Here is a 57,671-nt window from a genome sequence, read left to right on the forward strand (position 1 = left end):
GGGGGGCCCCCCCCGGGGGGGGGGTCGGCCGCCGCCGTGCGGGTCGGGGACGGGTGTGCGGGGGGCGGGTTCAGGCGGCCTCCTCCAGGGACAGGCGCTGGGCGATCTGGACGCCGGCCTGGAAGCGGCTGACCGAGCCCAGGCTGCGCAGCAGGGCCGCGATGTGGCGGCGGCAGGTGCGGACCGACATGTCCAGGCGGCGGGCCACGACCTCGTCGGTGAGGCCCTGGGCCATCAGCCGGGCGATGGAGCGCTGGAGGTCGTCGTTGATGTCCTCCGCGTAGCCCGCCTCCTCCATCGCAAAGGGCGCGGCGCCGTCCCACAGCAGGTCGAACATGTCGACCATGCACCGGATCATCGTCTCGTCGCGGACCTGCCGCGCGGTGGGCGGTCCGCCCGCCTCGCCCGCGGTGACCACCACGGCCAGCGCGCGGTCGAAGACCACCGCCGTCTGCGGCACGGAGCGGATGGTGCGGATCGACGCGCCGCGTTCCGTCAGCTTCTTGGCGCGGGCGCGGGAGGCGAAGTCGGCGCGGTCGCGGTGCGGCGAGAGCACCCGTACGTCGATCTCCGTGCCGAGCGTGTCGTAGCAGGCGTCGAAGAGGTCGTCCGGGGCGATCCGCGCGTCGTGACCGGGGCGCAGGACGATCGCCTCCGTGGCGCAGTCACCGGCCGCAAGCCGCAGCAGGCCGCGGATCTCGGCCTCGCCCTCGACGGTGTCGATGACGCCGAGCGGCCCTTCCGCGCCGCCCGGACCGCCCGCGATGGAGTCGATCCTGGCGCGCAACCGGTCGGCCAGCTCGCGCTGTTGGAGGATGGCCCGCTCGATCGGCGAGGTGAGCTGGGTCGCCGCGGAGTGCGGGTCCACCGGTACGAGACCGGTGCCGGTCGTCTCGTCGGTGCGCAGCAGCCGCAGTTCCACCAGCCGTGCGGCGGCGGCGAACACCTCCCCCGCGGACAGACCGAGTTCGAGCGCCACCAGGTCGATCGAGCCGGGGGTGACGGCGCCGCTGCGGGTCGCGTACTGGTAGACCGCGACGAGATCGCCGCTGTCGTGGCCGCCGGCCGGGTGCCGGTCGTATCCCGCGGGACGCGGGTGTTCCGGCGGGCGGTCCGGTGTCGGCGCGAGGTCGGATATCCCCGTGAGCATGGAGGGTGCCTCCCCTTCGTGGATCAATGCGGTGCCGCGGCGGGTCAGGTTCCGTTCGTGCTCCGCCCATGGTGCGTCGGGCCGCCATCACGCCGCCCTCGTTCCGCTCACCGCCCCCTGATACCGGCTCCCGGCGCGCTATCGATCCGCTATCGGCCCACTGTCCGGGGACCGCCGCCGGGGGCCGCGCCATCGCCCCGGGAACCCGCGTCACCTCGTCCGAGGGGCCGGGCGAGAGCGCTGCGATGGCGGTTCGAGAGCGGCCGGCGGTCAAGTGACATCTGTGCGCGGGTGGGTCCCGCGCCCCGGACGAAGACGAAGACCGGACGAAGACAAGGGGACCGATCACCATGGCCGAGACGACGCGGGAGATACCGCGCACCTTTCAGGACGTCCTGCTGCCCCGCCTGCCGTACGCGGAAGGCGACGAGCTGACGGCGGACGCCGATCTGGCCGCGCTGGGGCTGGACTCGATGGGCGTCGTGCAGCTTCTCGCGGACCTGGAGGACCACTTCGGGGTGGAGCTGGACGACGAGCTGCTGACCGAGGAGACCTTCGCCACGGTCGGCTCGCTGTGGGCGACCGTCGCCGACTTCGTCACGCCGGAACTCGCGGCCGGCCATGAGTGAGCCGACGGTGAGCGCGTCGGCGGTGAGCGAACCGACGACGGGCCGGACGACAGCACACGCCACGGCGGCGAACGGCACGGCGGCGAACGGCACGGCGACAAGTGCGCCGTCCACGAACGGCACGGCGCCCCACGGGGCGGCGGTGGCCGCCCGCCGGGTCGCCCCGCCGCTGACCCGCCTGGACCGGCTGATCGCGCGCGGCGCGACCCACCGCCCGGCGCTGACCTTCAAGGACCGCACCGTCAGCTACGGCGAACTCGCCGAGCAGGTCGCCGAAGTCGCCTACGGCCTGCACCGGTTGGGCGTGCGGCGCGGCGACCGCGTCGCCGTCTACGCGGAAAAGCGCGTCGAGACCGTCGTGTCGATGCTCGCGGTCTCCGCGGCCGGGGCCGTCTTCGTCCCGGTCAACCCGCTCTTCAAGGGCCGCCACCTGGCCGGTATCACCACCGACTGCGCGGTCACCGCGCTGGTCACCACCGCCGAGCGGCTGGAGACCGTACGCGCGGCGCTGCCGCCGGACACCACCGTCCGCCACCTGGTGCTGATCGGCGACACCGGCACCGTACTCCCGGCCGACGACCGCTGGACCGCGGTGCCGTGGGAGCGGCTGCGCGAGCACGGGCCGCTGCCGGTGCCCGGCGCCGACGCCGTCGTGGACGGCGACGTCGCGGCCGTCTTCTACACCTCGGGCAGCACCGGCGGCCCCAAGGGCGTGGTGCTCTCGCACCGCAATCTGCTCGCCGGAGCCGAGAGCGTCGCCTCCTACCTCGGGCACACCGAGGACGACGTGGTGCTGGCCGCGCTGCCGTTCAGCTTCGACGCCGGTTTCAGCCAGCTCACCACCACCCTGATCGCCGGGGCCCACCTGGTGCTCACCAACTACCTGCTGCCGCGCGAGGTGGTACGGCTCTGCGCCCGCCACGGCGTCACCGCGCTCACCTGCGTACCACCGCTGTGGCTGCAACTGGCCGCCCAGCAGTGGCCGCGGGAGGCGACCGCGCGGCTGCGGTACTTCGCCAACACCGGCGGCCGGATGCCCCGCGCCACCCTGGGCCGGCTCCGCGAGATCTTCCCGCAGGCCCGGCCGTATCTGATGTACGGGCTCACGGAGGCGTTCCGCTCCACCTACCTCGACCCGGACGAGACCGACCGCCGTCCCGACTCGATCGGCAAGGCCATCCCCAACGCCGAGATCCTGGTGCTCCGCCCCGACGGCACCCCGTGCGTGCCCGGCGAGCACGGCGAACTGGTGCACCGCGGCGCGCTGGTGGCCCTCGGCTACTGGAACGACCCCGAGCGCACCGCCGAACGCTTCCGCCCGGTGCCGGGCGCCGTCCCGTACGGCGGCACCGAGTTGGCGGTCTGGTCGGGCGACACCGTCTACAGCGACGAGGCCGGTTTCCTGTACTTCGTCGGCCGCACCGACGACATGATCAAGTCGTCGGGCTACCGGATCAGCCCCACCGAGATCGAGGAGGCCGTGTACGCCAGCGGCCTGGTCACCGAGGCGGTCGCGCTCGGCGTCGGCGACGAACGGCTCGGCCAGCACGTGGTCCTGGTTGTCGCGGGGGCCTGCGACACCGCCCGGCTGCACCAGGCGCTCGCCCGCGAGCTGCCGCCGTACATGCTGCCGCGCCGCACGGTCGTCCTGGACGAACTGCCGCGTTCGGTGAACGGGAAATTCGACCGGGTCGAGCTGCGCAGGACCGTGGAGGGCAACCGATGAGCGGCGCGGCACCGGGTCAGGGCGCGGAGGGCGCCGACGCTTTCGGCGGCTTCGGCCGGCACGGCCGGTTCACCGTCGTGGACGGCGAGTTGGCCGTCGGCGGGGTGCCCGCGGGGCGGCTGGCCGAACGCGTCGGCTCCACCCCCTTCTTCGCCTACGACCGTTCCCTGCTCAGCCGCCGCGTCGCGGAACTGCGGGCGGCGCTGCCCGACGGCGTGGAGCTGAACTACGCCGTCAAGGCCAATCCGATGCCCGCGCTGCTGCACCACATGAGCACGCTGGTCGACGGCCTCGACGTGGCGTCGGCCGGTGAGATGCTCACCGCGCTCGACACCACCGTCCCGGCCGAGCGGATCGGCTTCGCCGGACCCGGCAAGACCTCGATCGAGATCCGGCAGGCCGTCGCCGCGGGCGTCATCGTGGAACTGGAGTCGGCCACGGAACTGGCCCGGGTCCGGCTCGCGGGCGAACAGCTCGGCATCACCGCCCGCGTCGCCCTGCGCGTCAACCCGCCCTTCGCGGTGCGCGGTTCGGGCATGCGGCTGGGCGGCGGACCGCAGCAGTTCGGGGTGGACGCCGAACAGGCGCCGGAACTGCTCGCCGGGATCGGCGCGGCCGGGCTGGACTTCCAGGGCTTCCACGTCTTCGCCGGATCGCAGAACCTCGACGCCGAGAGCATCTGCGCCGCCCAGCGCGGCACCGTGGAACTGGTCACGGAACTGGCCGAGCACGCGCCGGGACCGGTGCGCTACCTCAACCTCGGCGGCGGCTTCGGCATCCCCTACGCCGCCCGTGACCGCGCCCTGGACCTGGGGCCGATCGGCGAGAACCTCGCCAAGCTCCTCGACACCGTCATCCGCCCCGCGCTCCCGCAGGCGCGCACCGTCATCGAACTCGGCCGCTATCTGGTCGGCGAGGCCGGTGTCTATCTGACCAGGGTCGTGGACCGCAAGATCTCCCGCGGCACCACCTTCCTCGTGGTGGACGGCGGTCTGCACCACCAGCTCGCGGCCACCGGCAACCTGGGCCGCGCGATCCGGCGCAACTACCCCATCGCGGTGGTGGGTTCCGCCGTCGCCCCGGCCACCGAGACGGTCGACGTGGTCGGCTGCCTCTGCACCCCGCTCGACCTGCTCGGCAAGGACGTGTCACTGCCCCACGCGGAGATCGGCGACCTCATCGCGGTGTTCCAGGCGGGCGCCTACGGCCTGACGGCCAGTCCGGTCGGCTTCCTCGGCCATCCGGCACCGCACGAAGTCCTGATCTGAACCCACCCGCCGCGGCGGCACCGGGCCCCGCGAGCCTCACGTTGCAAGGAAGGCTGACGGACATGGCGATCGCATCACCCCTCCCCGCCAGAGCCACGGCGGACCCCACGCCGGACCCGGCTGCGAACCCGCCCGCGGACTCGACATCGGACTCGACAACGGACCTGACGGGTGAGCCCACCGTGGACGGGCAGGCGCCCGCCGCCCCGGTGGGCACCGCGGTCCGGTTCCGGGTACTCGGCTCCCTCGAGGTGCGCGGCTCGCAGCAGGTGGCGGTCACGGCGCGGCGGCAGCAGATCGTGCTGGCGCTGCTGCTGCTGGAGACCGGCCGCGGTGTGGGACTCGAAACGATGGTGAACGCGGTCTGGGGCGGCACCCCGCCCGCGACCGCCCGCTCCCAGGTGCAGACCGCCGTGTCGGCGCTGCGCCAGCGGATGGAGCGCGCCGGGCTCGGCAAGCGCATCCGCATGCACGGCCTCGGCTACACCCTCGACCTCGCCCCCGGCGAGCTGGACCTGCACGTCTTCGACGAGCTGGCGGCCCGCGGCCGGGCCGCCGCGGCCGACGGGCGGCCCGCCGCCGCCCGCGCCGCCTTCCGCGAGGCGCTCGACCTGTGGAACGGCGACCCGCTGCCCGAGGTCGACAGCCCCGTGGTGCAGACGAAGCTGGTACGGATCTCCGAGCGCCGCTTCGAGGTGCTGGAGGAGTGCCTGGACGCCGAGCTGCGTCTGGGCCTGCACCACGAGGTGCTGGGCGAGATCAGCGCGCTGGCCGCCGAATTCCCGCTGCGCGAGCGCCCCGCCGTGCAGCTCATGACCGCGCTGTACCGCTGCGGGCGGCAGGCCGAGGCGCTGGCCGCGTACCACCAGGTGCGGCGCACCTTCATCGAGGAGCTGGGCATCGAGCCGGGGCCGGTGCTGCTCAAGCTGGAGCTGGCCATCCTCAACGGCTCCGGCGACCTGGACCTCCCGCAGACCGCCGCCCCCGCCACCGTCAACGCGACCGCGCCGCTGCCGCTGCCGCGGATGCTCCCGGCCCGGATCACCGACTTCACCGGCCACGCCGACGTCCTGGCGGAACTGACCGACCGGCTGTCCGCGCCCTCGGCGCCGATGGCCGTGATCACCGGCTGCGCGGGCGTCGGCAAGTCCGCGCTCGCCGTCGAGGCCGCGCACGCCCTCGCCCCGGCCTTCGCTGACGGCCAGTTGTACGCGCGGCTGCCGGTCGGCGCAGGTCCCCGCGAGGTCTCCGACGTCCTGGAACGCTTCCTGCGGGCGCTCGGCTTCACCGCCGCCGCCGTACCGGAGTCCCTGGACGGCCGCTCCGCGCTCTACCGCAGCGCGCTGGCCGAGCGCCGGATGCTGGTGGTCGTCGAGGACGCCGCCGACGTCACGCTGCTGCGCCCCCTGGTGCCCGGCACCCCCACCTGCGGTCTGCTCGTCACCAGCCGCGCCCGGCTGTCCGCGCCCGCCGACACGTACACCGTCGAACTGGAAGTGCCGCAGATCCCCGAGGCCGTGGAACTGCTCGCGGCGATGACCGGCCGCGAGCGGGTGGCGGCCGAGCCCAGCGAGGCGATCGAACTGGCCGAGCTGTGCGACGGGCTGCCGCTGGCGCTGCGCGCCGCCGCCGCCCGGCTGTCCGCCCGCCCGCACTGGAGCCTGGCCCAGCTCACCGCGCGGCTGCGCGACGAACGCCGCCGGCTGGACGAGCTGTTCCACCAGGGCCTGGACGTCCGGGCCGCGCTGCGCGGCACCTACGAGCAACTGGCCGCGCCCGCACGGCAGCTCTTCGCCCGGCTCGGCGGACTGCCCACGGCGGAGTTCCCCGCGTGGGCCGCGGCCCCGCTGCTCGACGTGGCGACCGCGTCGGCCGTGGACGTGCTGGAGACGCTGGTCGACGCCCGGCTGGTCGACCCGGTCGGCGGCAGCGGCGTCACCGCCCGCTACCGGCTGCGCGGCCTGACCCGGCTGCACGCCGCCGAGTGCCTGGCGGAACTGGCCGAGGACCAGGACGAGTCGGCCCCGCGGCGGCGGCTGCTCGGCGCGTGGCTGACGCTGGCCGACGAGGCGCTGCTGCGCCAGGGCGGCACCCCGGCCGCCGAACTCCACCACCCCACCCGCTGGCCGATGGAACTGCCCATGCTCCGGGCCGTGTTGAGCGACCCCGGCGAGTGGTACGGCACCGAGCGCGAGTCGCTGCTGGCCGCCGTACGGCAGGCGGCCGACGTCCACGAGACCGAGGCGTGCTGGCACCTGGCGGTCGCGGTCGGTGCGCTGGCCGCGGTCCAGCGGGCGCACGACGACTGGCGGGCCGCGGGCACCGACGCGCTGCGCGCCACGCAGCGCGCCGGGGACTCCCTCGGCGAGGCCGCCATCTTGTTCTCGCTCGGCACGCTCGACCTGCGCGAGCGCCGGTACGAGCAGGCCACCGCCCGGCTGCGGGGCGCGCTCGGCGCCTTCGAACGGCTCGGCGCCGACTCCTGGCGCGAGGCGGCGGGCAAGGCGCTGGAGCGGCTGGCCCGCGAGACCGGGGCAGCGGCCGACGGCAGGACCCCGCGTCCCGGCCGCGGCGGCGCGGGCTCGACGCCCGCGACGCCGGTCGAGACCTCCGCCTGGGGCGTCCCGGCCACCCAGCGCCGCTACGGCCTGGCCGCCAGCACCGGCGGCTCCGGCACCCCCGCGGCCCGTACCACCCCGGCCCCCCGCTCCACGGCCCCCCGTCACCGCCCGGCGGCCTCCTTCCCCACCCGTCGGCGTACCGAATCGGTGGAGGAGCAGTGACGCGGGCGCCCCACCCCGTGCGGTACGGGTGCCCCGCCCCGGCGCCCACCGGTCCTGACCACCGCGTTCTGCACTGGCAGCACACCGATTCCCAGGAGGAGCAATGAGCTTGAGGACCCCCTCGCCGCCGGCGGGAGTGCGGGACGAACCGTCGCGGAAGCCGGACCGGCAGGCCGCCAGGAGCGGTGAGGACAGCGACCGGGCCATGCTCGAAGTGACCGGACTCAGCAAGCGCTACGGCGAGGTCCAGGCGCTGGACGGCTTCGAACTGACCGCGCACCGCGGCGAGATCGTCGGACTGGTCGGCCACAACGGCGCGGGCAAGTCGACCTTCGTCGAGATCGTCTCCGGGCTCATCAGGGCCGACTCCGGCGGCGTCCGCATCGGCGGCGAGGAGCCCACCAAGGCGCGCGGGCGGATCGGCGTCTCCCCGCAGAACATCGCCCTCTACCCGCCGCTGTCCGTCCGCGAGCACATGAAGTTCTTCGGCGGCCTGTCCGGGCTGCGCCGCCGCGCCCTCACGTCCGCCATCGACGAACTGTCCGCCGCGCTGCGGCTGACCGAATTCCTCGACCGCCCGGCCGGTGTGCTCTCCGGCGGCCAGCAGCGCCGTACGCAGGCGGCCGTCGCCATGATCCACCGCCCCGACCTGCTGCTGCTCGACGAGCCCACCGCGGGCGCCGACCCGGAGACCCGCCAGGCGCTGCTCGACACCGTCAAGCTCCGCGCCGCCGACGGCGCCGCCGTCGTCTACACCACCCACTACCTGACCGAACTCACCGAACTGGCCGCGACCATCGCCGTCGCCAAGCGCGGCCGGGTGGTCGCCCGCGGCACCAGCGCGCAGCTCCTTGAGGGCCTGCCCGGCGAGGTCCGCGTGGTCCTGGCCGACGGCAGCGAACTCCACGAGTCCACCACCGACCCGACCGCCGCCCTGGTGCGGCTGCTCCACGAGGCGCGGCAGCCGGTCACCTCCGTCGACGTCCGCAAGCCCGACCTCGACGACCTCTACCGATCCCTGGCGGTGCTCGATGTCGACTGAATCCCTCTACCGGTCCGGCCTGATGGCCAAGTACAACGCCCTGCTGCGGCTGCGCGACCCCGGACAGCTCATCAGCTACATCGCGATGCCGATGCTGCTGATGCTGGTCTTCAAACCGCTGTACGTGACCGCGCTCAAGACCGGCACGCTCCAGGCGGTCACCGGGCCGCTGGTGATGTTCTCGGTCTTCGCGCTCTCCATCGTGGGCAACTCGATCATGGTCGAGCGCGAGTGGCGCACCTGGGACCGGCTGCGCGTCACCCGCGCCTCACGGGCCCAGCTCCTGCTGGGCAAGGCCGTACCGGCCTTCGTGATCCTGCTGCTCCAGCAGAGCGTGCTGCTGATCTTCGGCTGCCTGGTGATCGGGCTGCCGGTCCCGCCGACCCTGGGCTGGATCATGCTGGCCGTCGCGGTGTGGGGCTTCACCCTGCTCGCCCTCGGCACGGCGCTCGCCACGGTCGTCCGCAGCCGCGGCGACCTCGGCATGGTCTCCGACCTGGGCGCGATGCTGGTCAGCGCGCTCGGCGGCGCCCTGGTGCCGGTCAGCCTGATGCCCGCCTGGGCCCAGCACATCGCCCCGGCCTCGCCCGGCTACTGGGCGATGTCCCTGCTGCACGCCGCCATCGACGGCGACGCCTCGCGGATGCTGCGCCCGGCGCTGGTCTGCCTGGCGATCGGCGTGGCCTGCGGCGCCTTCGCCACCTACCGGCTCTCTCGCGGCTGGGGCCGCAGCCACCTGCTGTGAGGAGACATCGTGTCTGACATACCCGACGAGACGGACGAGACCGACGAGGCGTACGACGCCTACGATTCCGCGGTGGCCCTGGTCGGCATGGCCGGCCGCTTCCCCGGCGCCCCGGACGTGGCCACGCTGTGGCGCAACGCGCTGGCCGGTGTCAGCGGCCTGCGCGAGATCACCGACGAGGAACTGGCCGCGGCGGGCGTCTCCGCGCGGACCGCCGCCAACCCCCACTACGTACGGGTGGGCGGGCCGGTCGACGGCATCGCCGACTTCGACGCCGCCGCGTTCGGCTTCTCGCCGCGCGAGGCGGAGACGATGGGCCCGCAGCACCGGCTCTTCCTGGAGTGCTCCTGGGAAGCGCTGGAGAACGCCGGTTACCCGCCGGTGGCCCCGCCGGGACAGGTCGGCGTCTTCGGCGGTTCCGCCTTCCCCGACTACCTGCTCGACAACGTCGCGCACGTCATGGACGAACCCGGCGGCGGCCAGTTGGTCGCGGTCGGCAACGAACGGGACTCGCTCACCAGCCTGGTGGCGTACAAGCTCGGCCTGCGCGGTCCGAGCCTGAGCGTGCAGACCTTCTGCTCGACGTCGCTGGTCGCGGTGCACCTGGCCTGCCAGAGCCTGCTGACCTTCGAGAGCGATCTGGCCCTGGCCGGCGGCGCCTTCCTGCCGCTGCCGCAGCCGACCGGGTACATGTACCACCCGGGCGGCATCACCTCGCCGCAGGGCACGGTCCGCAGCTTCGACGCGGCGGCCGACGGAACGGTGATGGGCGCGGCCGTCGGCGTGGTCGCGCTGCGCAGGATGACCGACGCGCTCGCCGACGGCGACGTGATCCACGCGGTCATCCTGGGCTCCGCGGTCAACAACGACGGTCAGGAGCGCGTCGGTTACTCCGCACCGGGCGTCGAGGGACAGGCCGCGGTGATCCGTACCGCGCTGAACGTCGCCGACGTCAAGCCCGAGTCCGTCGGCTACGTGGAGTGCCACGCCACCGGCACCGCGCTCGGCGACGGCATCGAACTGACCGCGCTGTCACGGGTGTTCCAGACGACACCGCAGACACCGATCGTGCTGGGCTCGGCCAAACCGGCCGTCGGCCACCTGGACCGGGCCTCCGGCGTCACCGGCCTGATCCGGGCCGCGCTCGGCGTCCGCGACGGCGTACGGCTGGCCATCCCCGGCTTCGAGAAGCCCAACCCCGCGCTGGCCGCCGCCTCCGACCGCTTCACCGTACTGCCGCACAATCAGCCGTGGCCGGCCGGACCCGAGCCGCGCCGGGCCGGAGTCAGCTCCTTCGGCATGGGCGGCACCAACGCGCACGTCGTCATCGAGCAGGCCCCGCCGCGTACCGCCCGCGCCGCCGTCCCCGGACCGCACCTGCTGGCCTTCTCCGCGGGCGACCAGGACGCGCTCGACGAGGTCACCGAGCGGCTGCGCGGCCACCTGGCCGCGCACCCCGAACTGGACCCGGCCGACGTCGCCTACACCCTCCAGGTCTCGCGCGGGCACTTCGCACTGCGCCGCTTCGTGGTCTGCGACGACCTCCAGGACGCGGTCGCCGCGCTCGGCGACCCCGGCCGCTGGGTGGACGGCGAGACCACCCGGCACGACCCGGCCGTGGTGCTGGCCGAGGAGGAGCGGGCACCGGCCGACTGGCGGTCCCAACTGGCCGCCGCGGCGGCCTCGTTGCTGCCGGGAACCCCCGAGGGCGGCGCTTCCCCTGCCGTCTCCGCCGTCCTGGAACAGGGGCTGCGGGCGATCGGCGTGCGGATCAGGGCCGCCGGTGACACCGGGACCGGGCACGTCGAGACCGTCACCGTCGCCCCCGAGGCCGACGCTCCCTCCGGGTCGGCGGCGCGCTGGCTCGTGACCACCGTCGGCCGACTGTGGCTGGCGGGCGCCGCGATCGACTGGGCCGCGCTGCACAAGGGCGAGGGACGGCGGGCCGAACTGCCCACCTACCCCTTCCGCCGCACCCGCCACTGGGTGGAGGCGCGGCCGGGAGCCCGCGGTGAGAAGCCGCCGGCCGAGGGCCGTGTCGACGACCTCGCGCAGTGGTCGTATCTGCCCGCGTGGCGGCAACGCCCGCTGCCCACCCGCGATCTGGACGAGCGGCTGCGCGCGGCCGGGCCGTGGCTGGTGCTGGCCGCCGAGGAGCGCGCCGAGGCGCTGGTACGCCGACTGGCGGTGGCCGGCGCCGAGGTCGTCACGGCAAGGCCCGGCGGGGAGTTCGGGCAGGACGCGGCGGGGGACTTCACCGTACGCGTCGAACACCCGGAGGATCTGGGGGAGTTGCTGGCCCTGCAATTCGTCGCGCCCCGCACGCTCGTGCACGGCTTCTCGCTCGCCTCACCCGAGGGCGACGGCGCCGGCCACTTCACCGCGGAGCAGGAGCGGGGAACGCACTCCGCGCTCGGCCTGGTCGGCGTGCTGGCCGCCGAATCCGAGCCCGCGCAGGCCGAGTTGACCCTGCTGACCGCCGGGGCCGTCTCCGTGACCGGCACCGATCTGCGGCATCCGGAGCACGCGGCGCTCGCCGCGCTGGCCCCCACCATCGGCCAGGAGAACGCGCATCTGTCGTGCCGTCACCTCGACCTGGACCCGGCGGAGGGCGCCGGCACACCGGCGGCGGTCGACCAGACGCTGGCCGCGATCGTCCACCCGCACCAAGGGCCTTCGGCCGTCCGGGCCGGCGACCTGTGGGCGCGGACCTATCAGCCGCACCCGCTGGAGGAGACCGACCCCGCGCGTCCGGTGTTCGGCGACGGCGAGACGGTGCTGATCACCGGCGGTCTCGGCGACGTCGGCCTGGCCCTGGCCCGACACCTCGCGGAGAGCCACGGCTGCCGTCTGGTGCTGACCTCGCGCGGCGGACTCCCGCCGCGTGAGCGCTGGCCGGAGCTGTCGGCCGGTGACGACCGGGTCGCCCGGCACATCAGGAACGTGCTGGATCTGGAAGCGCGCGGCGCCGAGGTGATCGCCATGGGCGCGGACGTCGGCGACCAGGAGGCGATGCGGGCCGTCGTCCGGGCGGCCGACGAGCGGTTCGGCGGCATCGACGCGGTGGTGCACGCGGCCGGTACGCGGGACCCGAGCCGGTTCGAGATCGCCCACCTGTCCGACCGGGAGAACCGTGCCGCGCACCTGCACCCCAAGGTGGCCGGCTTCCACACCCTCCAGGCGGTCCTCGGGGACCGTGCCAAGTACCGCAGGATCACCGTGTCCTCGCTGTCCGCGGTGCTCGGCGGCGTCACGTTCGGTCCGCACGCCGCGGCCAACGCGGCGCTGGACGCGTACGCCCGCAGGGCCCGGCTGCGCGGCGAGGGCCGCTGGATCACCGTCGACTGGGACACCTGGGCGACCGACGCGGAGCGCCGTGAGGCGCACGGCGATCCGGCCGCCGGGGCCTACGAGATGACGGTGCCGGAGGGCCTGACCCTGCTGGAGCGCGCGCTGGCGGCGGCCGACCGGCTCGCCCACGTGGTGATCTCCTCCGGGCCGCTCGCCCCGCGGCTCGCCCAGTGGGTCACCGGCGACGGCACGTCGGCGGAGCAGCGGGCCGCCGACGACGGGCAGCGCCACGCGCGGCCGAAGCTGCGCACCCCGTACGCCGAGCCCGCCGAGGGCACGGAGGCGGCGCTGGCGGAGATCTGGGGCCAGGTCCTGGCGGTGGAGGGAATCGGCGCGGATGACGGCTTCTTCGAACTGGGCGGTCACTCGCTCGTCGCCGTCGAGCTCTCGGCGCGCATCCGCGCGGCCCTCTCGTGCGACCTCGCCCCGACCGACCTGCTGGAGCACTTCACCGTCCGCCGTCTGGCGTCCTTCGTGGAGGGCTGACACCGGCACGTACCGGCACCCGTACCGCCAGGGGCGGCCGTCGCGGACCTTCCGCGTCGGCCGCCCCGCGCGTGCTGTCCGCGCGGTGGTCCCGTGCGGCACGCCCGGCTCCGCCACCCGGTGGCGGGGCGCCGTCACCGGTCGGCCGCCGCGGCGCGCGCCGTGAGGGCCTTGCGGTCGATCTTGCGGTTGGCGTTGAGCGGGAACTCCTCGACCTGGACGAAGCGGCGGGGGACCAGGGCGCGCGGCAGGAAGGCCGCCAGCTCCTCGGCCAGGGCCGCCTGAGGCCGCCGCTCACCGAGCAGGAAGGCCGTCAACTCGCCGTCCACGGCGACCGCTACGGCCTCCTTCACACCCTCGACGCGGCGCAACGCCCACTCCACCTCGGCCAGTTCGACGCGCACCCCGTGGATCTTCACCTGGTGGTCGCGCCGGCCCAGATACGCGAAGGCGTCGCCGGGCAGCCGCCGTACCAAGTCGCCCGTGCGGTACCAGCGTTCGCCGCCGTGCTCCAGGAACCGGCCCTCGTCGTCGGCCGGGTCGAGATAGCCGGGGAACATCTGGTCGCCGGTGACGCACAGTTCACCGTCGCCGTCCTCGGTGGGCTCGTGCAGCAGCGCCCGCATACCGGGGTGCAGACGGCCGATCGACACCACGTCGTTGACGCACGACGACGGTGAGGTGACCGGGTCCCAGCGGTGCACACTGCACGAGATGGTCAGCTCGGTCGGGCCGTAGAGATTCTCGACCACCGAGCCGGGCGCCGCAGCGCCCCACTCCCGCGCGTCGTGGGCCAGCAGCGGCTCCCCGCAGAACAGGCTCCAGCGCAGGCTCGGCATGCTGCCCGCGGGCAGCCCCCGGGGCCGCCGCCGCAGCAGCGACACCAGGCTCGGCGCGGAGAACCACACCGTGATGCCCTGCTCGGCGACGAACCGCTCCAGCGAGGCGTACGCGGTCGGCGGCACGCTCACCACGGTGCCGCCGCTGCCCCAGCCGGTGAACAGGTCGAACATCGCCAGGTCGAAGGTGAGATCGAAGGTCTGCGAGAACACGTCCCCGCTGTGGAAGCCGTACCGGCCGTGCACGAAGCGCAGATAGGCGTCGACATTGCGGTGCAGCACGGGCACCCCCTTGGGCGTGCCCGTGGAGCCCGAGGTGAACAGGATGTACGCGATGTCGTCGGGCGTCGTCGGCAGCGGCTGCTCCAACGGCTCCCCGACCGGCTCCCCGACGACGGGGACGCCGTCGAGGACCCCGGCCAGCTCCGGCAGCACGGCGGCGCCGCGCTCGTCCACGATCAGCGCGTCCAGACCGGCCGCGGTGATCATCCGGGCGGTGCGGTCGGCGGGGAAGCCGGGGTGCAGCGGCACGACGGCCGCGCCCGCGAACTGCGCGGCCAGCAGACCGGCGTAGGCGGTCACGGTACGGGAGGCCAGCAGGCCGACCCGCCGGGGCCGCCCGCCGGGGACCGCCGCGACGACGGTCCCGGCGAGCGCCCGCGCGGCGGCGTCCAGCCGCGTGTAGTCGACGGCGGTGGAGCCGACGCGCAGCGCCTCGGCCCCGCCGTCGAGCGCCAGGCCGTGCCGGAACCAGTCGGTGAGGGTCCGGCCCGCCGGGACCGCGGCGCCCGCGGTCCCCGGCGGCCGGTCCCCGGCCTCCCGTCGCGGCCCGCCCGGCCGCGACGGCAGGCGCGCGGGTTCAGTGGTGAACAACGGATGCCTCCTGCGGGTGGATGGGCGCGAGGCCCGGAAGCTGCGGGCCCCAGGTGCCGCGCAGCGCCCGGTCGATGTAGCGGTGGGTGACCGCGGCCTGCTCCAGCACCGCGAAGTGCCCGCCGGTCAGGGTGTGCGAGGTGAAGCGCCCGGTGGTCTGGTCGCGCCACCCCGCCACGTCGGCGATGCCCGCGCGCGGGTCGTCGGTGGCCGCGAGCGCCGTGATCGGCACGCTCAGCGGAGCCTGCGGCCGGTACTCGTAGGAGTCCCTGACCCCGAAGTCCGCGCGGAACGGCGGCAGGATCATCCGCAGCACCGTCGGGTCGGTCAGCATCCACTCCGGGGTGCCGCCGATCCGCCGCAGCAGCGCCACGACCTCGTCCTGCGTCATCCCCGCCACCGGCGGGTCGCCGTCGTCGGGCGAGCCGGGCGCCGCGCACCCGGAGACGAACAGGTGCACCGGCATGGGCCCGCCGCGGCGCCTGATCTCCCGCACCAGCTCGAAGCCGACCAGCGCCCCGAGGCTGTGCCCGTACACCGCGTACGGCCGCGTCTCCCCCTCCGGGGAGGTGTCGGCCAGCACGGCGTCCGCGAGGTCCGGCACCAGCCGGTCCATCCGGTCGTACGGGGTGTCGCGCAGCCGGGTCTCCCGGCCGGGCGGCTGGACCGGGCGCACCGACACCGGGCCCAGCCTGCCGAACCAGGAACGGTACGCCGAGGCCGAACCCCCGGCGTGCGGCAGGCAGTACAGCCGCACGCCGGCGCAGCCGGGCTGCTCCGCGAAGGGCAGCCACGAGGCGGCGGGCGCCGCCTCCAGCACGGTCGTCATCGCGTCACCTCGACCTCGACATAGCCGGGCAGCGGCTGGATCTGGTCCAGGTCCGCCCCCAGCACCAGCCGGTCGCCCTCCCTGGCCACCTCGCGGAAGCCGCTGAAGGCGTAGGTGATCTGCATCATCCGGTTGCGGCCGGTCTCCACGAAGTCCGCGCGCAGGCCCGCACCGGCCTCCCGCGCCCGCTCCATGATGTGGCTGAGCAGCACCGAGCCGACCCCGCGGGACATCACCCGGCACGACATCAGCATCATGTGGAGCTGCCAGTTCGGGTCGCCGGTCTCCACCAGCGCCAGGCCGATCTTGCCGTACGAGCCGAACCGGTCGGTGAGGGTGGCCACCAGCAGCAGGTGGTCGGGCGACTCGCGCAGCGCGTCCAGCTCGTCGTACGAGTACGTGCGGCCCGTCGAGTTGAGCTGGTTGGTGCGGATGGTCAGTTCCTCCGCGCGCTGGAGGTCCTCGCGGGCCGCCGGGGCGATGGTGAACGTCATGCCCAGGCTGGCCAGGAACTCCTCGTTGGTGCCGACGAAATCGCTCTCGATCTCGTCCCGCGCGAGCTGGCTGTGGTACATCGCCCGGCGCTGCGCCGACTCGTCGGAGACGAACCGCGGCCGGAACTCGATCCGGTTCAGCTCGGTGTCGATGTCGAGCGCGTTGACCCGGGTGACCTCGGGGACGGAGAACTCCATCTCGGCCAGCTCGAAGTCCTGGTCGTCGACGAAGGCGAACGCGTCGAGCCCCAGATTGAGCTTGGCGGAGATCTGCCGGACCGACTCCGACTTGGCGTTCCAGCCGATCCGCGGGTACAGGAACAGGTCCTCAAGGCCCAGTTCGCGCAGCTTCGCCATGGCCGTGTCGTGGTCGTTCTTGCTCGCCACGGAGTGCAGGACGCCCAGCGCGTCCAGCCGGCGGATGTGCTCCACCACGCCGGGGCGCAGGGTGACCTCGCCGTCCTCCAGCAGCACCCCGTCCCACAGCGTGTTGTCCAGGTCCCACACCACGCACTTGATCTTGCCCTGCGCGGGCTTGCGGTACGGACCGTCCGGCGGCGACGCCGGGCCGGTGGCCGGCGCGGTGGCCGGCGGTTGCGTCAGCGTGCTCACAGTGCCCACTCCCGGTATGCCTCGTCAGCGATCGTGATCCGCTGGATCTCGTTGCTGCCCTCGATGATTTCCATGACCTTCGCGTCCCGGTACAGCCGTGCGACCGGGAAGTCGGCGCTCATTCCGTTGGCGCCGTGGATCTGTACGGCCTCCGTGGAGTGCCGGGCCGCCGCGGTGGACGCGAAGTACTTCGCCACCCAGGTGGCCATGATGGTCGCCGGGTCCCCGGCGTCCTTGAGCACACCGGCCTGGTGGCACAGCAGCCTGGCCGCCCGCACATCGGTGACCATGTCCGACAACTTCGCCCGGATGAGCTGGAGTTCACGGAGTTTGCTGCCACCGACCGTGCGCTGCGCGGTGTAGTACGCCGACGCCTCCAGGCACGCCTGGACGATTCCGACGGAACCGGAGGCGACCGAGAACCGGCCCAGGTCGAGGGTTCCGCTGAGCACCATGCCGGAGGCGAACGAACTGGGCCCCAACAGCGCGTCGGAATCGAGCCGCACATCGTCGAACTCCAGCTCGGCGATGAGCGAGGCCCGGGTGCCGAGCACGTCCTCCACCGGTATCACCCGCACGCCGGGTGACCGGCGCGGTACGAGCAGGGCGATCACGCTGGACTCGGTGCGGGCGAACACCAGGAACAGGTCCGCCCGTTGGCCACCGGTGATCCACTTCTTGCGGCCGTTGAGCCGCCACCCGCCGTTCTCCTGGACGGCGGTGGTACGGATGCCCGCGGTGTCGCTGCCGCCACCTGCGGGCTCCGACAGGCAGAAGGCGCCGCGCACCGCGCCGGTGGCCAGCGACGGCGCCCACTGCTCGATCTGGGCGGGGCTGCCCCAGCGGAGCAGCGCCCACGACAGCATGGTGTGCACGGTGAGCAGGGACCTGACCGAGGAACATCCCCGGCCCACCTCCTCGTGCACCTGACCGAGCGTCACCAGGTCAAGGTCCTGGCCGCCCAGCGCGGCCGGGTAGAAGGGGGCCCACAGGCCCGCCTCGCCGATCCGCTCCTGCAACTCCTCGGGGACCGCGCCCCGCCGGTCGTACACGTCGGCCACCGGCATGATGTGGGTGTCGACGAACGCGCGTGCCGAGTCCCGGGTGATCCGGGCCCCCGCCGGCGCCGCCGCGAGGGGCGGCGCCGTGGTCAAGCTCGTCATGGTCTGGCTCCTCAGTCGACGGAGACGGGGACGCTCCGGCGGGCGACGAGGTCCGCCATGGCCTCGACGGTGCGGAAGTTGTCGATGCGCAGTTCGTCGTTGGGGATGGTGAGGCCGAAGGTCTTCTCGATGAACATCACCAGCTCCATCGCGAAGAGCGAGTTGATGTAGCCGAGCGAGAAGATGTCCTGGTCGGTGGCGATGCTGGCCTGCGGGAAGCGGGCCTCGATGAAGGAGAGGATGCTGGTCTGGGCGGTGGTGTTCTCGGACATGGTCGTCATCCCTTGTTGTCGTAGGTGTAGAAGCCACGGCCGGTCTTCCGGCCGTGCAGTCCGGCGTCGGTCATCTGCTTGAGCAGCGGGCAGGGCCGGTACTTGCTGTCGGCGTAGTGCTCGTAGAGCACCTCGACGCTGTAGAGGATCGTGTCGACGCCGATCAGGTCGGCGGTCTCCAGCGGACCCATCGGGTGCCCGAAGCACCCGCGGAACACCTCGTCCACCGACTCCGCGGTGGCGACGCCCTCGTGGACGAGGAAGGCGGCCTCGTTGACGGTCAGCATGAGCACCCGGTTGGAGACGAAGCCGGAGGCGTCCTTGACGTCCACCGCCTTCTTGCCCATGCCGCTGAGGAGCTGGCGGGTGACCTCGACGGTCTCCTGCGCGGTGTGGAAGCCGGGGATCAGCTCCACGACCGGCTTGGCCGGCACCGGGTTCATGAAGTGCACCCCGACGACCCGCTCCGGGTGCGTGCCGACCGCGGCGACGCGGGTGATCGGGATCGCGGAGGTGTTGACGATCACGACCGCCTCGGGGGAGAGCACGCGGTCCAGCTCGGCGTGCACCTCGCGCTTGATCTCCCAGTTCTCGGTGACGTTCTCGATCACGAAGTCGGCCTTGGCGAGCGCCTCGACGCCGACGGCGGTGGTGATCCGGCCCAGGATCTCGTCGGGGTCAAGGGCCGGTCCGCCCATCAGGCGGCTGAGCCGGCAGTTGCGGCTGATGGCCGCCTTGGCGTCGGTGAGAATCCGCTCGTCGATGTCGACGAGGACGGTCTCGTAACCGGACTGGGCCAGATTGTGCGCGACTCCGATGCCCATGACCCCGGCACCGACAACTCCTACGACGGTCATGATCTCTCCGATTCCTTGGTGGGTGGTGCTGGCTGTTGTGGGTGTGCTGAACCACGCCTGGGGCGTGGGGTGTCGCGTGGTGCGGAGTGCCGCTGACGCGGGATCAGCTCCTGCGCCGCCGGGCGGCGGTCTTCAGGCCGGACCTGCGCAGTCGCGCCTGCTCCTGGCCGTCGGGCTCCGGGACGGGCGCCGCGTCCGCGGCGGGTCCGTCCACGACCTTGGCGAGGGCCTCGACGGTCGGGGCCTCGTAGAGGATGTGCGGGGGGAGCTCGGCGTCCTGGAAGGCCCGGCGCAGGGCCGCGAGCAGGGCGATGCCGAGCAGTGAGTTGCCGCCGAGTTCGAAGAAGTTGTCACGGGCGCCGACCCGTTCGAGCTTGAGCATGTCGCCCCAGACCTCCGCCAGCCGCTCCTCGACGGGGCCCGAGGGCTCCCGGTAGGGGGTGAGGAGTTCGGGCCGCGGGTGCCGGTCGGCGGAGCCGGAGCCGCCGCCCGCCGGGGCCATGACGGCCTCGACGGTGAAGCCGGTGCTGTAGCTCACCATCGTCGGCAGGTCCTGCGTGGAGACCACGACCCGCGACTCGCCGGAGGCCAGGGCCCGCAGCAGCGAGCGCCAGCCCTCCGCGAAGGTGATGCCGAAGGCTTCCCGGTGCGAGCGGAAGAAGGCCTGCAAGCCCTCGTCGTAGCCCGACAGACCGGAGTCCCAGGCGTTCCAGGTCCACTCGCCCCAGTCGACCGACAGGACCCGGCGGCCGGTGGCCGCCTGCCGTGCCGCGTAGCCGTCGAGGTAGGCGTTGCCCGCGCAGTAGTCGACCTGCCCCGGGCCGCCGCCGGTGGCCGCGGTGATCGAGGAGAACAGCACCAGGAAGTCCAGCGCGGTCTCATCAGCGTGGCCGATTCGCAGTGCTTTGTCCAGGGCCTGTACGCCGGCAACTTTGGGCGCGAGAACGAGCTCGGAGTCGTCGGACTGCTTGAACTGGATCAGACCTGTTCCGGGCACGCCGGCGGTGTGCAGGATGCCGTGCAGGGCGCCGAAACGCTCTTGCGCCAGGTCGATGGCGCGCCGGACGTCGGGCGCGCTCGCCACGTCACCCGTGACGATCTCGACCTCCGCGCCCAGCTCCACGATGCCCAGGACACGGCTCACCCTGGCCCGCAGCGCCTCGTCGGCCGCCTCGGTGCCCGCGGCGATGCCCTCCCACCGCTCACGCGGCGGCAGCCCGCGGCGGCCGAAGAGCACCAGCCGGGCGCCGACCTGCCGTGCGAGGTGTTCCGCCATGCCCAGACCGATGCCGCCCAGACCGCCGGTGATCAGATAGACCCCGCGCTCGCGCAGCACCGCCGCGGCGCTCTCGTCGTCCGCCGCCGGGAGCATGTCGTAACCGCACACCCAGCGCCTGCTGCCGCGCAGGGCGACGGCCGCGTCGGTCCGCGGTCGGCGCAGTTCGGCGGCGACGGCGGCGGCCGGGGTGTCCGGCTCGACGTCGAGCAGCCGGGTGGTGACGTTGGGGTACTCCAGCGGCACCACGAGCGTCGGGCCGATGAGCGTGGCGGCGTCGGGCCGTACCTCCGAACCGTCGAGCACCTGGTGGGCGCCCGCGGTGACCATGTCCAACTGCCAGTCGCCCGAGCCCAGTTCACCGGCCGCACGGGCCAGTGCCACCAGGGTGTGCAGACCGAACGCGATCGACTCGTCGTCGGGCCGCTCCGCGAGCGTCCACAGATGGACCACCCGTTCCAGCGCGAGCCCGCGCTTGCGCAGATCGCGCAGGACCGCCTGGGCGTCGCCCGAGTGGCCCGGCCGTACGGTGTAGCCGGTCGCCGGGTCGGCGCTCCAGCCGCCGCCGGGACGGACCGCGGTCACGGTCGCGCCGTCGGCCGCCGCCGCGCGCACCAACTCGTCGAGCACACCGTCGGCTTCCGACCCGTCGGCGTAGACCAGCCAGCTCGCGGGCTGCGCGCCCGCCGTCGCCGGGGACGCGGTCTGCCGCCACACCGGCTGCCAGACCCACTGCTCCTCCGGCAGCTTCGGGACCCGGTCGATGTCCTCGAAGCTGGCGGGCACACCCGGTGTGCCCGGCGCCGTCGCAGCCGCGGGCGCGGCCGGCTTGGCGCCGATCAGCGGGGTCTGCTCGATCCAGTAGCGCTGCCGCTGGAAGGGGTACGTGGGCAGCGGCACCCTGCCGGGCGCGAAGCCCCGGTGCAGCTCGGCGGTCCGCTCGGCGCGGCCGTGGTAGGCCGCCCAGTCCAGGTCCACACCGGTCAGCCACAGCCGCGACAGGGCCTCGGTCAGGACCCGGTCGGCCGGACGCGGGTCGCTCTGCGCGGGCAGCGTCGCGGTGATCGTCGCCCAGCGCTGCGGAGCGCAGCCCGCGCCGCGCACCATCGTGCCCAGCGACTGTCCGGGACCGATCTCCACCATCGCCAGCTCGGGGTCGGCCAGCAGCGTCTCGACGGCCGCCGCGAACTGCACGGGACGGCACATGTGCTCCGCCCAGTAGGCGGGGTCCCGCACCAGCCGGGCGTCGGCGACACCGCCGGTGACGTTCGACAGGTACGGCAGCCGCGGCGGGTTGAGCCGGATGTTCTCCGCGACCCACGAGGTCAGCTCGTCCGCGAGCGGGGCGAGCATCCGGGAGTGGAAGGCGTGCGTGGTGCGCAGCCCCCGGCTGGGGACGCCGTCGCGCTCCAGGTCGGCGGCGAGGCCGGCCAGCGCGTCGGCGGGACCGGCGACCACCACGGTCTGCGGGCCGTTGACCGCGGCGATGTCCAGGCCGCGCGCCTGAAGTCCGTAGCGGTCGCGCAGGTCGTCGGGCCCGAGCGGCACCGCGGCCATGGAACCCGTCTCGACCCCGGAGATCAGCCGGGCCCGGTGCACCACCAGCGCCAGCGCGTCCTCCAGCGACAGCACCCCGGCCAGGCAGGCCGCGACGTACTCGCCGAGGCTGTAGCCGAGCATCAGCGACGGCTGCACGCCCCACACCATCAGTGTCGAGGCCAGCGCGTAGTCCACCGCGAACAGCAGCGGCTGGACGATCTCGGTGCGCTCCAGCTCCGCCTCCCGGTCGTCGGCCGCGCCGGTCGCCCGGCCCAGCAGCGCCGCCAGGTCCATGCCGCCGCCGGGACGGTCCCCGGTCAGCAGCCCCATCAGGTCGGTGTCCGGCAGGTGCGCGGCCAGCAGGCCCAGGCAGTGGTCGAGTTCGGCGCGGAAGACCGGCTCGTGCCGGTAGAGGTCGCCGACCAGACCCGGATACTGCTCGCCGACCCCGGCGAAGAGGAAGGCGACGGGACGGCCGTGCGCGGTCTCCACCCGCGCCGACAGCGGCGCGTCCTCGTCCGTACCGGCCAGCGAGGCCACGGCCTGCTCACCGCTGGAGACCACGGTGGCGCGGCGGTGCTCGAAGGTCTTGCGGCCGACCTGGAGGGTGTAGGCGACATCGGCGACGCTCGCCCCCGAAGTCGCGGCCAGGTGCTCGGCGAGGTTGCTCACGGCCTGGTCGGCGGCGTCGGAGGTTCGGGCCGAGACCGGCAGGAAGTGGTGCCGCCTGCCGCCCTGCGGGGTGTCGGGGCCGGCCCTGCGGGCCGGCGGCTCTTCGACGACGACGTGCACGTTGGTGCCTCCCATGCCCAGCGAGTTGAGTCCGGCGATCCGCGGCCTGCCGTCCTCGGCCGGCCACTCGGTCAGCCGGGTGTTGACGTAGAAGGGACTGTCGGCGAAGTCGATCTGCGGGTTGGGGGCGGTGAAGTGCAACGTCGCGGGGACCATCCGCTCGCGGACGGTGAGGACCGTCTTGATCAGGCCCGCGGTGCCCGAAGCGTGGTTGAGGTGACCGATGTTGGTCTTCACCGCGCCGATCGGGATGCTGCCGGGACCGCCCGCCGTGCCGAACGCCCGGCTCAGCGCGGTGACTTCGATCGGGTCGCCGATCGGGGTGGCCGTGCCGTGCGCCTCGATGTAGCCGAAGTCCTCCGGCCTTACCCGTGCGTCGGCCATCGCGTCCTGCACCACACGGGCCTGCCCGGCGACGCTGGGCGCGGTGTAACCGACCTTCAGGGCGCCGTCGTTGTTGATCGCCGAGCCGCGGATGACCGCGTGCACGGTGTCGCCGTCGCGCAGCGCGTCCGAGAGCCGCTTGAGGACCACGACGGTCGCGCCGTCGCCGAACATCGAACCGCTGGCCTGCGCGTCGAAGGTCCGCACATGGCCGTCGTGCGACTCCATGCCGCCCTGCTGGCGGCGGTGGCCGACCCGGTCCGGCACGCTGATGGACACACCGCCCGCCAGCGCCATCTCGCACTCGCCGCCGCGCAGGCTCTGCACCGCCAGGTGCACACCGACCAGCGACGTCGAGCAGAAGGTCTGCACCGCGACGCTCGGTCCGCGCAGGTCGAACAGGTAGGAGACGGACGTGGTCAGCGCGTCCTTGTCGTTGCTCATGATGATCTCGTACGGGCTGATGTCACCCGCGGCGAGCTGCGAGGTCATCCCGAACAGATACGTGGACAGGTTGGAGCCGCCGAAGACGCCGATCCGGTCGCGGTACGCCTCGTTGGCGTACCCCGCGTGCTCCAGACCCTCCCAGCAGACCTCAAGGAAGAGCCGCTGCTGCGGGTCGGTGAGCGCCGCCATCCGCGGGCTCATCCCGAAGAATCCGGCGTCGAAGCCGCTGATGTCGTCCAGCACGGCGCGCGCGGGCACGTACTCCGGGTCCTGGACCATGTCCGGGTCGACGCCCGCCTCGATCAGCTCCTCAGGGGTGAAGAAGCGGATCGACTCCACGCCCTCGCACAGATTCCGCCAGAAGCCGGCCACGTCGCCCGCGCCGGGGAAGCGGCCCGCCATGCCGACGATGGCGATCCGCCGGTCGAGTTCGGTGCTCTCCGGTTCGGTGTCCTCGGCGCGCTCGGTGTGCTGGGTGACCGCGCTGACGGCCGGGGTCGCGGCCACGGCCGGACGCGGCGCCGGAGCGGCGACGGGTACGGGCGCGGGGGCGGGTCGGGGCGCGGGGACGACGGTCGCCGCGGGGGTACGGGGCGCCGCCGGGGCGCGGACCGGTGCCGGGCTCGGCCCCCCGGCGGCCTTGGGCCTCTGCTCGTCCAGGACGGCCGCCAGCCGGTGCACGGTCGGCGCCTCGAAGAGCGTGACCGTCGGCACCGTCACACCGAAGCGCGACTTCACGGTGGCCAGCATCTGGAGGGCGAAGAGCGAACTGCCGCCCAGGTCGAAGAAGTTGTCACGGGTACCGACCGGGTCGACACCGAGGGTGTCGGTCCACAGCGCGCACAGCTCGCGCTCCGTGGCGGTCAGCGGCGCCGTGTACGGCTGCGGCAGGTCGGGCCGCGGGAAGGACGCCACAGGGGACGTGCTCCCGGCGCCCGCCGTGACCGCCTGCGGACGGCTCGGGAGCCGGCCCGCCAGACCGCCGGCCACCACGACCACCGCGGGCAGCGGCTGCGTCACCGCGCGGTCGAGTGCGGTCAGCGACTGCTCGGCGGTCATCGCGTGCGCGGCCATCGAGGCGCCGGTCCTGGCGTCGACCTTGGCCAGCGTCGGCGCCCAGGTGTCCCAGGCGGCCGAGGTCCAGCGGGTCTGCGCGGTGCCGTCGTCCGGGCCCGCCCCGGCGAGCGCGGCCAGCGCGGCGTTGGCCGCCGCGTAGCTGCCGAAGGCCAGTCCGCCCAGGTGCGCGGAGGTCGAGGAGAACAGCAGGCCCCAACGCGGCGCGCGGTCCCCGGCGAGCCCGCCGACGGCGTCGCGCAGCACGCGTGCGCCCTCGTACTTGGCGGCGAAGTGCCGTGCGACGGTGCTCTCCTGGAGCGCGCCCAGCGGCAGGAAGGTGTCCTCCGAGGTGTCGGCCGCCGCGTGCACCAGGCCGTCGAAGCGCTCCGCGCCGAACAGGGCGCGTACGGCGGCGGCGTCGGTGACGTCCAGCGCGGGCGCCTCGACGTCCGCGCCGAGCGCGCGCAGCCGGACGACCGCCTGGCGGCGCGGGTCCGCCGGGTCGGCGGGCAGTCCGGTACGGCTGGCGAGCACGACGCGCCCGGCGCCGCCGCGGATCAGGTGCTCCGCGACCATCAGGCCCACGTCGCCCAGGCCGCCGGTGACGAGGTAGCTCTCGCCGGGCAGGACCACGGGCAGTTCGTCGGTGTGCGCCTTGGGCGCGTCGATCGGGCGGTACCGCGGGGTGAGGCGGCTGCCCGCGCGGAAGGCGGTGAGCACCGGCCCCTCGGCGGCGGCCAGTTCGGCGGCGAGCAGGGCGGCGGAGGCCGCCGTGTCGGCCGCGGGGTCCAGGTCGACGCCGCGGGCGTCGAGGCCCGGGTACTCCTGGCCCGCGACGACCGGCAGGACGGCGACCGCGGCCTGCGCCGGGAGGCTCCGCTCGGCGGCCGTGACGCTCTGGCCGCCGCGGGTGACCACGACGACACCCCCGGTCCCGGCCCGGTCGCCCCACGCCGACACGGCGCGGGAGACGTCGAGGACGGCCCGGGCCGGGTCCGCGTCGGGCCCGTCCGCGTCCAGCGCGGACAGCACGACCACGGTCAGCGGCCCGTCGCCGGGCACCTCGGCGGTGTCGGGCGCGTCCGTCGGCCGTACGGTGACGGCCTCGGCGCCCGCGCCGCGCAGCCGCTCGGCCAGCGCGTCGCCGACCCCGGAGGCGTCGGCGTACAGCAGGAACCGGCCGGTGGCCGTACCCGTGCCGCCGTTCGCGTCCGGGCTCCACACCCGGCTCATGACCTGTACGTGCTCCTCGGCGCCGGAGTCGGCGGACTCCGTTGCCGCGGAGGGGAGTTCGGGCTTGGCGGCGGCGGGCGCGTCGATCCAGTAGCGGGAGCGCTGGAAGGGGTATCCGGGCAGCTTCGTGCGCAGGACGTCACGGCCGTGCTGGTAGCCGGACCAGTCGATGTCGACGCCGGTCAGCCACAGGCGGCCCACGGCCTCGGTGAGGACCGTGCCCGCCTCGCGCGGGTCGTCGTCGCCGGGCAGCGCGGGGATCAGCAGGTCCGCGTGCCCTTCGGTGAGGGCGCGGTGGGCGCCGAGGGCGCCGTCGCCGATCTCCAGCAGGGCGTGGTTCCCGGACTCCAGCAGCGCGCCGAGCGCGGTGCCGGGGTCGGCGGGCGGGCCGGTGAGGGCCGCGGTCCAGTGCGCGGGGTCGGTGGCCTCGGCCGCCGTCAGCCGGCCGCCGGTCGCGGCGGAGTACAGGACGGTTCCGGGCTCGCCGAAGGTGATGTGGCCCGCCGCCCAGTCGGTCAGCGGCTGTCCCTCGGTCTCCGTGCGGCGGTGCAGCAGCGCGAAGGCGTCCTTGAGGGAGAAGACCCCGGCCAGGCACCCGGCGACGTACTCGCCGACGCCGTGCCCGAGGAGGGCGTCCGGCTGGATGCCCCAGGAGCGCAGGAGCGTGCCGAGCGCGTATCCGAAGGCGAAGGCGCGGTGCCCGTGCTGGTCGTGGCCGCTGGTGCGGTCGGGGGAGAGCAGTCCGGCCAGCGGGGCGCCGCCGACGGCCTGGGCGGCGGCGCGGCACTCGTCGAGCGCGGTACGGAACGCCGGTTCCGCGTCGTAGAGTTCGGCCGCCGCGGCGGGGTACGGCTCCGCGGCGCCGGTCAGCAGGAAGGCGACCGGCCGGGAGGCGGTGCCGTCGGCGCGGCCGAGGGCGGACCCGGCGCGCAGCTCGCGCGCCGCGCCGCTCAGCGAGTCCGCGACCAGGGCGCGCCGGTGGCTGAAGAGCCGACGGCCGCTCTGGAGGGTGTAGGCGACGTCGGAGATGCCCGCGCCGACCGTGGTGTCCGCGTCGTCCATGGTGTCCAGGTGCGCGGCGAGATTGGCGGTGGCCTCGTCGGCGGCGGCCTCGGTGCGGGCGGACCACACCAGCAGTTCGCTGCGGCGGCCCGAGCCGGTGCTGCGGGCGGCGACCGGCGGGGCCTCCTCCAGGATCACGTGGGCGTTGGTGCCGCCGATGCCGAAGGCGCTGACCCCGGCGCGGCGCGGACGGTCGCCGCGCGGCCACGGGTGCCGCTCGGTGAGGACCGTCAACCGCGCGTCGCCGGACTCCAGTTGGGGATTGGGCGCGGTGTAGTTGCGGGTCGCGGGGATCTCGCCGTGGTGCAGCGACAGGGCGGTCTTGATCAGACCGGTCACACCGGCCGCGCGGTCCAGGTGGCCGAGGTTGGTCTTGACCGAACCGATCATGACCTCCTTGCCGTCGAACACCTGCTGGAGCGCGGCGAGTTCGGCGGCGTCGCCGAGCGCGGTGCCGGTGCCGTGGGCCTCGATGTAGTCGATGTCCTCGGGCTCGAGACCGGTCGCGGCGAGCGCTTCGGCGATCACCTCGGCCTGGCCGCTGACGCCCGGCGCGGTGAAGCCGACCTTGCGGCCCGCGTCGTTGTTGACGGCCCAGCCGCGGATCACCGCGTACACCTGGTCGCCGTCGGCGAGCGCGTCGACCAGGCGGCGCAGCGCGACCACGCCGACGCCGTTGCCGACCAGGCTGCCCCGGCCGGAGGCGTCGAAGGCGCGGCACTCGCCGTCGGGCGAGCTGATGCCGCCCGGCTGGTAGAGGTAGCCGGTGTCGTCCGGGACCGCGATGGCGGCGCCGCCCGCGAGGGCCAGGTCGCACTCGAAACCGGCCAGGCTGGTGGCCGCGGCGCAGACCGCGACCAGGGACGTCGAGCAGTAGCTCTGGATGCCGTACGCGGGCCCTGACAGGCCCAGCGTGTGGGCGACGCGCAGGGTCAGCGAGTCCTTGTCGTTGGCCAGGCCCACGGTCAGCTCGCCGACGCTGCGGCCGATCCCGGACGGGGCGACGTTACGCGTCAGATAGGTGCTGATCGCGCAGCCCGCGAAGACACCGATCGAGCCGTCGAAGCTCGCCGGGTCGCAGCCCGCGTCCTCCAGCGCGTGCCAACTGTGCTCCAGGAAGAGCCGGTGCTGCGGGTCGAGGATCTGCGCCTCCTTCGGGTTGATCCCGAAGAAGTCGGCGTCGAAGCGGTCGATCCCGTCGATCACCGCGCCCGCCTTCACATACGCGGGGTCGTCGATCAGCTCGTCGGGCACGCCCGCGGCGCGCAGTTGGTCGTCGGTGAAGCGGGTGATGCCCGAGCGGCCGTCGCGGAGCGCCGACCACAGCTCCGTGGCATCGGTGGCGCCGGGGAAGCGCCCGGCGAGGCCGACGATGGCGATGTCCATCGGTGACACCTCGGTGGGTATGCGCGGCATGAATCCGTCCTCCTAGTTCCGGGTGATGGAAGGCTGGGCACCGCGGGCGCGGCGCCGTCTCTCGCCCCGGGCGAGGCCGGAGTCGCGTGCTGTGGTGGTGGCGGTCCCGGCGGGACCGCCGTCGAGCGCCGCCGCGAAGGCGGCGACGGTCGGGTGCTCGAACAGGACGGCCGGGGCGATCCTGCGGTCGAGCCGCTTCTCGATGTCGGCGACCATGGACATCCCGACCAGGGAGTTGCCGCCCAGGTCGAAGAACGGGTCGTGGACGCCGATGCCGTCGATGCCGAGGTGCCGGCCCCAGCTGTCGGCGATGACCGTCTCCAACTCGGTGCGCGGGGCCGCGTATTCGGTACGCAGCAACGGCCGGGGGAAGCGCGGCCGTTCGCTGTCGGCGGGGGCGCCGGCCGCGACGAGCGCGTCCAGGTCGGTCAGCGCCGCCCACTCGCGCAGCCCCTCGGCCATCGGCATCCGCACCGCCAGCAGGCTGCCGCGGGCGGCGCCCGCCAGCCTGCCCAGCAGCGCGTTGCCGCCGGACTCGGAGAAGCCGTAGCGGGCGCGGTGCTCGCGGACCCGGTCGGCCAGCGCGCCGCCGGACGCCTCGGCCTGCCAGTCGTCGTGCTGCCACGGGCCCCAGGCCACGCTCAGCACCTTGGTGGTGGCCGCGGCGGCGTCGGCCAGCGCCGCGCCGTACGCGTCCAGGACGGTGTTGGCGGCGCTGTAGTCGCCCTCGCCCAGGCCGCCGAAGACGCTGACCGCCGAGGAGTACAGGACCAGCAGCTCCGGCCGGTCGGCCTCCGGGGTGCCGGGGCCGACGAGTTCGGCGAGCGGGCCCATGGCGAGCACCTTCGGCGCGAGCACCGTACGGGCCGTGCCGGGCGTCAGGCGGACGGCCATGCCGCCCGCGGGGACGCCCGCCGCGTGCAGCACGCCGGTCAGCGTTCCGAACCGCTCCCGGCAGTCGCGCAGCGCGCGCCGCAGGTCCTCCGGTACGCCGACGTCGGCGGTGAGCAGCAGCACCTCGGCGCCTGACGCCTCCAACGCGGCGATGTCGCGCAGGCTTTGGGCGGCCCGCCCCTCGGGGTCGGCGGCAGCCGCGGCGTTCAGATCGGTCCTGCCGACCAGGGCCAGCCGCCGCGCCCCGGAGCGTACGAGTTCCCGTGCGAGCCCGAGGCCGAGACCGCGGGTGCCGCCGGTGACCAGATACGCGCCGTCGGGGCGTACGGGGAAGCCGGTCGCGCCGTCGGCCGCGGGGAGCGGCACCAGGCGCCAGTCCTTGAGCAGGCGGCGTCCCGCGCGCCAGGCGATCAGCGCGGGGGTGGCGGCCGGGTCGTCGTGCTGCCAGGCGCGGTGGCCGATCTCCTCCGCGAGGTGGGCGGCGCAGGTATCAGCGGGCGCCGACGGGTCCAGGTCGACGCCGCGCCAGGCCGTACCCGGCTGCTCGGCGTGGGCGATCCGCGCGAAGCCGTGGGCCAGCGCCCGGTCGGGGGCCGTGCAGTCGCCGCCGTGCACCTGGGCGGCGCCCGCGGTCACGGTCAGCAGCTTCACGCCGCGTTCGGCCGCCGCCGAGGCGAGCGACTGGACGGTGAGCAGCAGGCTGTCGAAGCCCAGCCGGACCGCCCTGACCAGCTCGGCGTCCTCGGCGAACAGCGGGGTGCGGGCCGGGTCGCGCAGGCTCCACAGGTGGGCGACGCGCAGCGGTCCCGCGGTCCCGGCCAGCGCTTCCGCGACGACCCTGCGGTAGTGCTCGGGGTCGGCGGGGTCGATGACGACCCGCCGTCCGTCGCGCCGCCAGGCGCCGCCGGGCACGACCTCGGTGACGGGTGCGCCGCAGGCCGCGGCCAGCTCGGCCAGCCGGGTCCCGACACCGTCGCCGTCGGCGAACACCACCAGGGGCGCGGCCGGTTCCACGGCGGTCGGCGCGGGCAGGGTCACGTCCTGCTGCCACGCGGGGGCGTAGCAGAAGTCGTCGGGCCGGACGTCGCCGCCGGTGGAGCCGGTGCCGGTCGCGGCGGCCGTCCCCGTGCCCGTGCGCGGCCAGTAGCGGGTCCGCTGGAAGGGGTAGGCGGGCAGTTCCGTGAGCGTGCCGGGGCGTGCGCCGCGCAGCGACGTCCAGTCGAGGTCGGCGCCCAGCTCCCAGAGCCGGCCGAAGGTCTCCAGCAGCCGGGAGCGGCCGTCGGTGGGGCCGCCCGCCGCCCACTGCGCGGGGACGGTGCCGAGCACGGTGGGGTTGGCGCCGCTGCGGTCGTTCTGCCGGAGCAGGCCGCCCAGGGTCTGGCCGGGGCCCAGCTCCACATAGCCGTCCACGCCCAGATCCGCGCAGGCCGCCAGACCGTCGGCGAACCGCACGGGGCTGGTCAGGTGGTCGGCCCAGTAGCCGGGGTCGGTGGCCTGCTCGGCGGTCAGCGGCGCGCCGGTGACGTTGGAGACGACCGGGATGCGCGGCTCGTGCCGGGGCACCGCGGCCACGGCCTTGGCCAGCTCCGCGCGGGCCGGGGCGAGCAGCGCCGAGTGGAAGGGGTGCGCGGAGCGCAACTGCCGTGCCGCCAGGCCCTGTTCGGCCAGGTGGGCGGCGGCGGTCGCCACGGCGTCCGGCGCTCCGCTGACCACGGTCATGGCCGGGCCGTTGACGGCGGCGATGTCCACCGCCGCGCCGCACGCGGCCAGTTCGGCGCGCACCCGGTCGGCGTCGGCGGCGACCGCCAGCATTCGGCCCTCGGGCGCCGCCTCGATCAGCCGGGCGCGCCGCGCCACCAGCCACAGGGCGTCGGGCAGTTCGAAGACACCGGCCAGGGTCGCGGCCACGTACTCGCCGAGGCTGTAGCCGATCAGCAGGTCGGGCGTGACGCCGTGCGTGGCCAGCAGCCTGGCCAGCGCGTACTCGACGGTGAACAGCGACAGGTGCGCGATCTCCGCGTGGCTGTCCGGGTCGTCCGCCAGGTCGGCCCCGCTGCCGGGCCTGGCCAGAAAGCCCGCCCCCGCGTCGGCCGGCGCCTGCGCGGGCTCACCGAGCAGCGTGTCCCGCAGGTCGATGCCGCAGCGCTCCTCGGCGACGGCCAGGCACGTCTCGACGGCCTCGGCGAACGCCGGTTCCGTACGGTGCAGATCGCGCGCCATGCCCCGGTAGTGGTCGCCCGTGCCCGGCAGCAGATACGCCAGCTTGGGGCGGCCCTTGACCGTACGGACCCCGGTGGCCCGCGCCGCGGTCGCCAGCGCGGCGGCAGCGTCCTCGGGGTCGGCGGCCACCACCGCGCGCCTGAACTCCAGCGCCGCGCGGCCGCTTTGCAGCGTGTACGCCAGGTCGTCGAGGCCGGTGCGTCCGGCGACCGAGGCCAGCGCGTCCAGCCGCGCCGTCAGCGCGCCGTCGTCGGCGGCGGAGACGGGCAGCAGCTCGGCCCTGCCGGGCGCCTGGGCGGCTTCGACGGAACCTTCGGCGGTGCCGTCGGCCGAGGTGCCTCCCGTGGTGGCGAGACCGGCGCGGACCGGGCCGCCGACGCCCGCCGCCGTGCCCGTCCCGGCCGCCGCGGGCGACGGCGCCGCCAGGACGACATGGGCGTTGGTGCCGCACCAGCCGAAGGAGCTGACGCCCACGAGTTGCGGCGACGCCTCGTCGGTCGGGAGGGGGCGGGACTCGGAGGCCGGGCGGACGGCGCCCGCGGCGACGGCGGTCTCCGAGGGCTCGGTCATGTTCAGATTCGGCGGCACCGTGCGGTGCTTGACGGCCAGGACGGCCTTGATGAGACCGGCCATCCCGGCCGCGGCCTGGGTGTGGCCGATGTTGGTCTTCACCGCGCCCACGTGCAGCGGCCGTTCCTCGCTGCGGCGCCCGAACACATCGGTGAGCGCGCCCAGTTCGATGGCGTCGCCGAGCTTGGTGCCGGAGCCGTGCGCCTCGACGTACGCGATGTCGTCGGGGGTCGCCCCGGCAGCGGACACCGCGCGGCGGATGACGTCGGCCTGGGCGCTGCGGCTGGGCGCGGTCAGGCCGTTGCTGCGGCCGTCCTGGTTGACGGCCGTGCCGCGGATGACCGCGTGCACCCGGTGGCCGCGCCGTACCGCGTCGGAGAGCCGCTCCAGGACGACCACCCCGGCGCCCTCGCCCAGCACATAGCCGTCGGCGCGGGCGTCGAAGGTCTTGCACAGGCCGTCGGGGGACAGCATCGAGGTGGAGCAGGCGTTGACGTACATGTCGGTGTGCATCAGCAGGAAGGCGCCGCCCGCCACCGCGAGGTCGCACTCGCCGCGGCGCAGCGCCGTACCGGCGAGGTGGACGGCCACCAGCGAGGACGAGCAGGCGGTGTCCAGGGTCAGTGCGGGGCCGCGCAGGTCGTAGTGGTACGCGAGCCGGCCCGCGACGACGCTGGCGGAACCGCCCTGGCCGCCGTACGGGTCGTGCAGCACGCCCAGACCTTCCTCGGCCTGCTCCAGGCGCAGGTACTGGAGGACGTCGGAGAAGCCGATCATCACTCCGGTACGGCTGCCCGCCAGGCTCGGCGGCGGCGTACCGGAGTCCTCCAGCGCCTCCCAGGTCAGCTCCATGAGCAGCCGCTGCTGCGGGTCCATCCGCAGCGCCTCCTGCGGGGAGCTGCCGAAGAACCGGGCGTCCCAGCCCGCCACGTCGTCGAGGAAGGCGCCGCGGGTGGTGTAGACCCCGTCGTTCTCGACGTGCGGGGCGAGGTCGAACCGGCCGCCCGGCACCTCGTCGAGGACCGCGGACCTGCCCTGGTCGAGCAGGTCCCAGTAGGCGTCGACGGAACCGGCGCCGGGGAAGCGGCACGACATGCCGACGACTGCGATCGGCTCGTGCGTCTGTGCCTGGGCCTCGGCCAGCTTGCGCCTGGCGTCACCCAGGTCGACCGTGGCCTTCTTCAGGTATTCGCGGAGTCTGTCCTCGCCTGCCATCTTCCTGCCCTCTGCCGATTCGTGGTGTGGTGACGGACTGCCCGGTGCCGGGAGCCGGTGGTGCCGGTGATGTGCGCCGGCGATGTGCCGGGGGAGTGCCGGTGGGAGTGCCGGGGAGTCGCTGTACCTCGGTGGCCGGGCCGTGCGCCCGGCGCGGGATTACGCCTGGGCGTCGATGAAGGCGAAGATCTCCTCGTCGGAGGCCTCGTCGAGCACCGCGGTGGGGGAGTCCATCGGGACTCCGAGTCGGTTGAGGGCGTCCTGCAGGGCCACGACCATGCGGTCCCGCAGCGCGGGTGCGGACGAGCTGAGTTCGCCGGTGATCCGGGCGAGGGCTTCTTCCATGGTGGTCACGTCATCCTTCGGGGCCGGGACCAGCGCGATGGCCAGGTGCTCCGCCAGGGCGCCGATGGTCGGGTGATCGAAGACGAGCGTCGGGGCCAGGTCGAGACCGGAGTCCGTCTGGAGCCGATTGCGCAGTTCGACCGCCGTCAGCGAGTCGAATCCGAGGTCGATGAAGGGCAGGTCGGGGTCGAGCGCTTCGGGCGCTCCATGGGCCAGTACCGCGGCCACGTGGTGGCGTACGGCGGTGTCGACCGCGGACTTCGCGGCGTCACCGGTGAGTCCTTCGAGCTTCTTGGCCAGGCCGCCCGCGGCGTTGGCGCCGGACTGCCGGGCGCCGCCGCCTTCCGCGGTCCGCCGCCCCGCGCGGACCAGGCCGCGCAGGATCTGCGGAATCCGCTCGCCGCTGTCCTGCGCGCCGCGCAGGCCGCTCAGGCTCCAGCGGGAGGCCACGACCGCGGCCTCGACGTCGGGGTCGGTCAGCACCGTGTCCAGCAGCCCGAGGCCCTGCCGCTCGTCGAGCGGCGCGACCCCGATCCTGGCCAGCCGCGCCTCGTCGGCCGCGGTCAGCGTCGAGCCCATGCCCGCCGTCGACCACAGTCCCCAGGCCACCGAGACCGCGGGCAGACCCGCCGCCCTGCGGTGGACGGCCAGCGCGTCCAGGAAGGTGTTGGCGGCTCCGTACGTGGTCTGCCCGGCGTTGCCGAGCACGCCCGCGACGGAGGAGAACAGGACGAAGGCGGCCAGCGGCAGGTCCGCGGTCAGCTCGTGCAGCAGCCAGGCCGCGTCCGCCTTCGGCCGCAGCACGTCCGCCAGGCGCTGCGGCGACTGGCCCGCGAGCAGGCCGTCGTCCAGGACACCGGCCGCGTGCAGCACACCGGTCAGCGGGTGCTCCGGCGGCACCGAGGCCAGCAGCGCCGACAGCTCGCCGCGGTCGGCGGCGTCGCACGCCTCGATCCGTACGGTGGCGCCGGGTCCGGCGGCCTCGGTCAGCTCGTCGGCCAGCTCCCGCGCCCCGGGGGCCGCGAGACCGCGCCGCGAGGTCAGCAACAGGTGCCGTACGCCGAAGCGTTCGACCAGCCGCCGGGCGACCAGCGCGCCGAGCGCCCCGGTGCCGCCGGTGACCAGGACCGTGCCGTCGCCGAAGGCCGGCTCGACGGCGGGTGCGGGCACCCGGCGGGCGACCCGCGGCAGCAGCGTACGGCCGTCCTCCAGCAGCACCTGCGGTTCGTCGGCCTCGGCCGCGGCGGCGAGCAGCGCCACCGCCCTGCCGGGACCCGCGAGGGCCGCGCTGATGCCGCCGCGGGCGCCCACCAGCAGGAACCGGCCGGGGTGTTCGGCCTGCGCCGCCCGCACCAGGCCCCAAACCCCCGCCGTGCGGAGCGAGTCGGGGTCGGTGGCGATCACCAGCCGGGAGGCGGCGAAGGCCGCGTCGTCGGCCCACCGCTGGAGCAGGCCGAGCACCTGCCCGGTCAACTCGCTCACGCGCTGCGGGAGTTCGGCGCCCACGGTGGTGTCCAGTGCCTCGGTGTCGAGCAGGACGTAGTCGGGCCGGACGCCGGACGCGGCGAGCGCGTCGGGGCCGGTGTGGAAGGGGAGCGCGGCGACCGGGGTGCCGAGCGCGGCCCAACTGCCGGGGCTCACCGCGGGAAGCGTCGTCTCGGTCCACTCCAGGCCGTAGTAGCCCTCGGGCGAGGCCGCGCTTCCGGCGAGCGCCCGCATGGCCGCGGCCGGCACCGCCCTGACCCGCATGTCGCGGGCGTCCAGGACCAGTCCGCCGTTCTCGTCCGCCGCGGTCAGCGACAACTGGTCGGCGCCCTCGGTCACGATCCTGACCCGCAGGGCGGACGCGCCGACCGCGGTCAGCCGCACCCCGCGGAAGACGAACGGCAGCCGCAGCTCGTCCCCTTCGCCCTCGGCGGCGTACGGGTGGAAGGCCGAGTCGAGCAGCACCGGGTGGAGCCCGAAGCCGTCGTTCTCCGCGCCCTCGGGCACCTCGACCTCGGCGAACAGCTCACCGTCGGTGCGCCAGGCGCCGCGCAGCCCGCGGAAGGCCGGGCCGTAGCCGTAGCCGCGCTCCGTCAGCCGCTCGTAGACCGCGTCCAGGTCGACCGGTGCGGCCCCCTGCGGCGGCCACGTGGCGGCCCACGCGCAGCCGTCGGGCTCCGCGGGGCCCGCGGCCAGGCTGCCCGACGCGTGCCGGGTCCAGCTCTCCTCGCCGCCGCGCCGGGCGTGCACCCCGACGGAGCCGTCGCCGCCGATGGCGACCTGGAGGTCGAGCGACCCGGTCACCGGCAGCGGCATCGGCGCCTCGAACGTCAGCTCCTCGACCCGGTCGTAACCGGCCTGCACCGCCGCCTCGACGACCATGTCGAGCAGGGCGGTGCCGGGCACGATCGCCGCGCCGCCCACGGAGTGGTCGGCCAGCCAGGGCAGGTCGTCCGCGGTCAGCCTGCCGGTGGCGACCAGTCCGCCGTCGGCGACGGCGACCGCCGCGCCCAGCAGCGGGTGCCGCAGCTCGGTCAGGCCGAGCGCGTCGGCGTCGCCGCGCGGCGGGGTCCGCAGCAGCCAGTAGCGCGTGTGGTCGAAGGCGTACGTGGGCAGTTCGACGGGCTGTCCGCCGGGCGCCGCGGCGCTCCAGTCGGCGGACGCGCCGGCCGCGTACGCCTCGGCGAGCGCGGTCAGCAGCCCCTCGGGCTCGGCCAGCGTGCGCCGGGACACGGCGGTCACCACGGCCTTTGCGTCCGGCAGGCAGGAGCGGACCATCCCGGAGAGCACCGGGCGCGGCCCGATCTCCAGATAGACGTCCGTGCGCGCCGCGTCCAGCCGCGCGGTCATGTCGGCGAAGCCCACGGCCTGGCGGACCTGGTCGGTCCAGTAGCCGGGGTCGGTCCAGCTCCGGTCGGCGCCGAGGTTGACGGCGCTGTCCAGCGTCGGCTGACGGAAGGTCAGCGCGGCCAGTTCGGCGCCGAAGGCGTCGAGCATCGGCTCCATCAGCGGCGAGTGGAAGGCGTGGCTGACGGTGAGGCGCTTGGTGCGGCGGCCCTGCTCCGCCCAGTGGGCGGCGACGGCGGCGCAGGTCTCCTCGTCACCGGAGACCACCACGTCCGCGGGGCTGTTGACGGCGGCGACCTGCGCCAGGCTCTCCTTGCCCGCCAGCGTGACGGCGACTTCCCGCGCCGTGGCGGAGATCGCGAACATCGCGCCGCCGGAGGGGAGTCGCTGCATCAGCCGGGCGCGGGCGGTGATCATCCGGGCCGCGTCGGCCAGGTCCCAGACACCGGCCACATGGGCGGCGGCGATCTCGCCGACGCTGTGCCCGGCGACCTTGTCGGGGACCAGACCGAGCGAGCCGAGCAGCCGGAAGGCGGCGACCTGGTAGGCGAAGAGCGCGGGCTGCGTGTAGTAGGTGCGGTCCAGCTCCGCGGCCTCGGGCGTGCCGGGCTCCGCCCACATCACCTCGCGCAGCGGCCGGTCGAGATACGGGTCGAGCGCGTCGCACACCTCGTCCAGGGCGGCGGCGAAGACGGGGAAGGCGGCGTGCAGTTGACGCCCCATGCCGGGCTGCTGCCCGCCCTGTCCGGTGAACAGGAAGACGGTCCTGGCCGTACCGGACGCCACGCCGGTGGTCACCGGGGAGCCGTCCCTGCCCTGCGCGAAACCGTCGAGACGGTCGAGGAGTTCGGCGCGGTCGCGGCCGACGACGACCGCGCGGTGGTCGAAGCGGGCGCGGGTGGCGGCCAGCGACCAGGCGATGTCCACCGGGCGCAGCGCCGGTTGAGCGGCGACGCGGCGGCCGAGCCGGTCGGCCTGGCCGCGCAGGGCGTCGGCGCTGCGGGCGCTGAGCACCCAGGCGAGCGGGGCGTTGCCGGTGTCGGACGCGATGCCGGACCCGGTGTCGGACGCGGCGCCGGTCCCGGTGTCGGAGCCGGTGTCGGTCCCGGTCTCGGAACCCGTCCCGGTCTCCAACTCCGGTGCGGCGGGGGCCGGTCGCGGCTCCTCCAGGATCACGTGCGCGTTGGTGCCGCTGATCCCGAAGGACGAGACGGCGGCCCGGCGCGGCGCGTCCTCGCGCGACTCCCAGGGCTCCTCTTCGGTCAACAGCCGTACGGTGCCCGCCGACCAGTCGACCCGCGAGGTCGGGGTGCCGATGTGCAGGGTGCGCGGCAGCTTGCCGTGCCGCATCGCCTGCATCATCTTGATCATTCCGGCGATGCCCGCGGCGGCCTGCGTGTGCCCGATGTTGGACTTGATCGTGCCGAGCAGCAACGGCCGCTCCGGCGTGTGGTCCTTGCCGTAGGCGGACAGGATCGCGTTGGCCTCGATCGGATCGCCGAGCGGCGTGGCCGTGCCGTGCGCCTCGACCGCGTCGATGTCACGGGGCGTCAGGCGGGCGTCGGCCAGCGCCTGGGCGATCACCCGCTCCTGCGCCTTGCCGTTGGGCGCGGTCTGCCCGTTGCTCGCGCCGTCCTGGTTGACGGCCGTGCCGCGGATCACGCCGTAGATCGGCCGGCCGTTGCGCTGAGCGTCCGAGAGGCGCTCCAGCAGCAGGACACCGCAGCCCTCGCCCCACACCGTGCCGTCGGCGTCGGCGGAGAACGGCTTGCAGCGCCCGTCGGGGGCCAGGCCGCGCTGCCGGGAGAACTCCGCGAACATGTCGGGCTCCGCCATGACGGTCACCCCGCCCGCCACCGCGAGCGTGCACTCGCCGCTGCGCAGGGAGCGTACGGCCTGGTGGACCGCGACCAGCGAGGACGAGCAGGCGGTGTCGAGGGTCACCGAGGGACCTTCGAGACCGAAGCTGTAGGAGACCCGGCCCGACAGCATGCTCGGGGTGCTGGCGACCAGGAGGGTGCCGTCGACGTCCTCGGGAACGGCGCCGAGGAAACGCGCCGAGTAGAATTCGTACATCATCCCGGCCCACACGCCCGTGCTGCTGCCGCGCAGCGTCGCCGGGTCGATGCCGGCCCGCTCGAAGGACTCCCAGGCCGCTTCGAGGAAGAGCCGGTGGTGCGGGTCGGTGCTCACCGCGTGACGGGGGCTGATCCGGAAGAAGGGGGCGTCGAAGTCGCCCGCGTCGTGCACGAAGGCGCCGCGCCGGGTGTAGCTGGTGCCGGGGGTGTCGGGGTCCGGGTCGTACAGCTTCTCCAGGTCCCAGCCGCGGTCGGTCGGGAACGGGCTGGTCGCGTCGGTGCCGGAGTCCACCAGCTCCCACAGGTCGTCAGGTGCCTCGACCCCGCCGGGGTAGCGGCAGCCGATGCCGACCACGGCCACCGCCTCGTGCTCGCGGTCATCGGCCTCGCTCAGCTTGCGCCGGGCGTCGGTCAGGTCGCCGACCACCTTCTTCAGATATTCGCGAAGCCGCTCTTCGCTCGTCATAGCCGTGTCCTCCAGTACGAAGTCGGGTTGTCGCGAATGTCAGAGTTGGTTGTCGATGAAGTCGAAGAGGTCCTCGTCCGAGACGGTTTCGAGGCCGCCGCCCGGCAGTGCCGGGCTCAGGAGCCGCCCCGGTCCCTCGCCGCCGTCGCGCAGCCGGCTCAGCGCCGCCTGGAGCAGCGCCTCGGTGCGGTCGCGCTCGTCGGGATCGGCCGGGCCCTCGGCCGCGGCGCCGCCGTCGAGCAGCGCGGACAGCGCGTCGCCGAGGGTGCCCCACAGCCGGTCGCCCACCGGTACGGGCTCGGCCGGTGCGAAGTCCGCGGCGAGCCGGGCCGCCACGTCCGCGACGGTCGGGTGGTCGAAGGTCAGCGTCGCCGGGAGCGGCACGCCGGTCATCCGGCCCAGGCCCTCCTGGAGTTCCACGGCGGCCAGCGAGTCGAAGCCCAGCTCCGTGAACGGCCGGTCGACCTCGATCCGGTCGGCCCTGTCGTGCCCGAGGACGAGCGCGGCGCGCTCCCTGACCAGGTCGAGCAGCACCGCGTGCGCCGCCTCCCGGTCGAGCCCCGCCAGCTTCCCGGCGAGTCCGCCCTGACCCGCGGCGGGCGCGGGCGCCGTCGCACCGGTCGCGGCGGCGGGCCGGACGGAGGCCGTCCGGCGGGCCGGGCGCGGCGCCGGCACCAGGCCGCGCAGCAGCGGCGGTACGGGTGACCCGCTGGAGGCCGCGCGGGCCCGCAGTCCGGTCAGGTCCCAACGGGCCGCCACCGTACGGCCGCCCGCCAGGTCGGCGGCCAGCGCCGCGTCGAAGAGCGCCAGACCCTCCTCCTGGCCGAGCGGCAGCGTGCCGATCCGTGCCAGCCGCGCCTGGTCCACCGCGCTCAGCGCCGTGGCCATCCCGGCCTCCGCGGACCACAGGCCCCACGCGACCGAGGTCGCGGGCAGCCCCGCCGCCCTGCGGTGGACGGCCAGCGCGTCCAGGAAGCCGTTGGCGGCGGCGTAACCCGCCTGCCCCGCGGTCCCGAGCACGCCCGCCACGGACGAGTACAGGACGAACGCCGCCAGCGGCAGGTCCGCCGTCGCCTCGTGCAACAGCCACGCCGCGTCCGCCTTGGGCCGCAGCACATTCCCCAGCCGCTCACCGTCGAGCCGCGCGACCACGCCGTCGTCGAGCACGCCCGCGGTGTGCACCACCGCGGTCAGCGGCTTGTCGTCCGCGATCGAGTCCAGCACCGCGGTCAGCGCCGCCCGGTCCGCCACGTCGCAGGCCGCGACCCGTACGGCAGCGCCGCGCGCTTCGAGCGCGGCGACCAGCTCGTCGGCCCCTTCGGCCGCCGGGCCGCGCCGCGAGACCAGGAGCAGGTCCCGCACGCCGTGCCGTGCCACGAGGTGCGCGGCGAGGCGCGCGCCGAGTCCGCCGGTACCGCCGGTGATCAGGACCGTGCCGGTGCCGAGGGCGCTTCCGGTGTCCGGGGTGTCCACGGTCCGCGCGCCGTCGACCGGCTCGGTGCCGGTGCCGGTGTCGGTGCCGGTGCCGGTGTGGGTGTGGGTCTCGGTCTCGGTCTGGGTCTCGGTCTCGGTCTCGGTCTCGCGGAGGGTGAGCCGGGGGACCAGCAGGGCGCCGTCGCGGACGGCCGTCTGCGGCTCCGCCTGGTGCAACGCGGCTGCCAGCAGCGGCCATTCGTCCGGCGCCGTACCGCTCGCGTCGGCCAGGGCGAAGGCGTCGGGGTGTTCGGTCTGGGCCGACCTGATCAGGCCCCAGAGCGGGCCGCCGGTCAGCGAGTCGGGGTCGGCGAGGAAGAGCAGCCGGGTGCCGGCCAGTTCGGGGTCGGCGACGCGTCGCCGTACGAGGTCGAGGGTGTCCGCGAGGACGCGGCGCACGGTCGAGGGGAGGCCGCCGGACGCTGCCGGTTCCTCGGATGTCGGGCCGTCGGATGTCGGGCCCTCGGGCGTCGGGTCCTCGTGTGCCGGGTCCTCGGGTGCCGGGATGACCAGGACGGCCGGGGCCGCGCCCGTGCGGGGGGTGTCGAGGTCGGCGAGTACCGAGGCGGGGCGGCCGGAGGAGCGCAGGGCCGCGGCCACGGGTTCGGCGGCGGCGGAGCCGAGCACCGCCCAGGGCGCTGAGTCCTCGGAGGACGGGGCCGGGGACGCGGCGGCCGGGACCCAGGCGATGTCGTACAGGCCGATGTCCTTGGGGGCCGAGGTCGCCGTGAGGCCGAAGCCCTCGGGGGCGTTGCGCATGCTCACCGTCACCTCGCCCACCGGGCGTCCCGCCGTGTCGCACAGGGACATCCGGGTGCCGTCGCCGGAGGCGTCGCTCGCGGTGAGCCGTACGCGCAGGGCGTCGGTTCCGGGCGCGGGGACGGTGACGGACGTGAAGGAGAAGGGGACAGGGCGGCCCGCCGACGAGGCGTTCCTGGCCTCCAGGACGAGGATGTGCAGGGCGGCGTCGAGCAGGGCCGGGTGCACGGCGAAGTCGGCGGCGGCGGACCGTACGTCCTCGGGCAGCCGGACCTCCGCGTAGAGGTCGTCGCCCGCACGCCAGGCGCCGGTGAGGCCCTGGAAGGCGGGGCCGTAGCCGTACCCCGCGGCGGCGAGCCGCCCGTACACGTCGGTGAGGTCGACCGTCTCGGCTCCGGCCGGCGGCCAGACCGCGGCCCAGCCGTCGTCGGGGGCGGCGTCCGCCGAGGCCGTCAGGTGGCCGGTGGCGTGCGCCGTCCACGGCGCGTCGGTGTCGTCGGCGGGCCTGGCGTGCACGGTCAGCGCGCGCCGCCCGTCCGCGTCCTCGCCGCCCACGGCGACCTGGACCTCGACCGCGCCCAGTGGCGGCAGGACCAGCGGGGTGAGCAGGGTGAGTCCGCCGACCGCCTCGGCCCCGGCCAACTCCGCCGCCTGGAGGGCGCATTCGACCAGCGCCGTACCGGGGACGACGGCGGTGCCGCCGATGGCGTGGTCGGCCAGCCACGGCGTGGAGCGCAGCGAGAGCCGTCCGCCGAGCAGGTGGCCGCCGTCGGCCGCGACGGTGGTCGCGCGGCGCAGCAGCGAGGTGCGGGCGGTCGAGCCCGCGTCGGGCCCCGCGTCGGTGAGCCAGAACCGGCGCCGGTCGAAGGCGTAGGTGGGCAGCTCGGTACGGGCGCCGTCCGCCGCGGTGGCGGCCCAGTCGACGGTGGCTCCGGCGGCGAACGCCTCGGCCAGGCCCCGCAGGAGCGCGTCCTGTTCGTCCCGGCCGCGCCGGACCAGCGGTACGACGCTGCCGGGCCGCCCGGCCAGGCTCTCGCGGGCCATCGGGGTGAGCACCGCCTGCGGTCCGACCTCGAACAGCACGCCGGTACCGGCGGCGGCCAGCCGGTCCACGACCGGCGCGAAGAGCACCGTCTCCCGGATCTGGTCCACCCAGTAGGCGGGGTCGGTCCAGGAGCGGTCGGCGCCCAGGGCGGCCTCGTAGGGGAGTTGGGGTTCGGCGAGGGTGGACGCGGCGATCTCCCGCCGGAAGGCGTCGAGCGTCGGGTCCATCAGCGGCGAGTGGAAGGCGTGGCTGACGGTGAGCCGCTTGGTGCGGCGGCCCGCGTCGGCCCACTGCCGCGCGATGGCCTCGCAGGTCTGCTCCTCGCCGGAGATCACGCAGCTCAGCGGGCCGTTGACGGCCGCCAGGCCCACGGCCCGCGCCGCGTACCGCGGCTCCGCCAGCGTGCCGCGGATCTCCTCCTCGCTCGCGGCGACGGCGAACATCGCGCCGCCGCGCGGGAGTTCCTGCATCAGTCGGCCGCGCGCGGCCACCAGCCGTACGGCGTCGGCCGGTTGCCACACCCCGGCCGCGCAGGCCGCCGCGTACTCGCCGACCGAGTGCCCCGCCACGACGTCGGCCTCGACGCCGAGGGAGCGCAGCAGCCGCCACGCGGCCGTCTCGAAGGCGAAGAGCGCGGGCTGGGTGTAGCGGGTCTCGTCCAGCAGGACCGCGTCGGGTCCGTCGGGCTCGGCCCACAGCACCTCGCGCAGCGGGCGGTCGAGGTAGGGGTCGAAGGCCGCGCAGATCTCGTCGTACGCCGCCGCGAACACCGGGAAGGCGGCGTGCAGTTCGCGTCCCATGCCGAGCCGCTGACCGCCCTGCCCGGTGAAGAGCAGCGCCGTCCGGGCGCGGCCCCTGGCCGTACCGGAGACGGTGCCGGGCCCGGCCGGGTCGCCGTCGGCGAGGGCGCGCAGCCCCGCGATCAGCTCGTCGGTTCCGGCGCCGAGGACGACGGCGCGCTGCTCGAAGACGGTACGGGCGGCCAGCGTGCGGGCGACGTCCTCGGGACGCCTGTCGGCGACGGCGCCGGTCAGCCGCTGGGCCTGGTGCCGCAGCGCCTCGGGGGTGCGGGCGGTGACCGGCCAGGCCAACAGGCCCTGTGCCGGAGTTTCCTGACGGTCCGTCCGCTCGGCGGGAAGGTCGGCCGCGGCCGGTTCCTCCACGACCACGTGGGCGTTGGTGCCGCTGATGCCGAAGGAAGAGACGGCGGCCCTGCGGACCCGCTCCCCGCGCGGCCAGGCCCGCTGCTCGGTGAGCAGCCTGATCCGTCCGGCGTCCCAGTCGGCGCGCGGCGTCGGCTCGTCGGTGTGCAGCGTGCGCGGCAGCGTCTCGTGGCGCAGCGCCTGCACCATCTTGATGACGCCCGCCACACCCGCGGCGGCCTGCGTGTGACCGATGTTGGCCTTCACCGAGCCGAGCCAGACCGGTCGCGCGGCGGCGGGGTCGCCGCCGCCCGGGGCGCTGCCGTAGGTGTCGATCAGCGCGTTGGCCTCGACGGGGTCGCCGAGGGAGGTGCCGGTGCCGTGCGCCTCGATGGCGTCGACGTCGTCGGCCGTGAGCCGCGCGTCGGCCAACGCCTGGCGCACGAGGGCGCGTTGGGCCTGACCGTCGGGCGCGGTGAGGCCGTTGCTCGCACCGTCCTGGTTGACGGCGGTGCCGCGGATGACGGCGAGCACCGGGTGGCCGTTGCGGCGGGCGTCGGAGAGCTTCTCCAGCAGCAGCACCCCCGCGCCCTCGGAGAAGGACGTGCCGTCCGCGTCGGCCGAGAACGCCTTGGCCCGGCCGTCCGCGGCGAGTCCGTGCTGCCTGCTGAACTCCACCAGATTGCCGGGCGTCGACATCACCGTCACGCCGCCCGCCAGCGCCATCGGGCACTCGCCGCCGCGCAGGGCGCGGACCGCCAGGTGCAGGGCGACCAGGGAGGACGAGCAGGCCGTGTCGACGGTCAGCGCGGGGCCGCGCAGGCCGAGGGTGTACGCGACCCGGCCGGAGATGACGCTGAGCGCGGTACCGGTGAGCAGGTGGCCGTCACCGCCGCCGTTCGGCCGGTGCAGCGGGGGGCCGTAGTCGGAGGCCATCGAGCCGAAGAAGACGCCGACCGGCTGCCCGGCGAGCGTGGCCGGGTCGATGCCCGCCCGCTCGACGGCCTCCCACGACGTCTCCAGCAGCAGCCGCTGCTGCGGGTCCATGGCGAGCGCCTCGCGGGGGCTGATGCCGAAGAAGGCGGCGTCGAACTCCGGTGCCTCGTGCAGGAATCCGCCGCCGACGGTGGTCAGGGCGCCGGGCCGGTCGGGGCCCGCGCCGAGCAGTGCGTCCAGGTCCCAGCCGCGGTCGGCGGGCAGCCCGGTGACCGCGTCGGTGCCGTCCGCGACGAGCTGCCACAGCTCCTCCGGGGTACTGACCCCGCCGGGGTAGCGGCAGCTCATGGCGACGACGGCGATCGGCTCGGGCGCGTCGGGGTCGACGCTGGAACCGGCGGACGTACCGGTGTCGGCGGCGGTGTCGGCGGAAGTGCCGTCGCTGGTCACGCTGTTGGGGGCGGGCCGCACGCCCGCGCCGTCCGCCTCGGGCGTCCGCGGCGTCAACCGCGCTGTCAGCTCGGCCAGTCGCTCGGCCAGCCGCTTCGGCGTCGGGAACTCGAAGAGCAGCGTCGTCGGCAGCTTCAGACCGGTGGCGTCCTTGAGCCGGTTGCGCAGCTCGACGGTGCCCTGCGAGTCCAGGCCGAGGTCCTTGAAGCTGCGGCGCGGGTCGATCGCGCTGCCGTCCGCGTGCCCGAGGACCGCGGCGGTGCTCGCGGTGACCAGATCGCGTACGGCCTCGGGAGTGCGGACCGCCACGGGCGCCGGGGCCGGGTCCGAGGGGCCCGCGGTGCCTGCGGCACCGGGACCGGCCGCCGCGCCGAGGATCGGCGCCCCGCCCAGCCAGTGCCGCTCGCGCTGGAAGGCGTACGTGGGCAGGTCCGTCGTACGGGCTCCCGGTACGGCCGCGACGGGCGCCCAGTCGACGTCGGCGCCGTGTACGTAGGCACCGGCGAGGGCGCGCAGCACCTGCGCGAGGCCGCCCTCCTCGCGGCGCAGGGTGGGCACGGAGGCGGCCTCGTGGCCCGCCTCCTCCGCGGTCTCCTCGATCGCGTGCCGCAGCACCGGGTGCGGGCTGCACTCGACGAACAGGCCGTTGCCGTCGGCGAGCGCGGAGCGGGTGGCGTCGGTGAAGCGGACGGCGTGGCGCAGATTGCGGTACCAGAAGTCGCCGTCGAGCTCCGAGGTGTCCTCGACCCGGCCGCCGGTCAGCGAGGAGTAGAACGGGGTGTCGACGGCGACCGGCCGGACCGGTGCGAGCACGTCGAGCACCTGCTCGCGGATGACTTCCACGGCGGGGGAGTGCGAGGCGTAGTCGATCTTGAGGACCTTGGTGCGGAAGCCGTCGGCGTCGAAGCTCGCGGCCAGCTCGGTGAGCGTGTCCAGGGGGCCGGAGACGACCGCGGAGGTGGGGCTGTTGAGCACGCTGAGGGTCGCCGCCCCGTAGGCCGCCAGCCGTTCCTCGACCATGGCGAGCGGCGCGGACACCGACAGCATCCGGCCGCCGGTGACCTGGAGCAGCACCTGGCTGCGCAGGGCCACCACGCGGGCCCCGTCGTCCAGGGAGAGCGCGCCGATGACGGTCGCGGCGGCGATCTCGCCCTGCGAGTGGCCGATGACGAAGTCCGGTTCGACCCCGGCCGCGCGCCACACCTCGGCGAGCGAGACCATCACGGCCCACAGCGCGGGCTGCACCACGTCGAGCCGCTCGAAGCCGGGCGCGCCGGGCGCACCGCGCACCACGTCCAGCAAGTCGTAGTCGGTGTACGGGGCCAGCGCGCGGGCGCACTCGGCGATCCGGTCGGCGAACGGGCCGTCGATCTCCAGCAGTTCGCGCGCCATGCCCCACCACTGGGAGCCCTGGCCCGGGAAGACGAATCCCACGCCGCCGGTCGCGGTGTGCCCGGTGATGACCTCGCTGTGGGGTCGGCCCGCCGCCAACTCGCCGAGCAGCGTGTCCAGTTCGGGGCGGCCCGCGCCGAGGACGACGGCGCGGTGGTCGAAGGCCGAGCGGGTGCGCAGCAGGGACAGCGCGACGTCCCGCGCCGGTACGTCGGGGCGCGTGGCGAGGTGGGCGGCGAGCCGGTCCGCCTGGGCGGTCAGGCCGCGCGGGGAGCGGGCCGACAGGAGCCAGGGGGTGGTCGGGGCCGCATCGGCGTCGCAGTCGCGGCGGACCTCGGGGCTGTCGTCCGCGACGGTCTCGTCCGGCGTGGTCTCGTTCGGCACGGTCCGGGGCGCCACGGTCTCGTTCGGCGTGGTCTCGTTCGGCACGGTCCGGGGCGCCGCAGTCCCGTTCGGCGCGGTCTCGGGCGCCGCCGCCAGGATCAGGTGGCAGTTGGTACCGCCCATACCGAAGGCGCTGACGCCCGCGGTCGGGCGGCTGTCGGGGGAGCCGGGCCACGGACGGGCGGCGGTGACCACCTCGATGCCCTGCTGCTCGGCCGCGATGGCCGGGTGGAGCGAGGTGAAGTTCAGGCTGGGCGGGAGCGTGCGGTGGCCGATGCTGAGCGCCACCTTCAGCAGACCGACGATGCCGGCCGCGCCCTCCAGGTGGCCGACGTTGGTCTTGGCCGAGCCGACCAGCAGCGGCGGGGCGCCGTGCGCCACCCGGGACTCGGTCTCCAGCGAGGCCCCGAGACCGGCCGCCTCGATCGGGTCGCCGACCGCCGTACCGGTGCCGTGCAGCTCCACGTAGGCGATCTCGGCGGGCGCGACTCCCGCGTCGCGGCAGGCCAGCCGGACGACCTCGCGCTGCGCCTCGGGGTCGGGAACGGTCAGGTGCTCTCCTGTGCCGCTGTTGACGGCGCCGCCGAGGATGACGCAGTGCACGGTGTCGCCGTCGGCGAGCGCGGCCGACAGCGGCTTGAGGAGCACCACACCGCCGCCCTCGCCGCGTACGTAACCGTTGGCCCGGCCGTCGAAGGTGTGGCAGCGGCCGTCGGGGGACAGGGCGCCGAAGCGCTCCAGGGCCCGGTCGCTCTCGCCGAGCAGATTCAGGTTCACCCCGCCCGCCAGCGCCGTCCGCGCGGTGCCGCGACGCAGCTCCTCGCAGGCCAGCCGCACGGCGACCAGGGCGGAGGACTGGCCGGAGTCGACGGTGAGGCTGGGGCCGCGCAGGCCGAGCAGGTGCGAGACCCGGTTGGCGATGATGCTGCGGTGGGTGCCGGTGACGCTGTGCCTGCTGATCCCCTGGCCGCCGAGCCGGTCGTGGACCAGCGCGTAGTCGCCGGTGATGGCGCCGATGAAGACTCCGGCCGCCGTGCCGTGCAGGGTCGAGGGGACGATCCGGGCGTGCTCGATCGCCTCCCACGCCAGCTCCAGGACGAGCCGCTGCTGCGGGTCCATCGCCGCGGCCTCGGCCGGGGAGAGGCCGAAGAAGGCGGCGTCGAAACGGTCCACGTCGGCGATGTATCCGCCGCGCCCGGCCCGGCCCGTGCCGTCCGCGGCACCGTCCGCCGTCGATCCCGCCGTACCGTCCGCCTGGCGCCGGTCCGCCGGGGCCTCGCCGACCGCTTCGCGGCCTTCGCTCAGCAGCCGCCAGAACTCCTCGGGGCTCTTCGCGCCGGGCAGCCGGCAGGACATGCCGATGACGGCGACCGGCTCCGCGGCCGTGGACCGTTCAGTCAGAGCGGACATGACCCACCTTTCGAGGATTGGCTGTTCCAGAACGCATCGCCCGGCATCGCACGCACCGCGCCGCATTGCCGTGAATTTCTTCTTCGTGTTTCTCTTCGCGGGTCCTGACGGTTCGGTAAACGCATTCCGCTGCTCAGGACCGGGAAATACGACCGGGGCGGCCGGCGTGGTCTTCACCGGTGGCCCCGGCTGTTCCGGGCATGGCAGAAGCGTGGACTCCACGGCCCTGGCGGGTCAAGGAAGTTCGCTCCGAACGCGGTGGCAGGGAATACCGCGAACTTGATGCCAACGCGCGCGTATGGACAAGGAGAAGCGACCCATGAATAAGTGTGTGATGCGGCGAAAGGGCCGCCGGAAAACCGTCAGGAGCGATGTGCGGGAGGAGGTGAAGCAAATGCGCAAGGTGGTCTGTACGCGGGTGGTCTGCACCCGGGTCGTCTGCACGGCCGTGAGCCACGCGCGCGGCACCGTCTGTCGCTGAGCCGTCGCGTTCCACGCTCCGCGCAGCTCGTCACCTTCCTCCCCGCGCCGACGGGCGCGGGGGGAGGGGCCGTACGCGAACCCGTAGCGCGGCCCGGAGCCCGCAGCCCGCCGACCACCGATCACCGACCGCTTTTCGGCGCACGACCGCCGCACGCCTGCCGCACGCCTGCCGCACGACCGCCACCCCGAAACCCCGTCGGCGCCTCACCTCGCGCCGCGCCACCGCCGCACACCACGCCGGACCACCGCCTCACGCCATGCCTCGTGCCCCACCTCATGCCACGGAGGGACCATGCCCGTCGACGCCCCGCTCACCTTCGGCCAGTTGTCGACCTGGCGATCGATAGAAACCTTCGCCACCGACCGGCTGATGGAGGTGAACGTCCCCGCGCTGTGGGACGTCGAGGGACTTCAGGCGCCCGCGATCGACCGTGCCCTGCGCGTCCTGACGTACCGTCACGAAAGCCTGCGGACGACGTTCCACACCGATGCCGACGGCCGGCCCTTCCAGCGCGTCCACCCCGAAGTCCCGCTCCGGATGGACCGGTTGGACCTGCCGTCGGTGACCCCGCAGGACGGCGCGCGGGTGCTGCGCGAGCTGTACGCGCGGCCCTTCCCCGTCGTCGGCGACCCCGGCTGGCACGGCACGCTGATATGCGCCGCGGGCCGCCCCCGCTATCTGGCCGTGTCGATGTCGCACATGGTGGTGGACGTCTGGGCGATCCGCGAACTGGAAAGGCAGCTCAAGGAGTTGGCGGCCAGGGGCGGCGGGGACCCGGCGGCCGACGGCCGGCCGGGGCCCGCGCCGCGCGAGCTGGCCGTCCTCCAGCACGGCGACGCCTGGGCGGGCCACCGCCGCGGCGCCGAGAAGTACTGGAAGAAGATCCTGGCGGGCGGCCCGCTGAGCAATCTGCCCGCCCGGACGCCCGGTTCCGACGAGCGCCGCATCCAGGCGACGTTGCGCTCCCCGCGGCTCGCCGCGCTGGTCGCGGACGCCGCCTCCGCACACCGGGTGTCACCGCAGAGCGTTCTGACCGCGCTGACCGGCGCGGCCCTTTCCGGAGTGCTGTCCCGGAACCGGATCATGCTGAGCCTGATGTGCGCCAACCGCTTCGACCCGCTGTGGCAGCCCGTCGTCAGCACCATGAACCAACTGGTGCCGCTGCTCTGCGCGGTGGACCCGGACGCGCCGCTGTCCGGCTTCCTCAAGCGCGCGCATCTCAGCTCGCTGCTGGCCTACCGCCACGGCAGTTACGACGTCGACGCGGCGGCGCGGCTGGCCGCCGAGGCACCGGGGCCGGACGGCTCGCTCTTCGTCCACGACTGCTGGTTCAACTACGTGGCGGAATCGGAGCCGTCCGCCGACGTACCGTCGGCATCGTCACCGCCGCCCGTACGGGCGCGGGACCGGGCCGATGTCCCGTCCGGCGCGTCCCTGACCTGGACGCCCCCGGCCCGCGAGGCGGGTCACCCGTTCTATCTCCGGGTCAACGCCGAAGGGGCTCACCAGGTGGAGCTGACGCTGCGGTCCGACCCCGACGTGCTCGGCGAGGAGGATGTCACCGCCGTCCTGCGGACCATCGCGCTCGGGGCGCTGCGCGCGGCCACCGAGCCGGAGGCCACGGTCGGCGCCCTGCTGGACGACGGACGGGCGAGGGGGGAGCTGGGAGCCGATCTGTTCCCGCGTCAACCGGCCCTCGCCAAGGGGTAGTCGCGGTGCCTCAGGCGCCGCGGTAGCTCAGGAAGGAGTGCGTGGAGACCACGATCGGCAGGTGGATGTCCGCGTCGGACTCGGTCACCCGGAACTCGACGATGGCCCGGGGGTGCAGGGGCAGCGAGCCGAGGACGGCGTAGTACGCGTCCAGGTCGCAGACCACCTGGTAGATGCCCGGCTGGATGTTCCGGTCACCGAGCATCGCCAGCCGGCCGTCCTGACCGGTGCGCCCGCGCACCAGCTCACGCCAGTCGTCTCCGGCGGGCTGGCGCAGCAGGACGTCGACGTCCGCTGCCGGTACGCCGAACGCACTGTCCACGATGTGCACGCAAAGACTCACGGGTCCCGCCTCCGGGTTCGGGCGCGTCTTTTGCGGTGTCGCGCCTGGGTGGCCACGACGTTGGGGGATGCCCCTATCGTTCCGCCATCGCTCCGGCGGCCCGGGACGATAGGACCGGCGGCCCCCGACGATAGCGAAACGAGGGCGGGGCGAGAGCCGGACCGCCGCGCCGAGCCCCGCGCCGACCTGCGGCGGTCGGGTGAGAGCGACGTGATAGCGACCGTGATAGCCGGGCGAGGACGGACCGAAAGCGGTCCACCGAACCATGAAGTCATCGAGCCACCGGGACACCTGAACCGGCGGCCCCACAGACTTGGAGATGGCATCATGACGGTTCGCGCCTTCCGCCGCAGCATCACCGCCGCCGCCCTGCTCGTCACCCTCACGGGCGGCGTCGCCGTCGCGGTCACCTCGACGCACTCGTCCACGAACGGCCACACCTCGGTCGTACGTGTCGACGGCGGAACGCCGAAGCCGACCCCCACCCCCACCGCCTCCACGGACAACACCATCTGGGACTGACCTCCGCCGCGGCCCTCGCGGCCCGGCACCCCGTACCACCGCACCGCGCACCATCGCTTCCCCAGCTCCACCCCACGACGACCGCCGCTCGGTCGGCCGGATGAGCCCTTTCTCACGGCGCCCCGGTTCGATCCGGCGAATCGTCTCCCCACGAAGCCCGTGCCGACACGGGCATCCCGCACCGTCGGAGATCCGGCACCCCCACCCGCCCGCGCTCTCGGGTACCTCCGCACGATGACGCCCGTGACCCCGGGCCGCCCACACGGCTGGGCGCCTTCCATCCCGTGACACCCGGTGCTACCGGCTGCCCGGATTCTCCCTGCCCGCACCGGCGGGCGCCCCCGCTCCACGACGCCCGGTCGGCCGCACCTTCACGCCGACCGGAAACACCGCCGACCCGGCAGGCCCCCTGCCGGGAGCTGGCGTTCCCCCAACTCCCCGGCGACTCCTCGGCCGTTCAGCTGTGCAGCTCGGCCTCCGCCGGAAGCTGCGCCGCCGCGACACCCGCGTCGGCGCCCCCGTCGGCCAGCGTACGCAGCAGCCGCCGCACCTCCTCGACCAGCGCGACACCGCCCTTGTCCGTCCGCAGCCCGGTCAGCATGCCCGCCGCCGCCTGCCAGTCGGCACGCGCGCCCTGGGGACGGCCGGACGCCGCGTGCACCCGGCCGCGCAGCACCATCGCGCGCGCCTTGTCCAACGTCGCGCCGATCGCCTCGAAGCCGGTCAGCGCGCGCTCGACGTACTCCGGCGCCGCCTCGACGTCCGAGGTGAGCAGCGCCTCGGCGAGCGCCAGCGCGATCCGGCTCTCCACCATGCGGGCGCCGGCCTGTACCGCCAGTTCGAGCGCCTCGGTCAGCATCGCCCGCGCGGAACCCGGCTCGCCGCGGCGCAGGTCGACCGTCGCCAGACCCAGCAGCGCGTAGCACTCGCCGACCTTGTCGCCGGTCACCCGCACACTGTCCAGCACACGCGTGTAGGCGACATGCGCGTCGTCCAGCCGCCCGACCCGCAGGTGCAGCGCACCCAGCCGGTTCTGCACCTGAGCGGTGACCCGGCGGTTGCCGACCTCGTGGCAGATCGCCTCGGCGCGCTCCAACAGCCGCAGGGCCGTAGCCGTTTCACCGCAGTCCACGTGCACCTGGGCCATGTTGTGCAGGACGTGCGCCTCGGCGATCCGGTCGCCGGTGACCTGGAAGACGCCCAGCGCCTCCTCCCACCGCTCCTGCGCCGACGCGATGTCACCGGTCAGCCGGTCCAGATAGGCCATGTTGCGCAGTACGAGCGCCGCGCCGTGCTCGTCGCCGAGTTCGTGGTAGAGCGTGTGCGCCCGCTCGAACTGCCGCATCGCCGGGTCCGTGCTCTGCTCGAACATGTGCAGTGAGCCCAGCGAGTAGCGCATCGCCGCCTCGCCGTGCTGATCGCCCGCCCGGCAGGCCGCCTTGAGCGCGATCTCGTGCGTCTCACGCCAGTTGCCGAAGTACGAGTACGCCTCGAAGAGCGTCACCGAGCTGAGCGCCAGGTCCCAGCAGTGCTCGACCAGTCCGGCCGCCGACGCCTGCCGCACGGCCGCCACGATCGACGTACGCTCCTGCTCGTACCAGGCCAGCGGGTCGGACAGCAGCCGCTCCACCAGACGGTCGGGCAGCCGCCAGCGCTCCGCCGAACTGCGCCGTTCCAGATAGCCGCCCGCGTACTCGCGGCGGTGCGCCTCACCGGTCAGCGACAGCAGCGCGCCGAGCCAGCGCTCCAGCGCGCCCAGCCGCTCCTCGGAACTCTCCTCCGCCAGCCGCTCCTGCGCGAAGGGCCGCATGATGTCGTGGAAGCTGTAGCGGACATGGCCGCCGGGACCTGGCGTGGCGTCGATCAGATACGCCTCCGCCAGGACTTCGAGCGCCTCCTGCGCGCGCAGCACGTCGACCTGGAGCAGCGGGGAGCCCACCCAGGCCGCGAAGTTGGGCACGTCGAGCAGGGCGAGACGGCGGAAGAGCAGCCGGGCGTCGTCCGGCAGGCTGTCGTACGTCAGCGAGATGCTGGCCCTGACCTGCATCTCACCGTGGTTCAACTCGTCCAGCCTGCGGGACTCGTCGAGCAGCCGGTCGACGAGGTCGGCGACGCTCCAGTGCGGACGGGCCGCCAGCCGCGCCGCCGAGATCCGTAACGCCAGCGGCAACCGGCCGCAGAGCTGGGAGAGTTCGGTGACGCTCTCCGCCTCCGCGACCACCCGCGCCTCACCGATGTAGCGGGCGAGCAGCGCGGCGGCCCCGCTCTCGCTGAGCGCGCCGATCTCCACCCGGCCCGCGGTGGGCAGTCCGGTGAGCCGCTGACGGCTCGTCACGATCACCGAGCAGTCGGCGCTTCCGGGCAGCAGCCAGGTGACCTGACGCTCCGTCATGGCGTCGTCCAGCACGACCAGTACGTGCCGCCCGCTGACCAGGTCGCGGAAGAGCTCGGCGCGTTCCTCAAGGGACTTGGGCAGGCTGGGGCCGACGACACCGAGCGCCCGCAGGAAGCGCTCCAGGATGTCGGACGGGTTCGCCGGACGGTCGCCGACCCGCAGGTGCGCGAAGAGCTGGCCGTCGGGGAAGTCCTGGGTGAGCAGGTGCGCGACATGCACGGCCAGCGTCGTCTTGCCCGCGCCGCCCTGTCCGACGATCACGCAGACGGGCACCGCCTGGTCGCTGCGGTGGCGCTGGTCGCCGCCGATCTGCCGCACGATGTCGTTCACGGTCTCGCTGCGGCTGGTGAAGTCCGGGATGTCGGCGGGCAGCAGGCTCGGCGCGCGCCGCTTGGGCTCCTCGGCCGGCGGCTGGTGCGGCGACTGCCCTTCGGCCTGGCCGCGCGCCTGGTCCGAGGCGCCCTCCGGGTCGGCGCGGGCACCGGGCATGGGGGCGCCCGCCGAGGTGGGCGGCCGGGCCGACTCCGCGGGCGCGCTGCCCGTCGGATCGTCCCGGTCTCCGTACCGGTCGTCGCGGTCCCGCTCCATGCGGTCCCACGGATCGCGCCGGGGTTCGTCGCGCCGGTGTTCGTCCGCGCGGTATTCGTCACGGCGCGGGTCGTCCCGCCCGTGTTCGTCCCGCCCGTGTTCGTCGCGGCGCTGCTCGTCGCGTCGGCGTTCGTCCCGGCGGTAGTCGTCCCGGCGGGGGTCGTCGCGCCTTTGATCGTCGCGCCGCTGGTCGGCCCGGCGCTGTTCGTCGCGCCGCTGGTCCTCCCGCCGCTGGTCGTCCCGGTGTTGGTCGTCGCGCCGCTGGTCTTCGCGGTGCTGCGGCTGACGCCCCTGACCGTCGTGGTCCCGGCTGTCCCGGCTCGTCGAACGCCCCGACGTCGTCTCGTCCGGCTCCGCGCCCGGCAGCGAGAACGTACCGGCGAGCATCGCCCGGTGCAGGCCGCGCAGTTCACTGCCCGGGTCGATGCCCAGTTCGCTCTGCAATTCCTCACGCACCTTGCGGTACGCGTCCAGCGCCTCCGCCTGCCGCCCCGCCGCGTAGAGCGCGATCATCAGGAGCGCCCTGAAGTGCTCGTGCAGCGGATACTCGGCCGCGAGGGACGTCAACTCGCCGATCAGCCGGTGCTGTTCACCCGCGATCAGCCCGGACTTCAGGCTCTCGCCGAGCACGGCGAGCCGCCGCTCGTTGAGCCGCCCCACTCCCTGCTGCACCAGCGTGCTGTCCACGTCGGCGAGCGCGGGACCGCGCCACAGTTGCAGCGCGTCCCGCAGGATGCGGGCCGACCCGGCCGGGTCCCCGGCCGCCAACGCCGCCTGCCCTTCGTGGACTTCGGCCTCGAACCGGTGCAGGTCGAGCGTGCCCGCGGGGACCCGCAGCAGATAGCCGGGCCGTCGGGTCTCGATCAGGTCCTCGCCGCCGCCCGCGAGGATGCGCCGCCGCAGGTTGGAGATACAGATCTGGATCTGCCCACGCGAGGTCGCCGGCGGGTCGTCGCCCCACACGGCGTCGATGAGCCGTTCCACCGGGATCACATGACCGGCCTCGATGAGCAGCATCGCCAGTACCGTCCGCTCGCGGGCACCGCCGAGTTGCACCGGGCGCCCGTTCGCCGAGACTTCGAGGTGCCCGAGTATGCAGAACTCCAACGATTTACCCCCGGCTACTGTCGGTAACGGAGCGGGTGAGTGCGCTGTCCCGCCGCGCGAGGCCCCGGTGTGCGCGGCGGGCCTCTATTGCGTGTACTCCGTGCCGCTCAATTGGACGAATTCTCATTCATGACGCAGCACAAATCAAGATGTCCATAGCAGCATGGTTGATTTCGAAGAGAGCCACTGGGGTGAGTGGGGCGCGTGTGACATGAGTGCGTCATCGACTTCCTCCCGGGGCCGCACTTCGGCGCCGATCCCCGCCGCGCGCCGGCCCGCCGCCTTGTGTCGCGACACTCCCCGTAAGTAGCGTCCTGTCCGTCTTTCCCCGTCACATACGGCGACGTTCCGGCTGCGAATCCGGTATGTCCGCCCGTGGGGTATCGGTCATGCGCTGTCCCCCCTGCCCGCCCGGCCCGCGGCCCTCGGCCGGACCCGCCGGAGACCCTATTGGCCGCCTCCGGATCAATGTTCAGAACACCCGGATGGTGTGAGAATGAATGAATTCACGCCGTCATTCCCTTGAATCCTGTACGAGTTTCCCGAATGGGTCCTTTACTGGCTCTTCGCAACCGTGTACTGCCACTTCGGGAATCCGCGGCCATTGGGCATATGCGCCGGTCCTGTTCCCCGGCCCCGCTCCTCGGGCCGCTCACAGCCCCCGCGACGGCGGTCGGGGACCCCGCCGGGAGGCGGGTGGTCCGCTTTTCGCGATCATCATAAACGCCCCCGCCCGCGTCGGCCGACGTCCCCCGGTCGGACCGTTGTCGCGGGCCGCGCGGACGGGGGCGTGTTTCGATGACGAGAGCAGCGGGCGCACGGATCGGGCAGCCGACGGGCGCGGGCCGGGCGGCGGACGGGCATGCGGGTCGAGCGGAGCCGGGAGGTGGGACATGGCGGTCGAGGCGGCGGTGGAGCGGACGGGCCCCGGCGGCGGACGGCCCCCGGTGATCCGTACGGTCGGGCTCACCAAGCGGTATCCCAAAGCGCCCGTCATGGCGGTCGACGGCCTCGACCTCGAGGTCTACGCCGGGGAGTTCTTCGGACTCCTCGGACCCAACGGCGCGGGGAAGACCACCACCATCGGCATGCTCGCCACGCGCGTGGTCCCCACCGGCGGGAAGGCGTACGTCGGGGACATCGACGTCGTCGCGCAGCCCGCGCTGGCCAAGCAGGTCATCGCGGTCGTGACGCAGCAGAACACCCTGGACCGCTCGCTGACGGTGTGGGAGAACCTCTACTACCACGGGCTGCTGTTCGGGATCTCCGCCGCACGGTCGCGCGAACTGGCCGACGAGTCGTTGGAACGCTTCAGTCTGTCGCGCTGGGCCGCCTCTCCTGTGGGCAACCTGTCGGGCGGCATGGCGCAGCGGCTGCTGGTGGCGCGCGCGATCATGCACCGCCCGGCCGTCCTCTTCCTGGACGAACCGACGGCCGGTCTCGATCCGCAGAGCAGGCTCGCGCTGTGGGAGATCCTGGCCGGGCTCATCGCCGACGGCCAGACCATCGTGCTCACCACGCACAACATGGAAGAGGCCGACCAGCTCTGCGACCGGGTGGCGATCATCGACCACGGGAAGATCCTCGCCCTCGACACACCGGAAGCCCTCAAGCAGGGAGTCGGCGCCGACACCATCGTCACCGTGCTGGCCAGTGGCGACCACGAAGCCCTCGCCGCCCGCCTCACCCGGGACATCGAGGGCGCCGTCCGCACCCGGCTGGTCGACGGCGGCGTCGAACTCCAGGTCCAGGGCGACGAACGCCTGCTGCCGCGCGTGGTCGCCAGCACCGAGCGGGGCGGCTTCGAACTGGTCGACCTGTCGATCGTGCGCAGCTCCCTGGAGACCGTGTTCATCAGCCTCACCGGCAAGGAGCTGAGGGAATGACCGCACCACCGGCCGGACCCTCGCAGCCGCTGTCCCCGACGCACCGCCCGGTCACCGTACGGCCGAGCCGTTCCGTGGCCGCCGCCAGCCGTACCGCCCTCGGCGCGCTCGTCCGGCGGGACCTGCGGGTGCTGTGGAAGAGCTTCGGGCAGTTCGTCGCCCGGACACTCGTCCAGCCGTTCCTGCTGGTCTTCGTCTTCCTCTACGTCTTCCCCACCATCGGGCAGGGCATCGGCGGCGCCGGGGGATCGACGGGCGAGTCGGACTTCGCCACCGTCCTCGTGCCCGGCGTCGTCGCCATCAGCATCATGTTCCAGGGCATCCAGTCCGTCGCGATCCAGATGTCACAGGAGTTCGGCTACACCCGCGAGATCGAGGACCGGGTGCAGGCGCCCTGCCCGATCTGGCTGGTCGCCGTCGCCCGCGTGCTGTCCGGCGCCGTCCAGGCCCTGATCTCGGCGGTCATCGTCTTCCCGATCGCCGCGGTCGTCCACGCGCCCGGCGTCCACGCCCATCTCACCGTCCACTGGTGGATCGTGGTCACCCTGATCCCGCTCGCCTGCGTCGCCATGACCTCGCTCGGCCTGATGCTCGGCACCACCTTCCAGCCGCAGAACATCGGCGTCATGTTCGGCTTCGTCGTCCTGCCCCTAGTCTTCCTCGGCGGCACCTACTACCAGTGGACGAAGCTCTCCCTCGTC

At 74.2% G+C, this 57,671-nt stretch carries 24 protein-coding genes (1 of these 24 running past the window's edge); 11 read left to right on the top strand and 13 right to left on the bottom strand.

What is annotated here, in order from left to right:
• Positions 1–70: 70 nt before the first annotated feature.
• Positions 71–1,150 carry a hypothetical protein gene (locus ABZX65_RS20040; RefSeq protein ID WP_355341381.1) on the bottom strand — a complete coding sequence of 360 codons (1,080 nt, stop codon included), beginning with the start codon at positions 1,148–1,150 and terminating at the stop codon, positions 71–73.
• Positions 1,151–1,500: 350 nt separating this feature from the next.
• On the opposite strand from ABZX65_RS20040, the gene ABZX65_RS20045 reads away from it, so the two are divergent.
• The 7 genes from ABZX65_RS20045 (at position 1,501) to ABZX65_RS20075 (ending at position 13,180) form a co-directional block, all read left to right on the top strand.
• On the top strand, positions 1,501–1,779 hold the full coding sequence (locus ABZX65_RS20045) for a phosphopantetheine-binding protein (RefSeq protein ID WP_355341384.1): 279 nt from the start codon (positions 1,501–1,503) through the stop codon (positions 1,777–1,779).
• Positions 1,772–3,505 carry an acyl-CoA ligase (AMP-forming), exosortase A system-associated gene (locus ABZX65_RS20050; protein WP_355341387.1) on the top strand — a complete coding sequence of 578 codons (1,734 nt, stop codon included), beginning with the start codon at positions 1,772–1,774 and terminating at the stop codon, positions 3,503–3,505. The genes ABZX65_RS20045 and ABZX65_RS20050 overlap by 8 nt, the downstream gene beginning before the upstream one ends.
• Positions 3,502–4,773: a pyridoxal-dependent decarboxylase, exosortase A system-associated gene (locus ABZX65_RS20055; RefSeq protein WP_355341390.1), complete on the top strand. Its 1,272-nt coding sequence runs from the start codon at positions 3,502–3,504 to the stop codon at positions 4,771–4,773. Before ABZX65_RS20050 ends, ABZX65_RS20055 begins: the two co-directional genes overlap by 4 nt.
• Positions 4,774–4,835: 62 nt before the next feature.
• On the top strand, positions 4,836–7,556 hold the full coding sequence (locus ABZX65_RS20060; RefSeq protein WP_355341393.1) for an AfsR/SARP family transcriptional regulator: 2,721 nt from the start codon (positions 4,836–4,838) through the stop codon (positions 7,554–7,556).
• A gap of 103 nt (positions 7,557–7,659) precedes the next feature.
• The gene (locus ABZX65_RS20065) at positions 7,660–8,598 is read left to right on the top strand and encodes an ABC transporter ATP-binding protein (protein WP_355341396.1); all 939 of its coding nucleotides are present in this window, start codon (positions 7,660–7,662) and stop codon (positions 8,596–8,598) included.
• Positions 8,588–9,343, top strand: a complete 756-nt coding sequence (locus ABZX65_RS20070) for an ABC transporter permease (protein ID WP_355341399.1) — start codon at positions 8,588–8,590, stop codon at positions 9,341–9,343. Before ABZX65_RS20065 ends, ABZX65_RS20070 begins: the two co-directional genes overlap by 11 nt.
• 9 nt (positions 9,344–9,352) lie before the next feature.
• Positions 9,353–13,180, top strand: coding sequence for an SDR family NAD(P)-dependent oxidoreductase (locus ABZX65_RS20075; RefSeq protein WP_355341402.1), 3,828 nt, complete (start codon positions 9,353–9,355; stop codon positions 13,178–13,180).
• Positions 13,181–13,314: 134 nt separating this feature from the next.
• Here the strand turns inward: ABZX65_RS20075 and ABZX65_RS20080 are convergent, their stop codons facing one another.
• The 10 genes from ABZX65_RS20080 to ABZX65_RS20125 all read right to left on the bottom strand — a co-directional run bounded on the left by ABZX65_RS20080 (position 13,315) and on the right by ABZX65_RS20125 (position 47,935).
• Positions 13,315–14,892, bottom strand: a complete 1,578-nt coding sequence (locus ABZX65_RS20080) for an AMP-binding protein (RefSeq protein WP_355341405.1) — start codon at positions 14,890–14,892, stop codon at positions 13,315–13,317.
• Positions 14,879–15,721: a thioesterase domain-containing protein gene (locus ABZX65_RS20085; protein ID WP_355341408.1), complete on the bottom strand. Its 843-nt coding sequence runs from the start codon at positions 15,719–15,721 to the stop codon at positions 14,879–14,881. Before ABZX65_RS20085 ends, ABZX65_RS20080 begins: the two co-directional genes overlap by 14 nt.
• Positions 15,718–16,827, bottom strand: coding sequence for an HAD-IIIC family phosphatase (locus ABZX65_RS20090; RefSeq protein ID WP_355341410.1), 1,110 nt, complete (start codon positions 16,825–16,827; stop codon positions 15,718–15,720). The genes ABZX65_RS20085 and ABZX65_RS20090 overlap by 4 nt, the downstream gene beginning before the upstream one ends.
• Positions 16,824–17,990, bottom strand: coding sequence for an acyl-CoA dehydrogenase family protein (locus tag ABZX65_RS20095; protein WP_355341413.1), 1,167 nt, complete (start codon positions 17,988–17,990; stop codon positions 16,824–16,826). The genes ABZX65_RS20090 and ABZX65_RS20095 overlap by 4 nt, the downstream gene beginning before the upstream one ends.
• Positions 17,991–18,001: 11 nt before the next feature.
• Positions 18,002–18,262 carry a phosphopantetheine-binding protein gene (locus ABZX65_RS20100; RefSeq protein WP_188282225.1) on the bottom strand — a complete coding sequence of 87 codons (261 nt, stop codon included), beginning with the start codon at positions 18,260–18,262 and terminating at the stop codon, positions 18,002–18,004.
• A gap of 5 nt (positions 18,263–18,267) precedes the next feature.
• On the bottom strand, positions 18,268–19,119 hold the full coding sequence (locus ABZX65_RS20105; RefSeq protein WP_355341416.1) for a 3-hydroxyacyl-CoA dehydrogenase NAD-binding domain-containing protein: 852 nt from the start codon (positions 19,117–19,119) through the stop codon (positions 18,268–18,270).
• 103 nt (positions 19,120–19,222) lie between these two features.
• Positions 19,223–28,324 carry a beta-ketoacyl synthase N-terminal-like domain-containing protein gene (locus ABZX65_RS20110; protein WP_355341419.1) on the bottom strand — a complete coding sequence of 3,034 codons (9,102 nt, stop codon included), beginning with the start codon at positions 28,322–28,324 and terminating at the stop codon, positions 19,223–19,225.
• 12 nt (positions 28,325–28,336) lie between these two features.
• A complete protein-coding gene (locus ABZX65_RS20115) occupies positions 28,337–33,223 on the bottom strand; it encodes an SDR family NAD(P)-dependent oxidoreductase (protein ID WP_355341422.1) in 4,887 nt (1,628 codons plus the stop codon).
• Positions 33,224–33,382: 159 nt separating this feature from the next.
• Positions 33,383–38,944: a beta-ketoacyl synthase N-terminal-like domain-containing protein gene (locus ABZX65_RS20120; protein ID WP_355341425.1), complete on the bottom strand. Its 5,562-nt coding sequence runs from the start codon at positions 38,942–38,944 to the stop codon at positions 33,383–33,385.
• Positions 38,945–38,983: 39 nt separating this feature from the next.
• Positions 38,984–47,935 (bottom strand): SDR family NAD(P)-dependent oxidoreductase, encoded by an 8,952-nt coding sequence (locus tag ABZX65_RS20125; protein ID WP_355341428.1) that lies wholly within the window; start codon positions 47,933–47,935, stop codon positions 38,984–38,986.
• A gap of 775 nt (positions 47,936–48,710) precedes the next feature.
• Here ABZX65_RS20125 and ABZX65_RS20130 point away from each other — a divergent pair.
• Positions 48,711–50,129, top strand: coding sequence for a condensation domain-containing protein (locus tag ABZX65_RS20130; protein WP_355341431.1), 1,419 nt, complete (start codon positions 48,711–48,713; stop codon positions 50,127–50,129).
• A gap of 10 nt (positions 50,130–50,139) precedes the next feature.
• Here ABZX65_RS20130 and ABZX65_RS20135 read toward each other — a convergent pair whose 3' ends face one another.
• Entirely contained in the window at positions 50,140–50,739 is a 600-nt protein-coding gene (locus ABZX65_RS20135; RefSeq protein WP_355341434.1) for a hydroxyisourate hydrolase, read from the bottom strand.
• A 60-nt stretch (positions 50,740–50,799) separates the two neighbouring features.
• Here ABZX65_RS20135 and ABZX65_RS20140 point away from each other — a divergent pair, with 60 nt between their 5' ends.
• Positions 50,800–50,994 carry a hypothetical protein gene (locus ABZX65_RS20140; RefSeq protein WP_188281614.1) on the top strand — a complete coding sequence of 65 codons (195 nt, stop codon included), beginning with the start codon at positions 50,800–50,802 and terminating at the stop codon, positions 50,992–50,994.
• 457 nt (positions 50,995–51,451) lie between these two features.
• Here the strand turns inward: ABZX65_RS20140 and ABZX65_RS20145 are convergent, their stop codons facing one another.
• The gene (locus tag ABZX65_RS20145) at positions 51,452–55,084 is read right to left on the bottom strand and encodes a BTAD domain-containing putative transcriptional regulator (RefSeq protein ID WP_355341438.1); all 3,633 of its coding nucleotides are present in this window, start codon (positions 55,082–55,084) and stop codon (positions 51,452–51,454) included.
• An 893-nt stretch (positions 55,085–55,977) separates the two neighbouring features.
• Here ABZX65_RS20145 and ABZX65_RS20150 point away from each other — a divergent pair.
• Entirely contained in the window at positions 55,978–56,970 is a 993-nt protein-coding gene (locus ABZX65_RS20150; protein ID WP_355341441.1) for an ATP-binding cassette domain-containing protein, read from the top strand.
• On the top strand, positions 56,967–57,671 hold the 5' portion of the coding sequence (locus tag ABZX65_RS20155; protein WP_355341444.1) for an ABC transporter permease. The gene runs 195 nt beyond the window's last position; 705 of the gene's 900 nt are visible here — the first part of the coding sequence; the start codon lies at positions 56,967–56,969; its stop codon lies beyond the right edge, outside the window. Before ABZX65_RS20150 ends, ABZX65_RS20155 begins: the two co-directional genes overlap by 4 nt.

It is taken from the genome of Streptomyces sp. NPDC003300 (assembly GCF_040610915.1).
Classification (GTDB): Bacteria; Actinomycetota; Actinomycetes; order Streptomycetales; family Streptomycetaceae; genus Actinacidiphila.

Excerpts from the sequence above, each read along its gene's own strand:
- ABZX65_RS20040 (WP_355341381.1), bottom strand. The coding sequence starts at position 1,150 with ATGCTCACGGGGATATCCGACCTCGCGCCGACACCGGACCGCCCGCCG.
- ABZX65_RS20045 (WP_355341384.1), top strand. The coding sequence starts at position 1,501 with ATGGCCGAGACGACGCGGGAGATACCGCGCACCTTTCAGGACGTCCTG.
- ABZX65_RS20050 (WP_355341387.1), top strand. The coding sequence starts at position 1,772 with ATGAGTGAGCCGACGGTGAGCGCGTCGGCGGTGAGCGAACCGACGACG.
- ABZX65_RS20055 (WP_355341390.1), top strand. The coding sequence starts at position 3,502 with ATGAGCGGCGCGGCACCGGGTCAGGGCGCGGAGGGCGCCGACGCTTTC.
- ABZX65_RS20060 (WP_355341393.1), top strand. The coding sequence starts at position 4,836 with ATGGCGATCGCATCACCCCTCCCCGCCAGAGCCACGGCGGACCCCACG.
- ABZX65_RS20065 (WP_355341396.1), top strand. The coding sequence starts at position 7,660 with ATGAGCTTGAGGACCCCCTCGCCGCCGGCGGGAGTGCGGGACGAACCG.
- ABZX65_RS20070 (WP_355341399.1), top strand. The coding sequence starts at position 8,588 with ATGTCGACTGAATCCCTCTACCGGTCCGGCCTGATGGCCAAGTACAAC.
- ABZX65_RS20085 (WP_355341408.1), bottom strand. The coding sequence starts at position 15,721 with ATGACGACCGTGCTGGAGGCGGCGCCCGCCGCCTCGTGGCTGCCCTTC.
- ABZX65_RS20095 (WP_355341413.1), bottom strand. The coding sequence starts at position 17,990 with ATGACGAGCTTGACCACGGCGCCGCCCCTCGCGGCGGCGCCGGCGGGG.
- ABZX65_RS20100 (WP_188282225.1), bottom strand. The coding sequence starts at position 18,262 with ATGTCCGAGAACACCACCGCCCAGACCAGCATCCTCTCCTTCATCGAG.
- ABZX65_RS20105 (WP_355341416.1), bottom strand. The coding sequence starts at position 19,119 with ATGACCGTCGTAGGAGTTGTCGGTGCCGGGGTCATGGGCATCGGAGTC.
- ABZX65_RS20110 (WP_355341419.1), bottom strand. The coding sequence starts at position 28,324 with ATGCCGCGCATACCCACCGAGGTGTCACCGATGGACATCGCCATCGTC.
- ABZX65_RS20115 (WP_355341422.1), bottom strand. The coding sequence starts at position 33,223 with ATGGCAGGCGAGGACAGACTCCGCGAATACCTGAAGAAGGCCACGGTC.
- ABZX65_RS20120 (WP_355341425.1), bottom strand. The coding sequence starts at position 38,944 with ATGACGAGCGAAGAGCGGCTTCGCGAATATCTGAAGAAGGTGGTCGGC.
- ABZX65_RS20125 (WP_355341428.1), bottom strand. The coding sequence starts at position 47,935 with ATGTCCGCTCTGACTGAACGGTCCACGGCCGCGGAGCCGGTCGCCGTC.
- ABZX65_RS20130 (WP_355341431.1), top strand. The coding sequence starts at position 48,711 with ATGCCCGTCGACGCCCCGCTCACCTTCGGCCAGTTGTCGACCTGGCGA.
- ABZX65_RS20135 (WP_355341434.1), bottom strand. The coding sequence starts at position 50,739 with ATGGTTCGGTGGACCGCTTTCGGTCCGTCCTCGCCCGGCTATCACGGT.
- ABZX65_RS20140 (WP_188281614.1), top strand. The coding sequence starts at position 50,800 with ATGACGGTTCGCGCCTTCCGCCGCAGCATCACCGCCGCCGCCCTGCTC.
- ABZX65_RS20150 (WP_355341441.1), top strand. The coding sequence starts at position 55,978 with ATGGCGGTCGAGGCGGCGGTGGAGCGGACGGGCCCCGGCGGCGGACGG.